General features: G+C 41.0%; 60 protein-coding genes, 4 tRNA genes and 1 riboswitch (1 of these 65 running past the window's edge). Of the genes, 28 read left to right on the plus strand and 36 right to left on the minus strand.

The window, feature by feature from the left end; translation table 11 throughout:
• The first annotated feature begins 284 nt into the window (after positions 1-284).
• The 6 genes from def (at position 285) to AC4CU0_RS04185 (ending at position 4,238) form a co-directional block, all read left to right on the plus strand.
• A complete protein-coding gene (gene def, locus AC4CU0_RS04160) occupies positions 285-767 on the plus strand; it encodes a peptide deformylase (RefSeq protein ID WP_180025816.1) in 483 nt (160 codons plus the stop codon).
• 192 nt (positions 768-959) lie between these two features.
• Positions 960-2,171 carry a GGDEF domain-containing protein gene (locus AC4CU0_RS04165; protein ID WP_490742525.1) on the plus strand — a complete coding sequence of 404 codons (1,212 nt, stop codon included), beginning with the start codon at positions 960-962 and terminating at the stop codon, positions 2,169-2,171.
• Between the two features lie 18 nt (positions 2,172-2,189).
• Positions 2,190-2,342, plus strand: a complete 153-nt coding sequence (locus AC4CU0_RS04170; protein WP_490742526.1) for a hypothetical protein — start codon at positions 2,190-2,192, stop codon at positions 2,340-2,342.
• The gene (locus AC4CU0_RS04175) at positions 2,332-2,568 is read left to right on the plus strand and encodes a hypothetical protein (protein ID WP_490742527.1); all 237 of its coding nucleotides are present in this window, start codon (positions 2,332-2,334) and stop codon (positions 2,566-2,568) included. Before AC4CU0_RS04170 ends, AC4CU0_RS04175 begins: the two co-directional genes overlap by 11 nt.
• Before the next feature lie 90 nt (positions 2,569-2,658).
• A complete protein-coding gene (locus AC4CU0_RS04180; RefSeq protein ID WP_490742528.1) occupies positions 2,659-3,699 on the plus strand; it encodes a molecular chaperone DnaJ in 1,041 nt (346 codons plus the stop codon).
• Positions 3,700-3,869: 170 nt separating this feature from the next.
• The gene (locus AC4CU0_RS04185; RefSeq protein ID WP_180007560.1) at positions 3,870-4,238 is read left to right on the plus strand and encodes an endonuclease domain-containing protein; all 369 of its coding nucleotides are present in this window, start codon (positions 3,870-3,872) and stop codon (positions 4,236-4,238) included.
• 42 nt (positions 4,239-4,280) lie between these two features.
• Here the strand turns inward: AC4CU0_RS04185 and AC4CU0_RS04190 are convergent, their stop codons facing one another.
• Both AC4CU0_RS04190 and AC4CU0_RS04195 read right to left on the minus strand, forming a co-directional pair.
• Positions 4,281-5,393: a hypothetical protein gene (locus tag AC4CU0_RS04190; protein WP_120363799.1), complete on the minus strand. Its 1,113-nt coding sequence runs from the start codon at positions 5,391-5,393 to the stop codon at positions 4,281-4,283.
• A gap of 58 nt (positions 5,394-5,451) precedes the next feature.
• Entirely contained in the window at positions 5,452-8,346 is a 2,895-nt protein-coding gene (locus tag AC4CU0_RS04195; RefSeq protein ID WP_490742529.1) for a valine--tRNA ligase, read from the minus strand.
• Between the two features lie 184 nt (positions 8,347-8,530).
• On the opposite strand from AC4CU0_RS04195, the gene AC4CU0_RS04200 reads away from it, so the two are divergent.
• The 3 genes from AC4CU0_RS04200 (at position 8,531) to AC4CU0_RS04210 (ending at position 11,144) form a co-directional block, all read left to right on the plus strand.
• The gene (locus AC4CU0_RS04200) at positions 8,531-9,202 is read left to right on the plus strand and encodes a hypothetical protein (RefSeq protein WP_078192215.1); all 672 of its coding nucleotides are present in this window, start codon (positions 8,531-8,533) and stop codon (positions 9,200-9,202) included.
• Positions 9,203-9,246: 44 nt separating this feature from the next.
• Positions 9,247-10,053, plus strand: coding sequence for an SDR family oxidoreductase (locus AC4CU0_RS04205; protein WP_078191399.1), 807 nt, complete (start codon positions 9,247-9,249; stop codon positions 10,051-10,053).
• A gap of 74 nt (positions 10,054-10,127) precedes the next feature.
• Positions 10,128-11,144 carry a hypothetical protein gene (locus AC4CU0_RS04210; RefSeq protein WP_490742530.1) on the plus strand — a complete coding sequence of 339 codons (1,017 nt, stop codon included), beginning with the start codon at positions 10,128-10,130 and terminating at the stop codon, positions 11,142-11,144.
• Positions 11,145-11,177: 33 nt separating this feature from the next.
• Here the strand turns inward: AC4CU0_RS04210 and AC4CU0_RS04215 are convergent, their stop codons facing one another.
• From AC4CU0_RS04215 to sdsA, 8 genes are all read right to left on the minus strand, one after another.
• The gene (locus AC4CU0_RS04215; RefSeq protein WP_490742531.1) at positions 11,178-11,621 is read right to left on the minus strand and encodes a YbjQ family protein; all 444 of its coding nucleotides are present in this window, start codon (positions 11,619-11,621) and stop codon (positions 11,178-11,180) included.
• 3 nt (positions 11,622-11,624) lie between these two features.
• A complete protein-coding gene (locus AC4CU0_RS04220; RefSeq protein ID WP_490742532.1) occupies positions 11,625-11,981 on the minus strand; it encodes a YbjQ family protein in 357 nt (118 codons plus the stop codon).
• 150 nt (positions 11,982-12,131) lie between these two features.
• Positions 12,132-13,586 carry a multidrug efflux RND transporter AdeIJK outer membrane channel subunit AdeK gene (gene adeK / locus AC4CU0_RS04225; RefSeq protein ID WP_180021981.1) on the minus strand — a complete coding sequence of 485 codons (1,455 nt, stop codon included), beginning with the start codon at positions 13,584-13,586 and terminating at the stop codon, positions 12,132-12,134.
• A complete protein-coding gene (locus AC4CU0_RS04230; RefSeq protein WP_490742533.1) occupies positions 13,586-16,765 on the minus strand; it encodes an efflux RND transporter permease subunit in 3,180 nt (1,059 codons plus the stop codon). The genes adeK and AC4CU0_RS04230 overlap by 1 nt, the downstream gene beginning before the upstream one ends.
• 12 nt (positions 16,766-16,777) lie before the next feature.
• Entirely contained in the window at positions 16,778-18,043 is a 1,266-nt protein-coding gene (locus tag AC4CU0_RS04235) for an efflux RND transporter periplasmic adaptor subunit (RefSeq protein WP_490742534.1), read from the minus strand.
• A gap of 42 nt (positions 18,044-18,085) precedes the next feature.
• Positions 18,086-18,682, minus strand: a complete 597-nt coding sequence (locus AC4CU0_RS04240) for a phosphatase PAP2 family protein (RefSeq protein ID WP_490742535.1) — start codon at positions 18,680-18,682, stop codon at positions 18,086-18,088.
• 152 nt (positions 18,683-18,834) lie between these two features.
• Entirely contained in the window at positions 18,835-20,886 is a 2,052-nt protein-coding gene (locus AC4CU0_RS04245) for a site-specific recombinase (protein WP_078192207.1), read from the minus strand.
• Between the two features lie 31 nt (positions 20,887-20,917).
• Positions 20,918-21,895, minus strand: coding sequence for an All-trans-nonaprenyl-diphosphate synthase (gene sdsA, locus AC4CU0_RS04250; RefSeq protein ID WP_490742536.1), 978 nt, complete (start codon positions 21,893-21,895; stop codon positions 20,918-20,920).
• 460 nt (positions 21,896-22,355) lie between these two features.
• Here sdsA and rplU point away from each other — a divergent pair, with 460 nt between their 5' ends.
• The 10 genes from rplU to AC4CU0_RS04300 all read left to right on the plus strand — a co-directional run bounded on the left by rplU (position 22,356) and on the right by AC4CU0_RS04300 (position 31,011).
• A complete protein-coding gene (gene rplU, locus AC4CU0_RS04255; protein WP_078191390.1) occupies positions 22,356-22,667 on the plus strand; it encodes a 50S ribosomal protein L21 in 312 nt (103 codons plus the stop codon).
• Between the two features lie 19 nt (positions 22,668-22,686).
• Positions 22,687-22,941 (plus strand): 50S ribosomal protein L27, encoded by a 255-nt coding sequence (rpmA, locus tag AC4CU0_RS04260; protein ID WP_067764378.1) that lies wholly within the window; start codon positions 22,687-22,689, stop codon positions 22,939-22,941.
• Positions 22,942-23,121: 180 nt separating this feature from the next.
• Positions 23,122-24,741, plus strand: coding sequence for a collagen-like triple helix repeat-containing protein (locus AC4CU0_RS04265; protein WP_490742537.1), 1,620 nt, complete (start codon positions 23,122-23,124; stop codon positions 24,739-24,741).
• Entirely contained in the window at positions 24,723-24,800 is a 78-nt protein-coding gene (locus AC4CU0_RS04270) for a hypothetical protein (protein WP_472585258.1), read from the plus strand. Before AC4CU0_RS04265 ends, AC4CU0_RS04270 begins: the two co-directional genes overlap by 19 nt.
• Positions 24,801-25,032: 232 nt before the next feature.
• Positions 25,033-25,728 carry an outer membrane lipoprotein periplasmic chaperone LolA gene (lolA, locus tag AC4CU0_RS04275; RefSeq protein ID WP_180011509.1) on the plus strand — a complete coding sequence of 232 codons (696 nt, stop codon included), beginning with the start codon at positions 25,033-25,035 and terminating at the stop codon, positions 25,726-25,728.
• 161 nt (positions 25,729-25,889) lie between these two features.
• Positions 25,890-26,681, plus strand: coding sequence for an RsiV family protein (locus tag AC4CU0_RS04280; protein WP_180039534.1), 792 nt, complete (start codon positions 25,890-25,892; stop codon positions 26,679-26,681).
• Positions 26,682-26,798: 117 nt separating this feature from the next.
• On the plus strand, positions 26,799-28,070 hold the full coding sequence (serS, locus tag AC4CU0_RS04285; RefSeq protein ID WP_180007573.1) for a serine--tRNA ligase: 1,272 nt from the start codon (positions 26,799-26,801) through the stop codon (positions 28,068-28,070).
• Positions 28,071-28,143: 73 nt separating this feature from the next.
• Positions 28,144-29,544: a siroheme synthase CysG gene (gene cysG / locus AC4CU0_RS04290; protein ID WP_490742538.1), complete on the plus strand. Its 1,401-nt coding sequence runs from the start codon at positions 28,144-28,146 to the stop codon at positions 29,542-29,544.
• A 318-nt stretch (positions 29,545-29,862) separates the two neighbouring features.
• Positions 29,863-30,342 (plus strand): tRNA (cytidine(34)-2'-O)-methyltransferase, encoded by a 480-nt coding sequence (locus tag AC4CU0_RS04295; protein ID WP_078192202.1) that lies wholly within the window; start codon positions 29,863-29,865, stop codon positions 30,340-30,342.
• Between the two features lie 168 nt (positions 30,343-30,510).
• Positions 30,511-31,011, plus strand: coding sequence for a hypothetical protein (locus tag AC4CU0_RS04300; RefSeq protein WP_472584630.1), 501 nt, complete (start codon positions 30,511-30,513; stop codon positions 31,009-31,011).
• Between the two features lie 92 nt (positions 31,012-31,103).
• On the opposite strand, the gene AC4CU0_RS04305 is transcribed toward AC4CU0_RS04300, so the two are convergent.
• Positions 31,104-32,675 carry a PT dipeptide repeat lipoprotein gene (locus AC4CU0_RS04305; RefSeq protein ID WP_490742539.1) on the minus strand — a complete coding sequence of 524 codons (1,572 nt, stop codon included), beginning with the start codon at positions 32,673-32,675 and terminating at the stop codon, positions 31,104-31,106.
• Positions 32,676-32,745: 70 nt separating this feature from the next.
• Complete coding sequence (locus tag AC4CU0_RS04310; protein WP_078192198.1) at positions 32,746-33,141, minus strand: hypothetical protein; 396 nt, start codon at positions 33,139-33,141, stop codon at positions 32,746-32,748.
• Positions 33,142-33,293: 152 nt separating this feature from the next.
• Here AC4CU0_RS04310 and AC4CU0_RS04315 point away from each other — a divergent pair, with 152 nt between their 5' ends.
• The 3 genes from AC4CU0_RS04315 (at position 33,294) to AC4CU0_RS04325 (ending at position 35,985) form a co-directional block, all read left to right on the plus strand.
• Positions 33,294-34,490: a cupin-like domain-containing protein gene (locus AC4CU0_RS04315; protein WP_490742540.1), complete on the plus strand. Its 1,197-nt coding sequence runs from the start codon at positions 33,294-33,296 to the stop codon at positions 34,488-34,490.
• Between the two features lie 66 nt (positions 34,491-34,556).
• The gene (locus AC4CU0_RS04320) at positions 34,557-35,369 is read left to right on the plus strand and encodes a DUF6502 family protein (RefSeq protein ID WP_490742541.1); all 813 of its coding nucleotides are present in this window, start codon (positions 34,557-34,559) and stop codon (positions 35,367-35,369) included.
• Positions 35,347-35,985: a hypothetical protein gene (locus AC4CU0_RS04325; protein WP_490742542.1), complete on the plus strand. Its 639-nt coding sequence runs from the start codon at positions 35,347-35,349 to the stop codon at positions 35,983-35,985. Before AC4CU0_RS04320 ends, AC4CU0_RS04325 begins: the two co-directional genes overlap by 23 nt.
• 63 nt (positions 35,986-36,048) lie before the next feature.
• On the opposite strand, the gene AC4CU0_RS04330 is transcribed toward AC4CU0_RS04325, so the two are convergent.
• The 6 genes from AC4CU0_RS04330 to rpoD form a co-directional block, all read right to left on the minus strand.
• On the minus strand, positions 36,049-37,446 hold the full coding sequence (locus tag AC4CU0_RS04330) for an APC family permease (RefSeq protein ID WP_490742543.1): 1,398 nt from the start codon (positions 37,444-37,446) through the stop codon (positions 36,049-36,051).
• 265 nt (positions 37,447-37,711) lie between these two features.
• Entirely contained in the window at positions 37,712-38,896 is a 1,185-nt protein-coding gene (locus AC4CU0_RS04335; protein WP_111885299.1) for an iron-containing alcohol dehydrogenase, read from the minus strand.
• A 3-nt stretch (positions 38,897-38,899) separates the two neighbouring features.
• On the minus strand, positions 38,900-39,433 hold the full coding sequence (locus AC4CU0_RS04340) for a hypothetical protein (RefSeq protein ID WP_490742544.1): 534 nt from the start codon (positions 39,431-39,433) through the stop codon (positions 38,900-38,902).
• A 75-nt stretch (positions 39,434-39,508) separates the two neighbouring features.
• Positions 39,509-40,168, minus strand: coding sequence for a lipoyl(octanoyl) transferase LipB (lipB, locus tag AC4CU0_RS04345; RefSeq protein WP_180183115.1), 660 nt, complete (start codon positions 40,166-40,168; stop codon positions 39,509-39,511).
• Between the two features lie 157 nt (positions 40,169-40,325).
• The gene (locus tag AC4CU0_RS04350) at positions 40,326-40,613 is read right to left on the minus strand and encodes a YbeD family protein (RefSeq protein ID WP_078191448.1); all 288 of its coding nucleotides are present in this window, start codon (positions 40,611-40,613) and stop codon (positions 40,326-40,328) included.
• A gap of 127 nt (positions 40,614-40,740) precedes the next feature.
• A complete protein-coding gene (rpoD, locus tag AC4CU0_RS04355; RefSeq protein ID WP_078192191.1) occupies positions 40,741-42,630 on the minus strand; it encodes an RNA polymerase sigma factor RpoD in 1,890 nt (629 codons plus the stop codon).
• Between the two features lie 399 nt (positions 42,631-43,029).
• On the opposite strand from rpoD, the gene AC4CU0_RS04360 reads away from it, so the two are divergent.
• Positions 43,030-43,239, plus strand: a complete 210-nt coding sequence (locus tag AC4CU0_RS04360) for a PA3496 family putative envelope integrity protein (RefSeq protein WP_490742545.1) — start codon at positions 43,030-43,032, stop codon at positions 43,237-43,239.
• Between the two features lie 67 nt (positions 43,240-43,306).
• Positions 43,307-43,831 (plus strand): YecA/YgfB family protein, encoded by a 525-nt coding sequence (locus AC4CU0_RS04365; protein WP_078191372.1) that lies wholly within the window; start codon positions 43,307-43,309, stop codon positions 43,829-43,831.
• A 79-nt stretch (positions 43,832-43,910) separates the two neighbouring features.
• Here AC4CU0_RS04365 and AC4CU0_RS04370 read toward each other — a convergent pair whose 3' ends face one another.
• The 5 genes from AC4CU0_RS04370 to trhO all read right to left on the minus strand — a co-directional run bounded on the left by AC4CU0_RS04370 (position 43,911) and on the right by trhO (position 47,285).
• A complete protein-coding gene (locus tag AC4CU0_RS04370; RefSeq protein WP_490742546.1) occupies positions 43,911-44,327 on the minus strand; it encodes an ABZJ_00895 family protein in 417 nt (138 codons plus the stop codon).
• Between the two features lie 123 nt (positions 44,328-44,450).
• Entirely contained in the window at positions 44,451-44,861 is a 411-nt protein-coding gene (locus AC4CU0_RS04375; protein ID WP_111885304.1) for an ABZJ_00895 family protein, read from the minus strand.
• Between the two features lie 21 nt (positions 44,862-44,882).
• Positions 44,883-45,494 (minus strand): DedA family protein, encoded by a 612-nt coding sequence (locus AC4CU0_RS04380; RefSeq protein ID WP_111885305.1) that lies wholly within the window; start codon positions 45,492-45,494, stop codon positions 44,883-44,885.
• 366 nt (positions 45,495-45,860) lie between these two features.
• Positions 45,861-46,157: a hypothetical protein gene (locus AC4CU0_RS04385; RefSeq protein WP_490742547.1), complete on the minus strand. Its 297-nt coding sequence runs from the start codon at positions 46,155-46,157 to the stop codon at positions 45,861-45,863.
• 195 nt (positions 46,158-46,352) lie between these two features.
• Positions 46,353-47,285: an oxygen-dependent tRNA uridine(34) hydroxylase TrhO gene (gene trhO, locus AC4CU0_RS04390; protein ID WP_490742548.1), complete on the minus strand. Its 933-nt coding sequence runs from the start codon at positions 47,283-47,285 to the stop codon at positions 46,353-46,355.
• 188 nt (positions 47,286-47,473) lie between these two features.
• Here trhO and AC4CU0_RS04395 point away from each other — a divergent pair, with 188 nt between their 5' ends.
• Positions 47,474-47,968 (plus strand): DUF1289 domain-containing protein, encoded by a 495-nt coding sequence (locus AC4CU0_RS04395; RefSeq protein ID WP_490742549.1) that lies wholly within the window; start codon positions 47,474-47,476, stop codon positions 47,966-47,968.
• On the opposite strand, the gene AC4CU0_RS04400 is transcribed toward AC4CU0_RS04395, so the two are convergent.
• Together AC4CU0_RS04400 and AC4CU0_RS04405 are read right to left on the minus strand one after the other, a co-directional pair.
• Positions 47,965-48,450 carry a transposase gene (locus tag AC4CU0_RS04400; RefSeq protein WP_490743459.1) on the minus strand — a complete coding sequence of 162 codons (486 nt, stop codon included), beginning with the start codon at positions 48,448-48,450 and terminating at the stop codon, positions 47,965-47,967. The two genes, AC4CU0_RS04395 and AC4CU0_RS04400, sit on opposite strands and share 4 nt — an antisense overlap.
• 47 nt (positions 48,451-48,497) lie before the next feature.
• Positions 48,498-48,803 (minus strand): IS630 transposase-related protein, encoded by a 306-nt coding sequence (locus AC4CU0_RS04405; RefSeq protein WP_087547287.1) that lies wholly within the window; start codon positions 48,801-48,803, stop codon positions 48,498-48,500.
• Positions 48,804-48,903: 100 nt separating this feature from the next.
• Between AC4CU0_RS04405 and AC4CU0_RS04410 the strand changes: the two genes are divergently transcribed.
• Positions 48,904-49,515 (plus strand): LysE family translocator, encoded by a 612-nt coding sequence (locus AC4CU0_RS04410; protein WP_490742551.1) that lies wholly within the window; start codon positions 48,904-48,906, stop codon positions 49,513-49,515.
• Between the two features lie 86 nt (positions 49,516-49,601).
• On the opposite strand, the gene ribB is transcribed toward AC4CU0_RS04410, so the two are convergent.
• Entirely contained in the window at positions 49,602-50,261 is a 660-nt protein-coding gene (gene ribB / locus AC4CU0_RS04415) for a 3,4-dihydroxy-2-butanone-4-phosphate synthase (protein ID WP_490742552.1), read from the minus strand.
• A 103-nt stretch (positions 50,262-50,364) separates the two neighbouring features.
• Positions 50,365-50,518, minus strand: a riboswitch (FMN riboswitch).
• A 170-nt stretch (positions 50,519-50,688) separates the two neighbouring features.
• Here ribB and AC4CU0_RS04420 point away from each other — a divergent pair.
• Positions 50,689-52,530, plus strand: coding sequence for a DUF2157 domain-containing protein (locus AC4CU0_RS04420; RefSeq protein WP_490742553.1), 1,842 nt, complete (start codon positions 50,689-50,691; stop codon positions 52,528-52,530).
• A complete protein-coding gene (locus tag AC4CU0_RS04425; protein ID WP_490742554.1) occupies positions 52,530-53,141 on the plus strand; it encodes a GDYXXLXY domain-containing protein in 612 nt (203 codons plus the stop codon). Before AC4CU0_RS04420 ends, AC4CU0_RS04425 begins: the two co-directional genes overlap by 1 nt.
• Before the next feature lie 132 nt (positions 53,142-53,273).
• Here the strand turns inward: AC4CU0_RS04425 and panD are convergent, their stop codons facing one another.
• The 10 genes from panD to lolB form a co-directional block, all read right to left on the minus strand.
• On the minus strand, positions 53,274-53,654 hold the full coding sequence (gene panD, locus AC4CU0_RS04430) for an aspartate 1-decarboxylase (protein WP_078191363.1): 381 nt from the start codon (positions 53,652-53,654) through the stop codon (positions 53,274-53,276).
• Positions 53,655-53,804: 150 nt separating this feature from the next.
• Positions 53,805-54,380 carry an aminoacyl-tRNA hydrolase gene (gene pth, locus AC4CU0_RS04435; RefSeq protein ID WP_490742555.1) on the minus strand — a complete coding sequence of 192 codons (576 nt, stop codon included), beginning with the start codon at positions 54,378-54,380 and terminating at the stop codon, positions 53,805-53,807.
• A 20-nt stretch (positions 54,381-54,400) separates the two neighbouring features.
• Positions 54,401-54,697, minus strand: a complete 297-nt coding sequence (gene rplY, locus AC4CU0_RS04440) for a 50S ribosomal protein L25 (RefSeq protein WP_168378105.1) — start codon at positions 54,695-54,697, stop codon at positions 54,401-54,403.
• A 98-nt stretch (positions 54,698-54,795) separates the two neighbouring features.
• Complete coding sequence (locus AC4CU0_RS04445; RefSeq protein ID WP_078191360.1) at positions 54,796-55,749, minus strand: ribose-phosphate pyrophosphokinase; 954 nt, start codon at positions 55,747-55,749, stop codon at positions 54,796-54,798.
• A gap of 37 nt (positions 55,750-55,786) precedes the next feature.
• Positions 55,787-55,861, minus strand: a tRNA-Gln gene (locus AC4CU0_RS04450).
• 91 nt (positions 55,862-55,952) lie between these two features.
• A tRNA-Gln gene (locus AC4CU0_RS04455) sits at positions 55,953-56,027 on the minus strand.
• Between the two features lie 28 nt (positions 56,028-56,055).
• A tRNA-Gln gene (locus AC4CU0_RS04460) sits at positions 56,056-56,130 on the minus strand.
• A gap of 38 nt (positions 56,131-56,168) precedes the next feature.
• Positions 56,169-56,243: transfer RNA gene (locus AC4CU0_RS04465), tRNA-Gln, on the minus strand.
• A gap of 3 nt (positions 56,244-56,246) precedes the next feature.
• Positions 56,247-57,086, minus strand: coding sequence for a 4-(cytidine 5'-diphospho)-2-C-methyl-D-erythritol kinase (gene ispE, locus AC4CU0_RS04470; RefSeq protein ID WP_490743460.1), 840 nt, complete (start codon positions 57,084-57,086; stop codon positions 56,247-56,249).
• A 28-nt stretch (positions 57,087-57,114) separates the two neighbouring features.
• A protein-coding gene (gene lolB / locus AC4CU0_RS04475; RefSeq protein ID WP_490742556.1) for a lipoprotein insertase outer membrane protein LolB crosses the window boundary here: on the minus strand, positions 57,115-57,671 show its 3' portion. The gene runs 22 nt beyond the window's last position; 557 of the gene's 579 nt are visible here — the last part of the coding sequence; its start codon lies beyond the right edge, outside the window; the stop codon is at positions 57,115-57,117.

The raw sequence follows: 57,671 nt of genomic DNA on the forward strand, positions 1-57,671 counted from the left end.
TCATCCGCAAGTGTTTGAGACAGGACTCCTTCTAATCAAAAATGTTTTTGCGATACTTTGAATAATTTGATACTAGTGAACGAGTTTTGCGGATGACAATGGTTTTGGGTACTTTTGCCGAAACAAAAGTACCTCCAGCCGAAGGCTAATCCCTTTATTTAAATCCTAGATGTAAGACTTCGTCGAATAAACTTAAATATCATTTTAAAAATGCGTAATTACTTTTACGTGCGTAACATCAGTTAAATAATTTAAGCTTGCTAGACTTAAAAAAGGATAAATACATGAGTCATATTGCTGCTGTTGCGCAGCGTGGAGAAGCGATTTTGACGCTCACTGCCGCAGAGGTGCAAGCATCTGAAATAGGTTCTGCATGGTTAACTGCACTAAGTGAAACACTTCATGCCACTATGCTTGAGCGTCAAGGCGTAGGCATTGCCGCACCGCAAATTTATGTTTCTAAGCGGGTAATTATCGTGGCTTCACGTGCAAATTTACGCTATCCCGATGCGCCTGAAATGGAGGCGATCGTGATGGTCAATCCAGTGATTACATCTCGATCTACGACCACGGTTTTGGGTGAAGAAGGCTGCTTAAGTGTGCCGAATGCACGAGGACAAGTCCCGAGAGCCGAGCAAATTCACGTGCGATATTTGACCCTTCAAGGTGAAGTCAAAGAGAAAACCCTGAATGGCTTTCCTGCACGGATCGTACAACATGAGGTCGATCATCTGAACGGGATCTTATTCACCGAGCGTTTAGAATAATAAACTGTACTATTTCAAAAAAGATAAAAGTGACCAAATGAGCTAAAAAAATAGCGGAAAAGTAATTTGAATAGTGGTGTAAGTGAAGTTTAAAGGCTTCAAAGGTTGCACTTTTAACTGTGAAAATAGGCTTTCTTTTTGAAGTTAAAACCTTGTATAACTAGCGAAATAATAAAATAAAAAAGAAGATTAATGGGGAAAAATTGGGGCAATGCTGTCTGTACGAAATGGGGCGTACAATGGCGTAAATTGAAGCATCTTTTGTTTGAGTCAGACTATCTCATCATCAATTGGTCTGACTACGATAAAGGGCGTTTACTTCTCATCTTTGGCATGCTGAGTCAAGTTAGCGTGTTGAAGTGGTGCATCATGAATTTTTATTATTCGACCAATCGGATTTGGTTTAATCCGAGTGAACTCAAGTTCAGGATCATCGTCGCTTGTATAGTCCTACTCAGTTATGGCGTATTGGCAGTACTCAGTCTTTATTTCAAAAAATATTTAAATTTCAGACTGTTTTTTAGCTATTTTGCGCCCGTCCTGTTTGGGATCGGCATGATCTATGGTGGCTATATGATCGGGATCTATAGTCCTGCCACCATGGCGGGGACGGTCAATCTGCTGATGGTCGGTTTAGTTTTTTATCGTCCTGCGATTATGCTCAGTATCACATTTCCGATCACACTATTTATTGGCTACATTTGCTATCAAACTTCGATTGACCATCTAGAATATGCACCGATTTTCAGCCCAGCTTTAAAACAGAGTGAGTTTTACGACAATGCCTTTTGGCTTATGAGTATGGCGGAGTTGTATTTACCTATATTGATCGTCAGTGCGGTGTTTTTTCAGATTTTGCTTTTACAGTGGCGACACCGTGAACAAAAGATGGAAGTCCTCAGCCGTGTCGATGGCCTGACCAATGTGTTTAACCGTCGTTATGTCAGTCATGAACTTGATAGGCTCAGCAAACAGACACAGCCTGAATTTGCAGTGGTTTTACTTGATCTCGACCATTTTAAACTGATCAATGACCAATATGGACATGATGCAGGAGATGCCGTTTTACAACGTGTTGCTCAAATTTTAAATGACAATACTCGTGTACAAGATGTGGTTGGACGTTATGGCGGTGAAGAATTTATTTTAATTTTAAAAAATCAGAGTTTAGAGCAGGCGATAGAGGTCGCTGAACGCTGTCGATTGGCCATTTCTGAAGCTGAAACTATGATAGCCAACCATCAAATGTTGAAGATTAGTGCAAGTTTCGGTGTAGCAACTGCGATTGAGGGGACACCGTCTGCTGTGGTCACGCGTATGGCCGATCAAGCGCTGTACATGGCAAAGCAACAAGGTCGTAACCAAGTACGCAGCTTTCGTGAGTTAAACTTGGCAGAAGATTAAATAATTTAAACGATAGTTATGCAGCAATTACAATTTCAGCTCAGATTAGACCAGCTCGTCTTTCAGACTGAGCAACAGAATATTCATTTTGATCATGGCTTAGTGGCGTGGGTACAAAAATGTGTTCAACAGCGCTTCATCTGTAATGAGGCAGCGACTATTGCAGAATGAACCTGTCGCGAATAACCATATTGTTTTAGATCTGACTAATATTTCTTGGATACACGATGTTGGTGTCCGAATGCTCTTTGAAGGTGTAGACCGTTTAATTGCGGATGGTCATCGCGTGGCAGTGATCGACTCAGAACATCTCTTGGAACAAAGTCGAAGTCATGCAGGACATGAGGTGGTTGTTCGGGAAGAGCTGAGTCAATATTTACAACGGTTTGAGCGTTAATTAATAAAACGTGATTTTTGAGTTAGGCAAAGGGCTCATAAGTTTAGTGCTTAGATCGGCTATAATTTTCTTTTTGCGTTAAATTTGCTTATGTCATTTGAGTTAAAAGTCAGTTTACTCCCGAGTGTTGAAGCTTTATCCCCACAGCATAAAAAGCTGAATAAACTGATTGAGCAAATCGAACAGCAAAAGCTGGATTTAGATCTTTGGCAAAATGCCAAAAGTGAAATTCAGAGTTATATCCAGCTGAAACTTGTGCCGATCTATCGTGATTTGCATGCGGTGTACTTTCGTCAGCTTGAGCAACTTTGGCTGCACATACAACAAGAAGACTTTGCCAAAGCAGATTTAGCACAGCTTGATGCCAAACTCACCAAATTGGCAAAGCAGCTAAAAAAATCCAACTACTTAAATACTGCCGAACTTGAAAAGGTTGCAGAGGTTGATGTTTTTTATCAGCAGCATCATGCACATAATCAAAAGCCGAATAAAAAAGCTAAGTTGACCCAAACTGAACAGAGCAAAGTAGAAGGTCATTTTGATGTTGAACAAGAAACTACAGAACAAAATGAGTCTTTTGAAGAGTGGGACAGCGAACAGTATCAACGCGAGAAAGAAGAACATCAGCGTAAACGCTTAGTGCAAAAACGTGAACAAGCTGAAAAGTTAGTGAACCAATCCCTGAAAACCGTGTATTTAAAAATCACCGCCATGATTCACCCAGACCGTGAACCTGATGAAACTAAAAAAGCGGAAAAAACCGAGTTGCTGCAAGTGGTGAACCAAGCCCATGAAGCACAGGATTTGTTTTATTTATTAAAGCTGCAATTACAGCTTGAAACCAATAAAGGCAAAAGCCCTAAAGCTTTAACTGATGAACATTTAAAGTTTTATAAAACGGCTTTAGAGGCTCAAAGCCAACGCCTAGCCAGTCAGATAGATGACATTACGGATAGTTTTCACTGGAGCGAAAAGCCGAAGCCGAAAAATATGCAGGTGAAAGATGTGTATAAGGTGATTGATGGCGATGTTGCAGTGCTGAAAGAGCAAGTGAAGTGGGAAAAAGAACGGCTGAAATATATGGAGAAGGTGAAAGGGTTGGAAGTGTTGTTGGGGAATGGGGTTTTATAAAATCACCTCTCCCTAACCCTCTCCTGAAAGGAGAGGGGAAATCCATTACATATCAAATTTAAGTTATAAATTTGGATGTATTAGTGGGGCTGAAATTTCATAATAAAAATTAGATTCACAATGAATGTTCCCTCTCCCTATGGGAGAGGGCTAGGGAGAGGGAAATAAAAATGAAAATAGACCCTGTATTATTAGAGTTTGCCAAAAACATGCGCCACACAGCCACCGATGCTGAAAACCTCATGTGGCAAATTCTACGTGCCAAACGTTTTATGAACCTGAAATTCCGCCGTCAGCATGTGATCAAACTTTATATTGTGGATTTTTACTGTCATGAAATTGGTTTAGTGATTGAGTTGGATGGTAGTCAGCATGGAACGAATGATGCGATTGAATACGATGCTGAGCGAACTAAGTTTTTAGAGGCTTTGGGTTTAACTGTTGTACGATATTGGAATTATGATGTGTTGGGGAGGACGGATGTGGTGTTGGAGGATTTGTGGAATTTATGTCTTGAGCTGAAAGTAAATCAAGAATGAAAAATTCCCTCTCCCTCGGGGAGAGGGCTAGGGTGAGGGTAATTATTCAAGATTAAATGATGCATCTAAACCTATTAATGTATGGTCATTAATAAAAATTTGTAGCTCTCCAGATTGTTCACATTTGACAATGTTATATATATCTTCAACTGAGCTAATATAATCATCACATGGATTATAGTTTCGCCCAATATGAATGACTAATTGGTGCTCTGATAGATAAACATCTTCTTCAAGAAAGCAGTTATAAGCATCCTCAAAAATTCTATGAATTGCTAGTTTGATGCTTTCCTCATCCGATAAAGGAATCTGCGATGAAACTTGCATAATACCTTGTGTATAACTTTTACCTGAAATTTTACATAAAAAATTTTCTAGTTTTCTAAAAGCAAATGGTCTATTAAAATCTTCATTAATCATAATAGAAAAAATTAAATTTTTTATAAAAATTTTAAAAATGTTATCAAAAGGCTTTAGTAAAGAATGTCTTAAAAACTTATAATCCTCTAGCTTTTCTTGATCAATTAGATAGATATTCGCTTTATTTTTAAAATTTTTTAGCTCTTCATCAATGGATTGATCAATGATACCTTCATATTTACTCTTAAATAATGACAAACGGTTTTCAATATAACTATCAACTCTTTTTTTCTTGAATTTAGGTTCAAATTTCACTTCATTAAAGATCTTATATAAAAACAAAAAAATTATAATCCATAGTTCATTAGCAACGGTCTCTAAATCAGGGAAAAGTGGTGTTTTCGGTAAAATTAAATATTTATAAGCTAAATATGTGGCTAATATTGCGATGGTCGCATATCCAATTTGTGCATACCAATTTATTAACTTAGTACGGTTATGTACTAAATTCCAAACAGCTCGAAATGCAAAACTGTATACTACTAATAAGTAGATGTTAGTTACTAAACAGTCATATTTGAAGTAAAAAATTACTGAAGAAACAAGGATGGTAAAGACTACGGGGGTAAGTATCCTGAGAATAAAATTAAACCCTACGAGTTCATCACTATGAATATCAAATTTAATTTCTGCATACCCAAATCCTTTTGAATATTTACCTATAAAATTTACTGTAAAAAATAAGATTATTCCTAATGTAATTAAGAAAATATGATGCCCTATTATTGTTTGCATAAAAATCCCCTCAAAAATGAAGGGATTTTATCTTATTTGTTAAATATTTAAAAAGAAATCAAAGCGCCGCAATCTGCTCCATATTCGCTTTAATCTTCACTAACTGATCAGCAAATTCAGCAAGTTTTACTTTTTCGCCTTCAACCACAGCAGCAGGTGCTTTCGCCACAAAACCTTCATTGCCAAGTTTAGTCGCAATTTGGTCATGCTGCTTTTGAACCTTGTCTAAGTCTTTTTGTAGACGACCCAATTCCGCTTTCGGGTCAATTAAACCTTTCATTGGAACAAATACTGATACATGACCTACAACAGATGAAGAAGACAATGGTGGTTGTTCAGCATCTGCAAGGAAAGTAATGCTTTCAACTTTTGCCAATGCTTTGAACAATGGTTCAATACGAGCGATTTGAGCTTTTTCCGCATCCGTCGTGTTTTGAAGTAGAACAGGCAACAAGCGAGCATTACCTAAGCCCATCTCACCACGAATGTTACGTACCGCACCAATCAAACCTTGCAGCCATTGCATATCTGCTTCAGCTTGTTCATTCACTAACGCTTGGTCAGCAACAGGGTACTGCGCCAACATAATCGTTTCGCCCGAAATGTTCAGCTTCGGCGCAAGGGTTTGCCAGATTTCTTCTGTTAAGTAAGGCATTAACGGATGAGCCAAACGTAAAGACGCTTCCATCACAGCAAGAAGAACACGGCGGATTTCAGCTTTACGTTCTACCGAGATATTTTCATCATTCAGAACAGGCTTAGTCAGCTCGACATACCAGTCACAGTATTCATTCCAAATGAACTCGTAAATCGCTTGTGCAGCCAAGTCTAAACGATACGTTGCAAATGCTGTTTGCACTGCTTGTTCTGCTTTTTGTAGACGGCTTACAATCCACTGTTCAGGCAATTCCCAAAGGTCTTGACGAACTTCTTGACCAATCACTTGTTCTTCGCAGTTCATCATCACGAAACGGGTTGCGTTCCAGATTTTGTTCGCGAAGTTACGGTAGCCTTCAACACGCTTCATGTCGAACTTGATGTCACGACCTGTGTTGGCAAGCGCACAGAATGTGAAACGAACCGCATCTGTACCGTAAGATTGAATGCCTTCAGGGAATTCTTTACGGGTAGATTTTTCAATCTTCGCTGCTTGTTTCGGGTTCATCAAACCTGTTGTACGTTTTTGTACTAGCGTTTCAAGATCAACACCATCAATCAAGTCTAATGGGTCAAGCACGTTGCCCTTAGACTTCGACATTTTCTGACCTTCGCCATCACGCACCAAACCATGTACATACACAGTTTTAAATGGAACTTGCGGTGTACCATCTTCATTTTTCATGAAGTGCATGGTCATCATGATCATACGGGCAACCCAAAAGAAGATGATGTCAAAACCAGTCACAAGTACATCAGTCGGGTGGAAAGTATTTAAGAAATAGTTTTCTTTATCTTTGGCTTCATCGCCAGTCCAACCTAAGGTTGAGAATGTCCAAAGACCTGATGAGAACCATGTATCGAGTACGTCTTCGTCTTGGTCTAATTGAACATCGGCAGGGATATTGTTTTTCGCACGAACTTCAGCTTCGTCACGACCTACATAAACATTACCATCTACATCGTACCAAGCAGGAATACGGTGACCCCACCACAATTGACGCGAGATACACCAGTCTTGGATGTTGTTCATCCAAGCCATGTACATGTTGCTGTATTGCTCAGGTACAAATTTAATCTCGCCATCTTTAACCGCTTTAATTGCAGGCTCAGCAAGAGGGGCAATTTTCACATACCATTGGTCAGTAAGTAGAGGCTCAACGATCACGCCTGAACGGTCACCGCGAGGTGGTTTAAGCGTATACGGTTGGATTTGCTCTAACCAGCCTTCAGCTTCAGCTTGTTCAACTAATTTTTTACGTGCTTCAAAACGATCTAAGCCCACATATTCCGCAGGTGCAGGGATGGTTTTAGAAATTTGCTCGCCAGCTTTCGCGATATATTCAAACTCAGCCAACACTTCAGCATTTTTGTTGAAGATGTTGATGATTGGAAGTTCACAGCGTTTGCCCACTTCATAGTCATTGAAGTCGTGCGCAGGAGTGATTTTTACACAGCCTGTACCAAATTCTTTGTCTACATATTCATCTTTAACGATTGGAACAGCACGGCCTGTAATAGGTAGGATAATGTTTTTACCTACAAGCGCCGCATAGCGTTCATCATCAAGCGCAACCGCAACCGCTGTATCACCGAGTAATGTTTCAGGACGAGTGGTCGCCACAACGATGTGGTCTTTACCATCGTGGGTGCGGATTGATTTGTCTTCAAAGAAATATTTGAAGTGCCAAAGTGAACCTGCTTCTTCTTTATCAGACTCAACTTCTAAGTCAGAAAGGGCAGTTTGTAGTTTAGGGTCCCAGTTTACAAGGCGTTTACCACGGTAAATCAAACCTTCTTCATGTAGCTTAACAAATACTTCTTTCACGGCATTTGAAAGACCTTCATCCATGGTGAAGCGTTCACGTGACCAGTCTACAGATGAGCCTAGACGACGAATTTGACGGGTAATGTTCCCGCCAGATTGTTCTTTCCATTCCCACACTTTTTCGATGAACTTTTCACGGCCAAGGTCGTGACGGCTAATGCCTTCAGCACCCAATTGACGTTCAACAACCATTTGCGTTGCGATACCTGCATGGTCGGTACCCGGCTGCCAAAGGGTATTTTTGCCAGACATGCGGTTATAACGAGTCAACGCATCCATAATGGCATTGTTGAAACCATGACCCATATGCAAGCTACCAGTGACGTTTGGTGGCGGAATCATAATACAGAATGAATCACCTTTTTGAGATGGCTTGAAGTAGCCTCTCTCTTCCCAAGTCTTGTACCATTTTTTTTCGATCTCGGTCGGATCGTAGGTCGTAGCAATATTTTGCGCTGAATCAGTCATAGTCTAAACAGATCAAAAGTGGATAAAAAATTAGATCTATTGTAGCAAAAAAAATGGTGAATTAGGGATGTTGGGCGAATGTTAACTTTTAGGATTTGGCAGTAAATAAAAGAGTCCGTATGATAGGACCTAAGATAAGAAGTATCCATTGATCCCAAAACTAAGATAAAAGGAGCAATATCAAATGACTTATTCTATTTCTTTAAAGATTCAACCTACGACATATCAACGTTTTGAGACGATTCATCAAAAACTCAATGCAGGTGAAACAGAAAGTCAGTCCAAAGCCTTAGGGGATAATTTAGCGGATATTGCATGTGAAATTTTAGATCAAGTTTTTGGCCAAATGGCGCGCATGAATAAGTCTGGAGACAATGAATCCGAAAAAATTATTCAGCAAATACGTGAAACGACCCGTAAATATATGCCGTGGTCGGTGTCTTTTTTTGGCAATGACCGCCTTGTACCGATGGTGAATTATTTATATGGACGTTTTTACAGCGAAGATGGTCAGCATTATATGCATTATCCGATCGATGCCTCTTTAGCCACCGACTTGCTTGCCTATGTCAATCAAATGAAAGAAGGGCAGAATCAATATGTGCCGCTCGCATTGAAGGCATTTACACAAGTGGTCGATGCCGGGGTGACGCATTTGGTGCGAGAACCGAAAAAAATGCTGAAATTTAACATGGTGGTGGATAAAACTTTAACCGGTGTCATCAATCTCACCACGCAACTCGGTTATAAACGTTTTGATAAACTCGGCAAAATTTATGATGCACAGTCAATGAGTCAGTATTTTGACCATTTTATGGTGTTTTTGAACAATGAGCCTGTACTACGTAAAGCATAAAATACATATAAATGAATAAATTAGTTATTTAAAAGGATGTCAAAATGGCAAAACGTGATGATTTGAACGGAAAAGTGGTATGGATTACTGGGGCATCGTCAGGTTTGGGTGAAGCTTTAGCAAAAGAATGTGCTTTGCAAGGGGCGCAGGTCATTTTGACCGCACGTCGTTTTGAAGAGTTGGAAAAAGTCCGGGTTTCATTATTACATCCAGATCAGCATCTTTCAGTGTGTGCAGATATTACCAATGAAGAACAAGTTCGCCATGCTTATGAACAAGTCCTTGCGCATAAAGGTCGAATTGACTGGCTAATCAATAATGCGGGATTGAGTCAGCGTGCATTGATTACGGATACGACTATGCAAACTGAACGTGCCATCATGGAAGTAGATTATTTTTCGCAAGTCTATTTAACCAAAACCGTTTTACCGACATTTTTAGCACAAAAGTCTGGTCGAATTGCTTTTGTTTCAAGTGTTGCAGGCTTATTAGGGACACAATACCGCGCGACCTATTCTGCTGCAAAAGCTGCCATTCATATGTGGGCGAACAGTCTACGTGCGGAAGTTGCGGATCAAGGGGTGGGCGTATCGGTGATATTCCCCGGATTTGTCAAAACCAATGTTTCATTTAATGCACTCAATGGTGCCGGCAAGCCACAAGGGCATCAGGATGAAGCCATTGAAAATGGTCTAGAAGCCAATGAGTTTGCCGAAACGGTGGTGCAATCTTTGCAACGTGGGGAAGAATACATCGTGGTGGGTGGTTCTAAAGAAAAGCTCGGTGTTTGGGTATCTCGATTATCACCGACAACGTTATATAAAATGATTCGTAAAACCAAAGTGAAGTAAATTTTATCAAGTTTAAATAGTTTAAAAGTCACTCTTAACAGTGACTTTTTTAATGAGTAACGAGATTATAAGAAATGAAAAAGAATAATTTTAACAAATGGGGAATAGCCATCATTTTGTGCGCAATCATTGGTGCAATCGGTACAGTGGCATATTTTTATTTTAAACAGAAAACTCAAAAAATTGAGCAGAAGTCAACGCTCGAAAAGCCTGAAAAAGAAATAGGAACTGTATCAGAACCAGTTATTGAATCTGTTGAGATTGAACCTAAAGTTGAAGCGGCGAGTGCAGAAGTTGTTATGCGAGGACCAAATGAGGGGTGGTTACCGATCGAAGCACTGTTTGATGAACAAGGATTATTGAAGTCTGAGTATTACAGTCAAAATCCTCAAGATTCAGATGTTGATAAATTACCTTATAGCTCGAATAAAATTGGTGATTTTAAATGGCGAGCTGAATTTCATCCTGTTGATGATTTTAAAGGCGATCAGGCTAGATTCAAAGATCAATGTTTTGGATATTGTGTTTTAGTGAAAGGTAAGTTGCTGACCAGTGTTGAATCGACTGTATTTACGGGAGCATTTATTGCGAAAGATCATTTGATCGAAGTGATTGCACATAAGGGGAGTGGCGCATATATGCCTGTCAACTATAGCTTTATCAAAATCGACAAAGCTGGTAATGCAGAGTTAATCTCAGATGATCATAATTCTTACAAAGATCAATTGGCTCGTATCAATCATTCGGGACTCGAGATTGACTTAAAACCATTTAGAAAACTTCAATATTTTCTTCTAATGAATGAAAATGGTTTAAATGTGTCGATGCAAAAACCCAATAAGGTGGATGTCGAACCGTCTCAGTGTAAAGAGTATTACGAAGGAACATTAGAGGCATGTCCAACTTTATATGGATGTAAAGCTGACATTGTGGTGCAAGATCTGGCACGTGCTTATGCTGGAGATGTTGCATTTAGTTATCATGATCCAAATATTGATGAAAAGAAATTTAATGAAGTTTGTTTTAAAGTTTGTCGCAATGAAAATGTGAGTTATGAAGAGTTTGAAAACACATTGTGTAAAGTAAATTAAATAGTAAAAATGAATTGGGGAGAAGTAGAGAGATCAGATGTCTCTCTTTTGAATTGCTGTTCCATACGCAAAGACTTCGACCATGCCGCCTTGCATACCCAGCTCAGTGGTGCTTAAACGCAGGCCCATAATTTGCGTTGCGCCCATCTTTTCAGCTTCTTGCTTTAAACGCACCACGGCTTCACGACGTGCCCGATCGACGATGCTTTCATAACTGGTTAAACGTCCGCCAAAGAAGTTCTGAATATTGGCAATCACATATTTAAAATAATCATGTGAAATCACTACATTACTTGAAATCAGTTGTCCGAAATGTTCAGTAGTTTTAAAGCGGTTGTTGTCTATGCGAATATGCGCCAATCGCTTTTCTTGAGCTTCGAGTTCTTTGAGATGTTTTTGTTCGATATGGCGACCGAAGCCCCAGCCAATACAAAAGAGCACCACAAAGATCAGGACTTTAATAATAAAGGCATCCATGACTTAGTCCTGAGTTGGAAATGGGTCTGGTAGTTTTGCTGAGTTGGCTTCTACGCGAACAGCGGTGCCATACACAAATAATTCAGAGGCGCCTTGAGCAATATTTGAGGTTGAAAAACGGATACCGACGACCGCATTCGCGCCTAAGGCACGTGCTTTGTCAATCATACGGCTCATAGCTTCTTGACGGGATTCTTCGAGTAGTTCTGTATAACCTTTAAGTTCACCACCCACGATATTTTTTAGGCCAGCCATAAAGTCACGACCAACATGTTTACTGCGGACAGTACTGCCATAAACGACATCAAGTTGTTGTATAATGGTATGACTCGGAACAGATTCAAGATTACTTAAAAGCATTTTTAGTTATCAATATAAAAAGGTGAATTGAAGATAGGAAACTCTTCAGCAAAAAGCAATATGTTCATTTTTATTTTGTAGCTCCGATCTAAAAATGAAAAAGCCCACCGAAGTGAGCTTTTCAAATATTACGGGCTAGGCTAACTCAAATTATTGTTTTGATGCAGCTTTACGCTCAGCAGTAGAAGGTTGGTATTGCACAGCATCAGAAGTGTTGGCTTTGATACCACCACCAAGTGTTTTATACAATTCAACTTGGTTGTTGAGATTTGCTTGTTCAAGCAACAACAAACCTTGCTCAGCTGCATAAGATGCACGCTGCGCATCCAGTACAGTTAAGTAGCTATCAATACCAGCACGGAAGCGAGCATTTGATAGTTTGTAAGTTGTATTGGTTGCATCAACTAAACGGCGCTGTGCTGCAATACGGTCACCAATGTTTTGGCGAACTGCAAGCGCATCATTCACTTCACGGAAAGCTGACTGAACTGATTTTTCATAATCAGACAATGCAATTTTCTGGTCAGTTTCAGAAACTTTAATATTGGCCTGACGTGTACCCCAGTCGAAGATTGGAATATCTAGGCTAGGGCCAGCAGACCATACAAAGTTGCCTGATTTAAATAGATCACCTAAGTCCGTTGAAGCATAACCCGCAGAACCTGTCAGGCTAATCGTAGGAAACAGACGTGCTTTAGCTGCACCAATGTTCGCACCAGCGGCAGACAGTTTGTATTCAGCTGCACGTACATCTGGACGGTTGTTCAACAAATCACTTGGAATACCTGAACCAATAGTATTGGTCGAAGTAATTCGATTGACACGTTGGTTCGGCAGCAAGTTCGCAGGTACTTGTTGACCCACTAATAGATTCAATAAATTTTGCGCTTGAGCAATTTGAGTTTTGTAGTTCGCAACATCATTACGTGCAGTTTCTACAGAAATTTGAGCCTGACGAACAGGAACTTCACTGTCAATACCGACATCAAAACGCTTTTTGTTCAGGTTGTAAGATTCAAGCTGAGCCTTTAAGGTTTGATCTGCAAGCTTCAAGTTTGAGTTAGCGTATGCATAGTTTAACCATGCTTGAGCCACTTGACCGATCAACGCAATTTGTGTTGCATCACGGGCACTTGCAGTTGCAAGGTAACTGTCTAAAGCATTGTCTTTTAAGCTACGTACACGACCCCAAAAATCAAGTTCATAGGCAGTGACACCTAAACCGACATTATAAGAGGTGATAGGCTTTTGCGTATTCAACGTGTCTTGACGAAGTACGCTACCACTGGCACCAATGGTTGGTAATTGACCATTGGCAGTGATTTGATACTGTTGTTGTGCACGTTCAATATTTAAAGCAGCCGTACGTAGGTCACGGTTATTGGCTAAAGCTAAGTCAAGAACTTGTACCAGACGTTGGTCAGCAAAGAAATCTTTATATCCTTGCTCAGCCACAGAAGTGCCAGAAGCACTTGCTGTGTAGCTTTCGGGGATATTGGTCTGAACAACCGGCTCTGGACCACGCATGCTTTGGCAGGCAGCCAAAGCAAGCGCAAGTGAAGAAACCGCAATGCTACGACCTGCAATAGACCATACATTTTGCATCACGATAAATGCTCCTGATTATTTTGTTGTTTTGGTTTGTACTTAAAGATACTTCGGATCCATACGTAGAACACAGGAATAAAGAAGATACCAAGTAGGGTAGAACTGATTACGCCACCCAATACACCATAACCTACAGACTGCTGACTACCTGCACCTGCACCCGAAGAAAGGGCAAGCGGAAGTACACCAAAACCAAAGGCTAAAGTGGTCATGATAATTGGACGTAGACGCATTTTAGCGGCATGCAAAGTTGCGTCAAACAGATCTTCACCTTTTTCTTGAAGTTCTTTGGCAAATTCTACGATCAAGATCGCATTCTTCGCGGACAAACCAATGACGGCAATAATAGCCACCTGGAAGTAAATGTTATTCGCCAAGTTTGGATTTTTGAAGAACACCATTCCAAGGAAAGTCAGTAATAACGCACCCAATACACCTAATGGTACAACCAGTAATACTGAGAACGGAATAGACCAGCTTTCATATAAGGCAGCAAGACATAGGAAGACGATTAACAATGAAAGTGCGTATAGGAATGGTGCTTGTGCGCCAGACTCACGTTCTTCTAGAGATAAACCTGTCCATTCATAGTCAAAGCCTTGAACGCCCATCGAAGGAAGTTTTTGTACAATTTCTTCCATCGCTTTCATCGCGTCGCCCGAACTTACACCCACACCCGGTGAACCTTGAATGTTCACAGATGCGATACCGTTATAACGTTCAAGACGTGGTGAACCATAAGTCCATTCGCCAGTAGCGAAGGTCGAGAATGGAACCATTGTGCCTTGGTTGTTACGAACATACCACTGGCTCAGGTCTTCAGGCATCATACGTGCCGCAGCTTCACCTTGTACATAGACTTTCTTCACACGACCACGGTCAACGAAGTCGTTGATGTAAGAACCACCCCATGCCATACCCATTGTGGTATTGATTTCAGCAATGCTGACACCCATAGCACCGGCTTGAGCTTGGTCAATCGTGATTTTGTACTGTGGCGTATCTTCTTGGCCGTTAGGACGAACACCCATGAGGCGTTTATCTTGAGCAGCCATACCGAGCACCATATTACGGGCATCGATAAGTTGTTGATGGGTTTGACCTGCAGAAGCTTTTAACTGCAAGTTGAAGCCGGCAGTTACACCCAATTCAGGCATTGCTGGTAATTGGATTGGCATGATGTATGAAGCATCCTTCACGATCATGTTCAATGCCATACCACGTTGAATAATCGCACCCACTTGAGATTCAGGTGATGTACGATCTTCCCAATCTTTTAACTTGACGAAAGCAAGACCTGCGTTTTGACCCACACCTGTGAACGAGAAGCCGGCAACACTGAATACAGAATCGACATATTTTTCTTCGTTTTTCAGGAAGTAATCGGTCATTGCAGTGACAGTTTTATCCGTACGCTCAAGTGAGGCATTCGGTGGTAACTGTACCAGTGTCATTACAACACCTTGGTCTTCTTCAGGTAAGAATGATGATGGTAACTTTTGGAATAAAAGCACTAATAAGCCGATTACAACTGCATAAATCACACCAGAGAAAATCTTGTGGTGTGTCATGAAGTTCACGCCGCCTTGGTATTTATGCGCAACTTTATCAAAAGAGCTGTTAAACCAACGGAAGAAACGGGCAAAGATATTGTTGCTTTCAGGTTTGTTTGGATCATGTTGTTTCAACATGGTCGCACATAGGGCAGGGGTAAAGGTCAATGCCACAATCAATGACAGAATCATTGCTGTTACCAGCGTGATTGAGAACTGACGATAAATTACACCTGTCGTACCACCGAAGAATGCCATCGGCACGAATACAGCGGTTAACACAGAGGTAATACCGATGAGGGCACCCGAGATCTGTTTCATTGAGATTTCAGTTGCAGTCACTGGGTCAAGATGATCTTCAACCATGACACGTTCAACGTTCTCTACGACAACAATCGCATCATCCACGAGGAGACCAATCGCCAGTACCATCGCGAACATGGTGAGTGTGTTGATCGAGAAACCAAACATGTTAATGACAGCAAAAGTACCCAATACCACTACAGGTACAGCCAATGTCGGAATAATCGTTGCGCGCCAGTTCTGTAAGAACAAGAACATCACAAAGAATACGAGAATCACGGCTTCTACAAGGGTATGTACAACACTTTCAATCGATAACTTAATGAATGGAGTCGTATCAAATGCGAGCGTGTCTTCTAAACCTTCAGGGTAGTTTGGACGTAGTTCTTTTAAACGTGCTTCAACAGCTTCGGCTGTATCTAATGCGTTTGCACCAGTTGCTAGTTTGATCGCTACACCACCAGCAGGTTTGTTGTTGAACTTAGAGTCGAACTGATAGTTGTCAGCACCTAATTCAACACGTGCAACATCACCTAAACGTACCTGAGCACCATCACTACTGTTACGCAGGAAAATGTTTTTAAACTGCTCTGGTGTTTGCAACAAACTTTGTGCTGTAACTGTCGCGTTCAGTACTTGACCTTCAGTTGCAGGCGCACCACCTAACTGACCAACAGCAACCTGAGCATTCTGTGTACGGATAGCCGCAGCCACATCACTCGGTGTAACTTTCAGGTTTGCCATTTTGGCTGGATCTAGCCAAATACGCATCGCATAAGAACCACCGAATACTTGGACTTCGCCTACACCTGCTACACGGCTGAGAGGTTCAGAAATATTCGAGTTTACATAGTCCTTAATGTCGTCTGCAGTCAACTTACCCGACGGTGAGTGGAATGCTACAACTTGTAGGAAGCTTGCGCCAGATTTGGTGACTTTTACACCTTGACGTTGTACGTCTTCAGGTAAAAGCGCTGTCGCAGACTGGAGTTTGTTTTGGACTTGAACTTGGGCGATATCGGGATCGATCCCTTGTTCAAAGTTCAATGTAATAGATGCCTGACCGTTACCCGCACTGTTTGACGAAATATAACGTAAGCCATCCAAACCATTCATTTGTTGTTCAATGATTTGGGTTACGGTGTTTTCAACCGTTTCTGCAGATGCACCAGGGTAAGTCGCAGAGATTGAAACCGTTGGCGGCGCAATGGTCGGATACTGTGCAATTGGCATATTTGATAGCGTGAGTACACCTGCTAGCATAATAACCAATGCAATCACCCATGCAAAAATGGGGCGATGAATAAAGAATTGAGCCATTCAGTCTACTCCTTATGCGTTTGAAGTAGCTTTTTGTTCAGTTTTAGGCGCTGCTTGTTCTGCGGCTTTAGCGTCTGGCTTTGCTGCAGCAGGTTGTTGAGCACCTTGAGGTGCAGCAGCCTGAGGTTGATACGGTTTGGCTACAACTTGTTGTTCTGGCTTAACTTTCGCAATACCGTCAACAATCACTTTATCGCCAGTGTTTAAGCCTTGAGTAACGATCCAATTCGAACCTTGCGTACCAACAGTGGTTACAGGACGAGATTCAACAGCACCTTTTGCATTCACAATCATTGCAATCGCTTGACCTGTAGGGGTACGCGTAATAGCAGCTTGTGGAATCAGGTAAGCATTTGGAATCACACCTTGAACGATGCGAGCATTGGCAAACATACCCGGAAGTAATAAATGATTCGGGTTAGAAAAAACAGCACGAAGTGTAACCGTACCTGTATCTGGGTTTACACTCGCATCAGAAAATGCAAGACGACCTTCAATTGGGTATTCGCTACCATCTTCAAGACGTAATTTCACTTTGGTGTTATTACTGCTGTCCAAGTTGCCTTGGCTTAATTGTTGACGTAAGCGAAGAAGTTCAGCACTTGATTGGTTAATGTCAACGTACATTGGATCAAGACGTTGAATTGTTACCAATGGATCAGCCTGAGATGCAGTAACTAATGCACCCGCTGTCACTGTAGAACGGTTGGTTTGACCTGAAATTGGTGCACGTACAGTTGAGTAACCTAAGTTAATTTCTGCATTTTTAAGTTCTGCCTGAGATGCAGCAACGTCTGCTTCAGCCAGTTTAACTTGAGCAACAATATCGTCGTATTCTTGTTTTGAAATCGCATTTGAGCCAACAAGCTGACGGTAGCGACCTTCTTTAACACGTAACACGCCTAAATTTGCTTGTTGACGTCTTAAAGCAGCACGAGCACTGTCAGCTGAAGCACGGTTTGTACGCGAGTCTATCTCGTACAAGGCTTGTCCTTCGCGAACATAACTGCCTTCTGCAAATAGACGTTTCAGTACTACACCACTGGTTTGTGGACGTACTTCTGAAATTTCATAGGCAGATGTACGGCCGGAAAGTTCAACAGATTGTTCAACGCTTTGCGGTTGGGCAACAATAACACCGACTTCAGTTGGTGGCATTTGCTGTGCAGCAGCAGCTTGCTGTGCATTTTTAGGATCTTTGCTACAACCAACAAGTGCAATACTTGTTGCCAATGCGCAAGCAGTCAGGGCAGGAGCCCAAAGCTTTGCAGACATCATTGTTCCACCTCAATTAGATATTTATCTAAATTATTCATTTGTTTACGCTTTACTGATTTTGATGTAACTCAAATAAAGTAGCGCGATCCAAATAAAACTTATGCTCCAACCGGATAAGACATCTGTCGGAAAATGAACCCCAACATATACTCGCGAAACACCCATACACAGCATCCATAACAATGCCAAAATGGTGATCAAGCGATGTTGAGCATGTTGTCGGAAAATCAAGATCATCAGACACGCAAGCGATGCAGCATAACAACTATGCGCGCTTGGAAATGAACTCCCGTAAGATGCTACAAGATGGTACATTTCTGGGGGACGTGGTCTGGTAAACGTAAATTTAAGCAACCATGCAAGGCCGATACTTCCAAAGATCCCTATACTGATAAAAACAATCTCTGTGTATTTTTTATACCACGCAAATTGTAAACACCATAGCGTGGTGAAAAATAATACAAAAGGCATGCCCCCTAGCGCCGAAAGTCCGATGGCAATTTGATTAAAAACAGCAATACGGTGCTGACTCATCCATTCTACGATACTTAAATCTAATAGATTTAAATAGCTAGAATAAAGTGACAACACACTGATAATTAATGCAAAAAAACCAACAAACAGTAGCGTTCGTGGCATATTTTATTCCTTGTCATTTTAACCGGTTCGAGCTCGGTTAATTAATGGACTAAAGTGTACTCATCAGTACACTTTATTTCAAGTATGTGTAAATCATACTGATTTTATTTTTTGTGTTCATTTACATCTTACTAAAATAAAACACAAATCTGCTAATGATTGTTCTTGCTGGCTTGTGTGCCATCTTCAACTTCAAGTGGGGTTTTCGGTGGCCAGAAAAAGTCACTTGGTCGCGTTAGAAAATGAGTCATCACCAATTTAGCCAGTGGTTTCCATTGTTCAAATCTTACGCGACGTGCCCGTAGTGCCACAATAATGGTTAACGTGAAACTGACGAATAAGTTAGTCAGACCAATCAGAATAACTCCTAAGAATGACACAATGATTAAGCCAATGTCTGGTGAACCATTAATATTGATGAGGCCTTGAATGAAGTTGGCCGAGGCGAAGGCAATATGGCGAATATCTAAAGGTAAACCAAAAATAAATCCAATCGTTCCCATACTGCCCAGCATGATCCCAAATAAGAAGTTACCTGCCAAAGCACCTAAGTTTCGCTCAATGTAAGCGGCAAGCTTATCCAGTCTCTCTTGACCCATGATGCGTTTTAACTTTGGATGTGCTTGAATCCGTGGTCCAACTTTGCGATAGATCGCCATGTTGTCAAAGTACCCAGCAAGCAAACCTGATAAAAACAAACATACCCCAGCTATCGCAGCATGTGGCACAGCCAGTGAGGTAAATGGATTGAGGTCGTGTAAGGTTTTAGCTGCTTTTGCATGATTCATTAATGGCTCATGTAAAGCCATGTCCCAACTTAATGCGATCAATGCTGCAACAGGAATCGCAATACTGATGTTGCCTAAGATTGCAATAAACTGGGTTCGAATGATGTTAATAATTAGCGCGGCAAGCTCGGCAATCTGCGCCATTTTCGAGCCTTTACGATGCTGAACCGTCGAGGCAAGGGCGGCAGCTGTCATCGCAGGCTGTTTAGTGGCAACAGTAAAATGTAAGACATGAATCAGCATAAAGCCGAAAGAGTAATTCAGACTATATGAAATGGCTTGCATGAGCGGTGCCATGCTGACACGGGCCATCAGCACTTTTAAAGTTGCCATACATGCAATGATCACACCGGCACCTGCCGCAGATCGATACATGCTCATAAAGCCTTGTTTGTCCGTACTTACATAGTGTTCGCCAGTTTTACTTGCGTTTTCGGTGACTTGTAGGGCAACCAATTCACTATTGGTGGCGAGCAAATCGCGCACACTGCGCTCGCTATAAATCGCTGACGTCACATCACTGAGTAAACTACCCATAGACACATAGCGGACATCATCTTCTTCAACAATCAGGTTGAGTAAGATTTCTAAGCGATCTAAACATTGTTCTAAAAGCGACAATAAGTAAGTCAGGCTGACACTTACACCAATTCGTTTGGTCGCACGCCGAATTTTCAGCACCACATCACGACATTGTTCCAGCATTACCAACGCTTGAGAAGCATCTGGCGGTAGCACAGCACTCATTTCTTCAGCACTTTGATGGAGCTTTTTATACTGCTGAATAAAATCATTTATTTCACGGTTTTGCACCAAAAAAGGTGATTCATATTCGGTCAGTTCAGGCTGTGCATTAATAAATTCAGGATATAAGCCAATACCACTTACCCGATAGGACAAAACGGTAATGGCTTTAATTAACTCACGGCGAATTTTCTTTTTTTCTTCCTGATTGCTATGACCTTGATTAAATAGTCGAAAGAGCTGCATCCATTGCTGATCATCAATACTGTCCAGCCAATATTTGTCGCTATGACGATAAAAAACTCGACGGACTAAATCTTGTAATTGAGTTTCGTCATTGATCAGAGGAAGAAAATGTGCGCCAAGCCGTTGGAACAGTTGTCCCCAAAAACCATCGAGAGACAAAATACCCGTGTCCGCATATAAACTGGTTTGTTTATATCGGCTAATGAGCTTTAGGACAAAACTTTGCAGGGTAGAGGCTGCATCTGGCGTGATGAGTAAAGCTTGGATGAAAGCCTGAAATTTTTTCTTAATTTCGTCGGTATTTTTTGTATCTTCTGGTCGAATTCGGTTGACCAATTCGATCAGCAAGTTTTCATCCAGCACAGCCCGAGGGGTATCGAGCTGTTGCTGCATGGTCAAAAAGATATCATTGAGTTTTATATGCATAGGCAAGGGGAATTACGATGAATATTGTTAATTATTGAATTCGGTGTAATGCCAAGTTTGCGAGGTTGATTAAAGCTTGACGATATTCAGTATCTGGTAGCGCTGCTAAAGCGGCTAGTGCTGCCTCAGTTTCTTCAGTCGCTCGTTGGCTACAATAATCAAGTGCCCCAGAGCTTTGTACAATCTGAATAACACGCTCTAAATCTGCCGTACCACCTGTGGCAATACTGCGGCGAATAATGTCATGTTCTTCGCCAGTGGTATTCTTTAAGGCAGAGATTAAAGGTAAAGTTGGTTTACCTTCCATCAAATCATCACCAATATTTTTACCTAATGTTTCAGCATCTGAGGTGTAATCTAAAATATCGTCAATAATTTGAAAGGCATTTCCAAAGTGTCCGGCAAATTTTCTAAGCGGTTCACGGTACTCTTGTGTACCTGTCAAAATCGCTGCACCTTCGGTAGCGAGCTCAAATAAACGTGATGTTTTGCCGTGAATAATATCTAAGTAGGTCTGTTCCGTGGTTTCTGGTTGATGCTGTGATTGAAGTTGTAAAACTTCACCTTCAGCAATTTCACAGGTACCCGTTGAAAAGTCTTTGAGTAATACTTTGCTGTCTAGATCCACCAATAAATCAAAAGCGCGAGAAATCAAAAAATCACCCACAAGTACGGCAGTTTGATTATTCCATGTCGCATTTGCTGTTGGGCGGCCACGGCGTAAACCCGATTCATCGACTACGTCGTCATGTACCAAGGTCGCGGTATGCAGCATTTCAATAATTGCTGCAAGTTTACGGTGTTTTTCTAAATCTTCTGCGCCACATGCCTTTGCTGCAAGTAAGCACATAATGGGACGCATGCGTTTACCGCCTGCTTCAACCACATGTTTACTGACTGCCATGACCAAGGCAACTTTAGACGTGATCCCTTCATTAATAAATTTGTCCATCGCAGCAAAGTCAATAGCAACAGGCGCGAGAATATCTTGCTTAAAGTCGATGGTCATATGAAGAGAAACCTCAATAATTTTTGAATTACAGACGTAGTGTAGCAATTTGTTATATGAATAACAGATAAGAACTTACTCAATTGACTTAATCTTAAGTGATTTTTTTCATCAAGCGGAAGTATTGTACTTATTTTTTAACAGACTTTTATCTTTAGCATGTTGTTTGAACAGCATGTTGTTGATGTCAGTCCAGAGTATATTAGCGAATCGTTGCTAAAAATCTATGTCAAACCTTGCAAAAAAACATGGTAAGTGAAATAGATCACTCATTTTAATACTTTTAATGACACTGTTTATATAATAAACGCATACTCATCTAATATTTTACGGAAATGACTTGTTGTTTTTCGGGTTATCCCTTAAAATCTTTGCCTTTGCGAAACCCCAGTGACGATCGTTTTAAGATCGGTATATCCCTTTACCGGCACGACAACACGGGCATGTTTGGAGTACTTAAATGTACGCAGTAATCCAAAGCGGTGGTAAACAACACCGTGTAGTTGAGGGTGAAACCCTTAAAGTAGAATTATTGAAAGCTGAAACTGGCTCAACTGTTACTTTTGATGACGTGTTGATGCTTGTTAACGGTGACAGCATTCAAATTGGTGCACCAGTAGTAGCTGGCGCTAAAGTAACTGCTGAAGTAGTTAGCCATGGTCGTCACGACAAAATCCGCATCATCAAAATGCGTCGTCGTAAACACTATCGTAAACAACAAGGTCACCGTCAATGGTTCACTGAGTTGAAAATTACAGCTATTTCAGGCTAATTACGAGGAGTAAATAGACATGGCAACTAAAAAAGCCGGTGGTTCGACTAAAAACGGTCGTGACTCGAACCCAAAAATGTTGGGTGTTAAAATCTACGGCGGTCAATCTGTGACTGCTGGTAACATCATCGTTCGTCAACGTGGTACTGAATTCCACGCTGGTGTAAATGTAGGTATGGGCCGTGACCATACTTTATTTGCAACTGCTGACGGCGTTGTGAAATTCGAAGTGAAAGGCCAATTCGGTCGTCGCTACGTATCTGTTGAAGCGTAAGCTTTAATAAAAAAAAACCCGCATTTTTTGCGGGTTTTTTTTCGTCTGAATAAAATATAAGGTATTTTTTAGATTGTCACAAACAATGTATAAATCAATAAATTACCATAAATAGTGATTTAAATCACAAAATATAAAGAGCGTAATAGAGGAGCATAAATACAAAAAAAGGATAAGGACATGAATAAAATCTTGAATACAGTTTTTATCAATGCTGACTATCAGAAAAGGAATTGTCCTGATAAAAGCCAACAAATTGCATTTGAAAAGACATTAGGACTTGGTGAAACAACTTCAATCGCTATTAAAGCTGTACCAAAATTACTTGCTGTGAGTATTTTACTTTCTCTAGGTTCAATTACATGGGCTGGTGGGAGTGGCTCGTCATATCCTGAGCATAAATGTAATCGTTGCAATAGTGGTATTCCTGGGCCAGTAGGGCCAATGGGACCTCAAGGTCCTGCTGGTGAGACAGGAGCAACAGGTGCACAGGGTGAGACTGGAGCTAAAGGTGACAAAGGCGATACTGGAGCAGTAGGTGCTACAGGTGCGACCGGGGCTAAGGGTGACAAAGGCGATACTGGTGCAACTGGAGCTAAAGGTGATACTGGCGCAGTAGGTGCTACAGGTGCTACAGGTGCAACCGGAGCTAAGGGTGACAAAGGTGATACTGGAGCAACAGGCGCTACAGGTGCAACCGGAGCTAAAGGTGACAAAGGTGATACTGGAGCAGTAGGTGCTACAGGTGCGACCGGGGCTAAGGGTGACAAAGGCGATACTGGTGCAACGGGAGCTACAGGTGCAACCGGAGCTAAAGGTGATACAGGCGCTACAGGTGCAACTGGTAAAGATGGACTCAATGGCCGAGACGGAATCGATGGTAAGGATGGTTTGAACGGTCTGAATGGAAGCAATGGTCTAGATGGTGCAAGTGCTTATCAAGTTGCGGTGAGCAATGGTTATGAAGGCAATGAAGACCAATGGTTAGAAAGTCTACGTGGTGCAGTTGGCGCACAAGGGCTAACAGGTGAAAATGGTTTCAGTGCATATGAACTTGCGATAAAAAATGGATTTGTCGGTACTGAAGTGGACTGGTTATTGAGCTTAAAAGGAACAGATCCGTACATTAAAATCCAATCAAATGTTGCCAATACAGCACCTAAACCAACTGCGAATGGACAAGATGCGATTGCAGTCGGTGCCGGTAATAAAGCTGATGGTAATCAGTCTATTGCCCTCGGTGTAAACAATACCGTCAATGGTGATGGCTCTGGTGCAGTAGGTTCAAATAATACAGTCACAGGTAATAATACCTATGTGATTGGTAACAATATCAATACATCGGCAAATAATGCTGTTGTACTAGGCAATGGTTCAAGCTCTAATCGCAATAATACGGTTTCTGTTGGCTCGGCTGGTGCAGAGCGGCAAATTATTCATGTGGCAGCTGGTACGGCAGACACCGATGCGGTGAATGTGAAACAAATGCGTCAAGCAGATCTAGAAGTGCTAAATAGTTCAAAAGCATATACAGATCAGCATGGGGCAAATGTACTCAATCAAGCCAATAGTTATACCAACCAACGTGTGAATGAATTGAACCATAATTTCGATAAATTTAAAGATAATGTTTATGGTGCTGTTGCTTCAAGCATTGCAATCGCTTCCTTACCACAACCCACAGATGCAGGTTACAACATGTTCAGTGCAGGTATGGGGACTTGGACGGTGAGCAAGGCTATGCACTTGGCTTCAGTGGTGTCACTGAAAACAAAAAATATGTGTATAAAATTGGGGTAACCAGCAACTCTGAAAGTGACTTTGGTGCAGGAGCTGCTATTGGGTGGCAATGGAAATAACTGAAAATTGGAATGTTGAAATTGCTAAATCATGGTTTAATTATTTGAAAGGCATTTGAGTCAAATCAAGTGCCTTTTTACTTTATATTTCTCCATCATGATGAATAAAAAACAGCAATTTGCATTAATAACCATACAAAACTTCTTATTTTCTCTAAATTTAGTCAATGAAAGTGGTTTAAGATGGAGTCATCTAACAAATTGCGTTGATGCAAATATAAAAGGTGAATCTATGAAAATGCTTCGTAAAACCATCTGTGCTATGGCATTAGGTGCAGCGACACTGGCACCGGTTATGAGTACGACAGTATTCGCGGCACCAGTTGCAGCGTCGGAGCAGCAGGCAACTGCCAATTTGGTGAAACAATTATCGGGTATTAAAAGTTTTACAGCTAACTTTCAGCAAACTACAAAAGTGACCAACCCGAAAGCCACTCAAAAGAAAGGTTTAAGTGCGCAGCATATGAACCAGACTTTTACTGGGGTCATGAAAGTTCAGCGTCCAGGTAAATTCTATTGGGAAACAACCAGCCCATCTAAGCAAACCATTGCGACTACAGGTAAAACAGTTTGGATCTATGACCCAGACCTACAACAAGCAGTACGCCAAAGCTTAGATGACCAAGTTGCGAATACGCCTGCATTATTATTGTCGGGTAATACGGCTCAAATCATGAAGTCTTATCGTATTACACAGCCAAATAAGACAAAAACTTATTACACCTTATATCCAAAAAGTGATGATGGCGTATTTCAAAGCTTAACCATTAGTTTTGGTGCGAAAAATGCACCAACCTTAATGATTCTCCAAGACTCATTAGGTCAAACAACAAATGTACGTTTCAATAATGTGAAGGTGAATGCGTCTATTCCAGCGTCAACCTTTAACTTTGTACCTCCAAAAGGTACGGACATTATTGATCAATAATTCTCATGAACGAAAAAAAGCAGACATCGGTCTGCTTTTTTTATGGAGAAATGTAAAGCAAGCAAGCTGAATTTAAGTGAAATTTAGTAGTATGCTGATATTCGCAGGTTGCTTAAATGAAGTGACTTGTGGTTTTGACTGTTGCTATAGGGAATTTTGGGATGAAAAAAAATCATATGAATAATATAGCTTGGGCTGTTTCAGCTGTGGTTTTAATTGGGTCATTAACGGCCTGTCATCCTCGAAATGAACCTGTTGAAGGTGCAACGACGGAACAGAAGCCAGCGGTCGTCGCTGATGCGATTCCACTTATTCAATCGAAATCTGTTGCGATGCAATTGCCGAAAGCACAAGCTTGCGATGCGGAAGGTTGTACCCAATATACGATTCAAACGGTTGAAACCAATGTTGATTGGATTAATCAATATTTTACTGACCGAATTAAAAAGGCAGATCCGATTGCATTTTCAACTGAGCCGAATCAAAAAATTGATTTATCGGACAAGACGGATGCAGGCCTAAGTCAAAGTACCACTTCTGTTCGATATATTAGTCAGTGGGGACATATCGCAACTTTTGCAATCGAAAGCTATACCTACGCAGCGCATGCGGCTCATGGCATGTCGCATGTTGAATATGTCAATTTTGATTTAAAAGCCAAAAAACGTTTGGCTTTACAAGATGTCTTGGTCAAAGGTGCAGACGCGAAAGTGATTAGCGCACTTTTTGATGCCAACTATATGTGGTTGGATAGTCACGATATTGAACGTTCAAAACTACAGTTAAGCGATAATTTTTATTATGGCGCGAACGGGATCGTATTTGCTTATCCATTGTATGAATTGGCGAGCTACGCAGAGGGCATGCCTGAGCTAAAACTTCCATATTTTATGGCTAAAGGGCTATTTAAACCTGAATATTTACCAAGTTTGCCAAATTACGAAACCAAATAAGACAATTTGAAGCAAGATTATTGGTCTAATAAGGGGCACCTGTAAGCTCGGTCACTGTATTTTTAAGTGTTAAGAGCTTACACTATAGCCAGTTTTTTTCTTTACTTAAGATTGGCTATGATCGACCCGAAATTACTCAGAAATAATATTGAGGCTGTAAACTTAGCCTTAGCAAAACGTGGTGTTCAACTTAACGTAGCAGAGTGGGCAGACCTTGAAGCTCGCCGTAAGGAAATTCAGTCTAAAACTGAGTCGTTACAAGCTGAACGTAATGCTGGTGCAAAACAAGTTGGTCAAATTAAAAAAGCTGGCGGTGATGCATCTGAAATCATGGCACGTATGTCTGCTATTGGTGATGAAATTAAAGCCGCAGAAGTTGCACTTTCTGAGCTTCAGGCTGAACTTGAAGCCAAATCTTTATCGATTCCAAATTTACCTCATGAGTCTGTGCCAGAAGGCAAAGACGAAAATGACAATGTTGAAGTTCTAAAGTGGGGTACACCACGTCAGTTTGATTTTGAGATCAAAGACCATACTGACTTGGGTGAAATGATGGGCGGTTTAGAATTTGAAACCGCAACCAAATTGACAGGTACTCGTTTTAGCGTACTCAAAGGCCCATTGGCGCGTTTACAGCGTGCAATTACCCAATTTATGTTAAATACACATACCTTGGAAAATGGCTATACAGAAGCGTATGTACCTTATTTGGTTAATGCAGACTCTTTACGTGGTACAGGCCAATTGCCTAAATTTGAAGAGGATTTATTCAAACTTCAAGGCGAAAAAGAATACTACCTGATCCCGACTGCAGAAGTGCCTGTAACCAACTTCGTGCGTGATGAAATCATTGACCCAGAACGTCTACCTTTAAAATATGCAGCACATACGCCATGTTTCCGTAGCGAAGCGGGTTCGTATGGCCGTGATACACGTGGTTTGATCCGTCAACACCAATTTGACAAAGTAGAAATGGTTCAGATTGTAAAACCTGAAACTTCGATGGATGCTTTGGAAGAATTAACGGGTCATGCCGAAGGTATTCTTCAAGCATTAGGCTTACCATACCGTAAAGTCGTTCTGTGTGGCGGAGACATGGGCTTTGGTGCAATCAAAACTTATGATTTAGAAGTTTGGGTGCCAAGTCAAAATACCTACCGTGAAATTTCATCTTGCTCATGCATGGGTGACTTCCAAGCACGCCGTATGAAAGCGCGTTACCGTGCTGACCAAAAGAAAACTGAGTTTGTACACACGCTGAATGGTTCAGGTTTGGCAGTTGGTCGTACTTTACTTGCCGTGATGGAAAACTATCAACGTGCAGACGGTTCAATTGAAATTCCAGCAGTACTTCGTCCATATATGGGCGGTGCTGAATTTATCGATTAATAGTTGATAAAGTGCATACATTTGTGCACAAAAATTGCTTAAGACAATCAGATTTAAACTATTGAGGTCGTGTGTGGATATCTTTCCAATCTCTTTGAAGTTGCAGCAGCAACCTTGTCTGATTGTTGGTGGTGGTCGAATTGCATATAGAAAGGCTGTGCTGCTTGCAAAAGCGGGCGCTCAGCTGACAGTTTGCTCACCCGAAATTGAAGATGATTTATTGACCTTGGTTAATAAAACCCAAGGTCAATATCTCAACTCGATTTATCACGAATCGGTTTATCAAGAAAATGCCATTGCGCTGCGTCAGTTTCGTTTAGTGATTGCAGCAACCAATGACAAAGCGGTCAATCAGGCGGTTTTTGAAGCCTGCGAAGCTGAAAATGTCTTGGTCAATAGTGTTGATGATCCGCCGCATTGCCGTTTTATGGTTCCTGCGATAATTGACCGTTCTCCGCTGGTCATCTCTGTTGCATCTAATGGCACATCGCCAGTACTCTCGCGCCAAATACGCACCCAGTTAGAAAGCTCGATTCCGCATGGCATGGGCAAACTGGCTGAGTTCTCAGGCCAATGGCGCGCAGCCGTTAAAGCCAAAATCGTCAATCCAGATGAACGCCGTATTTTTTGGGAAGACTTGTATGCAAGCCCGCTCAAAGAGCAGGTATTCAATGACAATTTGACTGAAGCCAATCGTTTGATTGAACAGGCCATATTGGAATGGAAACAGCCGAAAGGCGAGGTGTATTTGGTGGGTGCAGGGCCGGGTGATCCTGAACTGCTGACCTTAAAAGCCCTGCGTTTAATGCAGCAAGCGGATGTGGTGATCTATGACCGTTTGGTTTCTCAGCCGATTATGGACCTCTGCCGCCGTGACGCTGAAAAAATTTACGTAGGTAAAGCACGATCTAATCATGCTGTTCCGCAAGAAGGCATCAATGCCTTGCTGGTGAAATATGCAAGTGAAGGCAAACGTGTCTGCCGTTTAAAAGGCGGAGATCCATTCATCTTTGGCCGCGGCGGTGAAGAAATTCAGGAACTTTTTGCGGCAGGCGTTGCCTTCCAAGTCGTTCCAGGGATTACTGCTGCATCTGGTTGTTCGGCTTATGCAGGGATTCCTTTAACGCATCGTGATTATGCGCAAAGTGTACGCTTCCTGACAGGCCATCTGAAAGAAGGTTCGCCTGAGCTACCTTGGAATGAGTTGGTTTATCAAAATCAAACGCTTGTGCTGTATATGGGCTTGGTCGGTCTAGAAAAAATTTGTGAGAAACTCATCGCGCATGGGCAGCGTTCAGACATGCCTGTCGCATTGGTTTCTAAAGGGACGACACCTGAACAAAAAGTCGTGGTTGGGACATTGGCAGATATTGCATCTAAAGTCAGTGAATACCAAATTCAGGCGCCTACATTGACCATTATTGGTGATGTGGTGAGTCTGCGTGAACAACTTCAATGGCATGAGCGAGGGTAAGCAACGCAACGCGTTGCCCGAGCGCAAGGCGAAGGCTATGCCTGAGCAAAGAGGATAAGCAGGCTGCTGAATTGTCCACATGCAAGACGAAGGCTATGCCTGAGCAAAGAGGATAAGCAAGTTCTGGTATTGTCCAATTGCAATGCGCAAGCTAAGCAAAGAGGATAAACAAGTTCTGGTATTATCCAATTGCAATGCGAAAGCTAAGCAAAGAGGATAAACAAGCGCTTGTTGTACCATCTAAACTTATGCTACAGCTATAGAAACTATAGCCTGAGCTTTAAGCCATTATTTAACTAAAGAGTAGAGAAAAAAACTGTGATCCATGTTGTTTTATACGAGCCAGAAATTCCTGCAAATACAGGGAATATCATTCGTTTATGTGCCAATACTGGAGCGCAGTTGCATTTGGTCAAACCATTAGGTTTTGAGCTAGATGATAAAAAACTTCGCCGCGCTGGTTTGGATTATCATGAATGGGCACACATGAAAGTGTGGGAAAACTTTGAAGAATGCCTTGCTGGCTTAAAAGCACAAGGTATTGAGATGGATGCCATTTATCCATTAACCACCAAAGGTTTTGAAACACCGCATACCTCTGATTTAAACCGTCCTGTAGCATTGTTAATGGGGCCAGAAACACGTGGTTTGCCGGAAGATGTCCGTATGATGTTTCCGAAAGAACATTGGATTCGCCTGCCGATGGCACCAAATTCACGCAGTTTAAACTTGTCTAATGCTACTGCTGTGATTTTATATGAAGCTTGGCGTCAGCAAGACTTTAAAGAATTGGTCTAAGTGTGATCTGTTCAAAAAGCCGCTCTATCGAGCGGTTTTTTATTGGGAGTGAACACAGTGAACCATTTACAGCAATGAAGTTTTGTAAAATACGGGCTTAAAAACTTCAGCATCAATATAAAAATGTGTATAAGAACACTGTGAAGAAATAAAACGGGTACTTAAAACTTGAAATCTATAAATTTAAAAGCTTTTGGTGTCGTGATTGCGACCGGATTCATTTCATCAATGAGTTGGGCTAATCCAACCGTATCGACCACAACGGAACAGACACCAGTCACCGTCACTGCAACTACAGAAAATGTTCCAGTTGTACCAAAGGTTGAGGTGATTAAGCCTTTTACTAAGGCTGAAGTACAGCAGGGCATGCTGGAAATGCAGCAAAGACAAAATCAGCGTATTGAGGAATGGGGAAAAACACTAAAAGCCGACGATTTTGAGCGTTCTTGGTATGGTGGTCGCCAATTGAAAAAAGCCAAGCGTCAGGAAGTATGTGGACTATATCAAGGCTTAGTCAATGAAACATACAGCTTGGCTCAAAAAAATAAAGCGCGTCTTAGCGTTGCTGATCAACAGCTAGTAGCAGATCGAAATCAATTTATTCAAAGTTTGGGATATGAAAAAAATATCGTTGATACCAAGATGGGTTTTAATTGCCGCTTAAAATAAGTGGTTTTTATCACTGCTTTGATTTATGTGAATGATCCATGTCCTTGATGCAAAAAATAAAGGACATGGAAAAGCTCGAGATACCTCGTGAATTAATCAATTAAATTAAAGTCACTCAGTTCTGTTTGTAGATGTTTTGGATTATTTGCAAATAGTAGTTGACCACTGGTGTATAACCAACCCAATTGACCTTGCTGCTGAAGACGTTTCAGTAAGACGTCGTTAAACGTCGATGTTGCAAAGACAGTTTCACTAAAGACTTTAAATTCGCCGATATTGGTATTTTCACTGTCTTTCATAAACAGCATGCCATTTTTGGTGGTTGAACTCATATCTAAAGATCGACTAACTAAGCGATACCCTTCTTTTGCTTGCTCATCAATCATTGTCTGCAATTTCAGAGTACGTTCTAAACTATTGCTACCGGTTGGATAGGTTTTATGGCGATAACTGTAAGTGCCATGATGTGTACTGCTATTGATACAGGTTGCAACTTTAGGACTATTTTGTTTGCCGTTCAGAACTTCAGGTCGTAAACCTGTGAAATAGCTTTTGAACTGAATAATACGGCAGCCTTGAGAACCTAATGTATTGAGCATGGTTTCCAGTTGCACTGGGTCAACGAGTGGGGAAACATAGCCGCTGTCATAGGTGTATGTCGCGGTATCATTTTCCTTTTTAATGAAATAATCTTTGAAATTCATGGCATTGGTTGGTCTGACACTATGTAGGTATTGATAACCTGATTTGCCTTTTTCATTTAACTGATTACGCCATGTAAAATAAATGTCAGAGGTAGAGGGTGCTGTACGGTCTGCCACAATATGATTGAAACGCGTATTTTCATTAGCAAGTTTCATGTAGCTATTAACATTACCATTGTCCAGGGTCTTAGTATCATAGCCAATTAATTTATAACCATTTTGTCCCATCGCATTGAGCTGAGCCAAGAAGTTCACAGTGTTAGTCGTATTAATAAAGCTCTCAGACTTAAAGTCTGCAGTTGTGATTTTGGCTTTCGGTTTTAAATTGGTGAAGAATTCATTGGTATTTTTTGTATAGCAGCGGCTGTCCTTGAGTGGATCTTTAATTAGACCACGCTCCATGATGATATAGCTTGGATTTGAAATCGTCGCATTAATCACACAAAAAGAATTACTATTTAAAAAAGTCAGGACACGGTTGCTGGTTGTTCCATCTCTGACTGGTTGAAACTTAATGGCATGATATTCAAAGTTATTTAGAGCTGCAGCAGGTTGGATATCACTGATTACCATGTCATGCAGTAATTGATAACGTTTGGAAATAAATTCACCGCTGCAGGTTTTGCTTGAACTATTGTGTTCAGCATATTTTAGTTCTTCGTTCAGTGAACTGACTGAATTTTCACTGGTTTTATGAATGGAAATTTGTGGTAAATCACAATTACTATTACCGAGAGCAGAGTTTCCTTGAATCCACTCTCCTGTGAATTTATCCGCTACAGTTGTTGGCGTTGGCGTTGGTGTTGGTGTTGGTGTTGGTGTCGGTGTTGGTGTCGGTGTTGGTGTCGGTGTCGGTGTCGGTGTCGGCGTTGGTGATGGGCCATCATTATTGGAGCCGCCACAGCCGACCAAAGTACTAAATACAGCAGCGATAATGCTGATTTTGTGATTCTTATTCATGACGAGTGCTCAATAGAGTGAAGTTGTTATGTACGGCTGATGCAGTTGTATAAATTTTTAAAATCAAGATTTATTGCACAAGGTGTGACTCAATCCAGCCATTGCCATGTTCTGTAGTGACTTCGATCAAACCTGTTTTAGTCATGTTTCCCGCAAAAATAATGTCTGCATTTTTTGACAGTTTATTAATGACTTGGCTCGATTTATCGGCAGTTTGATAAAGCGGTAGATTATTAATTTTAGGTCTGAGTTGCTGTCCCATGCTGAAACCATTTGCAGCATAATTTGAGTTAGTCGTGGCCCGACTGCCTGTCCATTCTTTTGCAGTATTTGATACTTCTTTGGATGTTTCATTAAATTGATTCAGCGTATTTCTTAAATCGCGCATGGTATCGGCAAAACCTGCATATACCGGTATTGAAGCTAAAGACAGACTGCTAACGATGACTAAATGACGAATTTTCATGAACTTTCTCCTTTACTTTGTTATGTCATTCCGCGTGATATTTGACGGATTCATAACATTCGCGGTGTTTAAATAATTATAAAATGCGAAAATTTAGCATTTTTAAAATAGATCATTTATACTTCACTTGTAAAGAGGGTGGAGTGGTGAAGATGAATGTAGAAAGCCAGAGCGAATATCTACAGCAAAGTAAAAATTGGTATCAATCCTTACCGATGGAATGGCAAAATTGGCTGAATGAAAATATTGAAAATGGGTGTGATGTACAGAAAATAAGTGAAATTTTACAATCACATGGATTAAGCCCAAGGGCTGAGCAATGCTTATTTTCTGATGCAGACCAACTTTCAGTGCAGCTGCAAAATGAACTTTTGGACTATTGTCTTGAGGGCTTAGAGACAGATAAAATTTTAGAAAAAATTAAGCAAAAAAATATTTCAAATCATTTGATCATTCAGTTTTTAAAGCATGTAAACAATAACGTAATTTTAAAAAAACTGAAGCAACTACAGCAACAGCAGAATAAACAGCGCTGGTTATTACAGGTGATGGGTCAATTAAATCAATTGAACGACCACAGTCCATCCACAATCGATTGCATAGAAACACCTGATTTTGAGACGTTTGTAGAGCAGTATTATAGCCAGATGCGGCCGGTCATTTTAAAAGGTGGGATACAACACTGGCCTGCATTGCATAAATGGAGTCCTGATTATTTTGCACAGCATTTTGAAAATGAGCTGGTTGAAGTCCAGATGCATCGTGAGCAGCATCATGATTTTGAAAAAAAATCGGTACAGCTGAAACGCATTATTTTGATGCAAGATTTTGTCGCACAAATCAAAGCCACTAAGCGTAGCAATGACATTTATTTAACCGCGAATAACGCCGCTCAAAATAAGCAGTTCATGCAAAAGATAAGTGAAGATCTTGGCGACTTTGCCAAAGCTTATTGTCAAAAAGAGATCAAAGATCGACATTTTTTATGGTTTGGCCCTGCAGGCACATTTACGCCACTACATTATGACTTAACCAATAACATGTTGGCACAAATCTATGGACGTAAAAAAGTGACTTTGATTCCTGCATGGCAGATGCCGTATATGTATAACGATCATTGGGTATTCAGTCAGGTTTCAGACGTTGCAAAGGCTGATCTTGCAGCCTATCCACTGTTAGAAAACGTGACGCCGTTTGAGTGCATTTTGCAGCCAGGGGAAACCTTATTTATCCCAATTGGTTGGTGGCATAGTGTTGAAAGTTTAGATATCTCGATCAGTGTTTCTTTTACGCATTTTAATGTAAATAATCATTTTTTTACTGAATACCCTCAAGATCTCATCAGATAAAAATTGTGAAGTAGATTAAACAATGCGAAAATTTCACTTATGCAGTCTAATTTTCATGGCAATTCAATGAGCAAACTTCTCACTAATGAGGCAGATCAAAATTTACAGCAAGTATTGGTGCTGATGAATGAGCTGAGCCAATGGCTGATTCGCTCAGGTGTGGGGTATACCGAGTTTACTGCTGCATTGAAACCGGTTTTTTTCCAACAAGCTGTACATGAGTTAGAGCGTATCGATCAAAAACCGACGATTTCTGCGATCAGTTTACTTTCTGGCCTACACCGTAAGGACGTGACTGCTTATAAAGAAGTGATTTCTGAAGGTAAGGATCTGACTGAAGCGACTGTTTCGGAGCCAATTAGTGTGCCATCACGTGTGATGGGTTTGTGGCTTGCGGAAGGCTGGGGGAATTCATTGCCCTTTAGTAGTGAGTCGGAAAATAGTTTTGAAATGTTAGTGAAACGAATCTCCACCGAGCGCCATCCACGTTCGGTACTCAATGAGCTTGTTCGTTTGGAAATTGCCACTGAAAAAGATGGACAGGTGTATTTACAACAACGTCGTTTTATTCCAGATCCTTCGCAGTTAGAAGCACGTAAAATTTTAACGCGAAATGTTCAAGCGCATTTAGAGGCGGGTTTGCATAATTTATTGAATCCTGATGAAATACCTTACTTAGAACAAGCCATTTGTGCTGACGAATTAACAGAAGAATCGATTAATAAATTACATGAAATGAGCTTAGAGCTTTGGCAGAAATACTCATTACAACTTTTAAAACTTGCCGCGGAGCGTTGCGCAATGGATGACGGGAATCCTGAAGCAAATCGTGCATTTCGCTTTGGAGTTTATCAACATGATGCGAAAATTAAATTTTAAAATATTGACACTTTGCAGCCTGATGTCCGTATTGTCCGGCTGTGAGATTGATTTTTTTTCGAGCGGTGGGGTAACGATCGAAGGCACAGGTGATCCAATCATTGATATTGGTCATGCGGGTGAGCAGAATGGTAGCTTTATACTTGGAACACGTTATCTGGAGTTTTCTGCGCCTGAGCAAGACTCTTGTCATGGTGTAGAGCGTAAATTGACGTTCTTAAATCCGCATGACCGAGAAAAAATAGACACCCAGACGTTTGTAGAAATACCAGCTGCACAGTCTGAGCTAAGTTCACAAAATGTACGTCTAACCTTAAAGAACACCAATAGTGTGCCAGTCACAATTCAATTGCAATGTGATATGCCATTAACAATGCAGTTGGATGAGCAAGTTCGACCTTATTTTCCAAAACAGACTTGTGAAACGCCGAGTGAAATCAAGCTATATCCGCAGCAGCAGCATGTCTTTGAAGCGGCAGTCAATCTTGAAACAGTGGAAGTAGGCACATGGTCCCATGGTTTGGGAACTGCTGTTGAGTTTAAAGGCAATGCAGGTGAGAAGTGTGAAGAAATGACAATCCATTTTAAGCAATCATCTAAGCGTATTCAGCCTTAGAGATCATTTGTTAGAAATAAAAAAGGCGCTTTAAGCGCCTTTTTTGTTTAGAGATAAACTTGATTAGAATTTATCATCAAATTCGTTATGTTGCGGTGCAGGGTGTTTAAAACCTTTAGTTTTATAACCAAGGTATAAAATACCGAACATTGCCCACCACAAACCATATTTCAATGCAGTTTCTTCAATTTCTAACCACATCGCAAAGATACTGATAAAGCCAAGCATTGGAATAACGACAAAGCTAAAAATATCTTTGGCTGTTTTTGTGCGGCCATCACGAAGTGCATAACGTGAAATCACAGATAAGTTCACGAAAGTAAAGGCTGTCAATGCACCAAAACTAATCATCGAAATGACAATATCAAGATTCATAAAGCCCGCAGTTAATGCAACCGCACCTACGATCATGATGTTGTACGATGGTGTGAAGTTTTTCGGACTAATATGACCAAAAATCTTTTTGTTAATGACGCCATCACGACCCATTACATACATCAGACGTGATACGCCAGCATGTGCAGAAATACCTGATGCCATTACTGTCACAATCGCAAAAGTTAACACATAGGATTGGAACAGTGAGCCGCCGACGAGCAAGAGTATCTCTGGCTGTGTTTCAGTAATATTCTTGAAATAGTTACCCGGCTCAGCAGGGAAGAACAGCTGCATGAAGTAGGTACTAATAATGAAGATAATCCCTGCGATTAAAGCAGTTAAGAAAATCGCTTTCGGCAGTGTTTTCTCAGTATCTTTGGTTTCTTCTGCCAATGAACTTAATGAGTCAAAACCAGTGAACGAGAAGCACAGTAATGTTGCACCTGTAATCAGCGCACCCACAGACGTCAGCTCATTCCAAAATGGCTCAAGGCTCCATAATTGGTAGCGTTCTGCCGCAGAAATCGGGCCATCAGCATTGAAGCCCATTTGAAGCTTGCTGTAGACCATCCACGTGAAAATACCAATTACTAATAACTGCACAAGTACAATCAGGCTGTTGAAGTTAGCAACAAAACGCGCGCCGCGTAAGTTAATTCCAGTCATGAATGCCGTTAGCACAATGACCCATACCCAGTGGTTTACTGTTGGAAATAGTGCTTCAAGGTAAATCACTGCAAGAATAATATTCACCATTGGAGATAATAGGTAGTCTAACCAAGAAGACCAACCCACCATGAAACCAACGTTCGGGTGAATAGATTTTTGGGCATAGGTATACGCAGAACCCGAAGAAGGGTAGCGACGGATCATATGACCATAACTAATCGAGGTAAACAGAATTGCAATAAGGGCAATAATGTAAGAAGTCGGCACGTGTCTATGACTTTCTTCAGATACTAAACCAAAAGTATCAAATAGAGTCATTGGTTGGATGTAAGCCAAACCAATAATAATAATGTGCCAGAGTCCAAGCGTTTTTTGCAGTTTAGCTGCCGATTGAGTCCCAGAGATATTTGTCAACGGCGTTATCCTCTTATCGTTGATCAAGGATCAGTCATGTTCTAAGGATCGTTTGAGACGAACGATCCCCCCTACGTTTTAAAACAAAAGTGCGCCAATCTACTCCAAATTGGTACATTTTGTCAGTAACTTTGAAATTATTTTTAGCAGAAATTATGCCAGTTTGATTAAAAAATAACTGATATTGCGTTCTGCAAGTGAAAAGCCCGATGTTTAAAAAAACATCAGGCTTAATTTTTCGCTATATTCGCTTATTTTTCAGCAATTACCAAGCTTTTTTTAGAATAGTTTTGAGGTCTTCTAAGCTGGCTTCTTTAGGATTATAAATAATAGATCCATCATTCAGTGCTTTCTCTGCCACTTCATCTAATTGAGCTTCAGTCACTTTACCTGTTTCACTCAAAGTACGTGGTAATTTGGTCAAACTAAACAAGCGGTCACGCATGGCTAAAAGCGTTGAAATGGCTTTTTCAGCGCGGAGGTTGGCCGGTGTTTGTGCATAAATATCAGGACCAGCCAGTGGTAATAGCAATTCAGCAATCTTATCGCCATTCACTTCTTTGTTGTATTCCAACACATACGGCAAGAATAAATTCATGCATAAGCCGTGGGGCAGATGAGCGACTGCACCCAGCGCATGGCCTAATGAATGCACCAATCCAACCATTGAGTTCGAAAATGCAATTCCTGCCATCGTTGAGGCTTGTGCAAGTTCTAAGCGCCCATGTGCATCGCTGGTATTATCTAAGACACCAAATAAGCTATTGCTAATTTTCTTGATTGCGGCAGTAGCATAGGCATCTGAAATAGGGTTCGCCGCCATGCACGTATAGGCTTCAATGGCATGCGTCATCGCATCCATCGCTGTCATCGCCGTAAGATGAGGTGGCAAAGTTTGCGTCATACGTGGGTCAAGAATTGCCGCATGTGGCATCAAATAATTCGATGCAAAGGCCATTTTAACATTCTTTTCAGGGTCAGAAACCACAGCGACCATAGTCACTTCTGAACCTGTCCCTGAGGTTGTTGGAATCACAAAAAATGGTTTTAAAGGTTTTGGTAAGTTGTGCGCACCTGAGTATTTCAGTAAGTCATCACCACCTTCAGATACCAAGATGTTGGTTGCTTTAGAGGTATCAATCACTGAACCGCCACCGACGGCAATAATGGCATCACATTGGTTGTCGCGGTAAAGTTGAGCCGCTTTACGTACGGTTTCTAAACTTGAGTCTGGAGGAACATCATCAAAAATATAGCCAATCACCGTCTCGGTACTTTCAAAAGCCGCTTCAATCGGTGCAAGTAATTGATTACTGCGAACGCCTTTGTCAGTAATGATCATGGGGCGTTTAGCACCCAAAGTAGACAGTTCGAATGGGATGTGTTCTAAAGCAGCATGGCCAGCAATCACTTTTACAGGACAGAAAAATTCGTAATATGGTTTAGCCATGTGTTATGCGCTCCGTTTTAAATAAGACTGGGCTACTTTTAAATAAATATTTGCAGCACCGCTCAGTTTTTCTTTTAGGCGTAAATGTGTTGGATATTCTTTGACAGCCAATTCAGCCACCAATTTAGGTAAAATTAACGCTTCCATTTTGTTGAGACAACGCACCAGTCGGATGGCATAAGACAAATCACCATCGGCAATCATGCGGTCATTGGCAAAGGCTTGTGCGGTACTTTCTTGAAATGAGAAGACCAAAAAGGCATGATTCAAATGCTTAAACGTAATGGTTAAGTCAGGCTTTTGAGTGCCGGGTGTGAGGAGTTTTAGTTGATGGTCTTCCGTAACTTGCGCGACAAATGCAGCACCATTAGGAAAAACATTCATAGATAAAATAAAATTAACTGGAAATTTAGCAACTTCTTGTTTAATTTCTTCATCGACCTGGCTCGCCATGACCAGACCTCTGCCAATCACATCCATCATGAGTTTGACATAGGCCTGCTGGAGCGCGGGTTTAACGGATTTAGTTGCAATCACGTGTACATCCCTTATCTATAATTATTAATTTAGAGCTTTTACTCTAAATTATTTTATTTGAGAAAGCAAAGTCTTTTATAGTTGTTTGACTGTTACGTCTTTAAAGTAACCACTGTTTTTCAAAGTATCAATGATATCGACGCATAAGTTTTCAAATTTAGGGTAATCTTGCACCAAATCTTGTATACGAACCATTTCTAATCCAGCATAGCCACATGGATTAATGGTATGAAAACCAAATAGATCACAATCGATATTCAGTGCCAAACCGTGATAACTGCGGCCTTTACGAATTTTAAAACCGAGAGAACCAATTTTGCGTTCTGCAACATAAACACCGGGTGCATCAGGCTTGGCATAAGCGTCGATGCCGTACTTTTTCAGCAGTTCGATCATCAAGTTTTCTGCATAGGAAACCAGCGTACGCACGTTCCAACCTAAGCGATTTAAGTCAAACATGAAATAAGCGACCAACTGACCCGGTCCATGCCAAGTGACTTGTCCACCACGGTCTGTTTGTACCACAGGGATGTTACTTTGCACCAAAATATGTTCAGGCTTGCCAGCTTGCCCCTGAGTTAATACATCGGGATGCTGTAATATCCACAGCTCATCAGGTGAGTTTTCATCTCGCTGTTCAGTGAGAGTTTTCATCTCTAAAAAGCGGTCTGCATAAGGGGTAAGGTGGTTATATTGACGAATGATTAATTCGGGTTTTTGAACAGTTTCAGTCACGTATTTCGTGTCCTTTTCTATCAAAGTCATGTATGGATTATAATGAATTAGACGTACAAAAGGGGGGTTAAATACTGAATTACTTGAGGGTATTACTATTATACTTAGACATAAAAAACACGCCCTAAAGCGTGCTTTTTTATTTAAATCAACAGAATTACAGCGCGGTACGAATGTGTTTACAAGCTGCTAAATCCGCATAGACCGCATGTACTTGTTCTAACTCTTCGAAACGTAATTGAGCAGTAATTGAATGATATTTACCTGTACGAGATGGAGTCACAGTCATTTTACTGCCATCAAAATCAGGAAAATGTTTAACAAAAATTTCATTCACTGCTAGGCGAAGTTCTTCACCTGCATTACCAATCAATTTAATTGGGTAGTCCATAGGGAAGACCCAAAGATGCTCTTGCAATTCACGTGAAGGAGCGCGATTAGTCATATCAGTCATGGGACACCTCATTATTTAAAAATACCTGCAATGAGCAGGTATTTGGAATCATTTGCTACATGCTCATAATATGGGGTGGAAAACCCCATATTCAAGCCTGCATTGTCCTAGTTATAGGTTAATCATTCTCAAGGAATGAACGCAGATGTTCTGAGCGTGAAGGATGACGTAATTTACGCAATGCTTTCGCTTCAATCTGACGAATACGTTCACGTGTTACGTCAAACTGTTTACCCACTTCTTCCAAGGTATGGTCGGTTGGCATATCGATACCGAAACGCATTTTCAAGACTTTCGCTTCACGTTCAGTCAAGTTTTCAAGAACTTCACGTGTTGCTTCTTTTAAGCCTTCTGACGTTGCAGCGTCAATCGGAGAGGTGATATTACCGTCTTCAATGAAGTCACCAAGATGCGAATCTTCATCATCACCAATTGGTGTTTCCATTGAAATTGGTTCTTTCGCGATTTTAAGCACTTTACGAACTTTCACTTCGTCCATTTCTAGACGTTCACCTAATTCTTCTGGTGTAGGTTCACGACCCATTTCTTGAAGAAGTTGGCGAGATACACGGTTGATCTTGTTAATGGTTTCGATCATGTGTACTGGAATACGAATAGTACGTGCTTGGTCGGCAATCGAACGCGTAATCGCCTGACGAATCCACCAAGTTGCATAAGTAGAGAATTTATAACCACGACGATACTCGAATTTATCCACCGCTTTCATCAAGCCAATGTTACCTTCTTGGATCAAGTCGAGGAATTGCAAACCACGGTTGGTGTATTTTTTCGCAATCGAAATTACCAAACGTAAGTTAGCTTCAACCATTTCCTTTTTCGCACGGCGAGCTTTCGCTTCACCAATCGACATACGTTTAGAAATGTCTTTGATGCCTTTAACATCTAAACCAAGTTCTTTCTCGATGTCAGCGATTTTTTGTTGGAATGCCAGAACGTCAGGGCGGACTTTTTCAAGATAGCCTTTCATTTCTGCAGGTGCTTTAGCAATTTGTTCATCTAACCAAGCAAAGTTAGATTCTTGACCTGGGAAAGACGTACGGAATTGAGTACGGTCCATACGACCACGACGTACTGCATAGCGCATAACTTCACGTTCAGAAGTACGGATTTGGTCATGGGTATTACGAATCAAATCAGAGATGATGTCGAATAAACGTGGTGTGAATTTGAACATCATGAACACAGTTGCAAGTGCTTCAAGTGCAGCAGCAGCTTCTTTACTGTTACGCCCATGTTTTTCAATTGCAGCTTTAGTGACTAACCATGCTTGTTCAAGCTCAGTGAAACGTGCTTTAGCAATTTCAGGATCTGGACCAGATTCGCCTTCAGAATCATCATCACCTTCAGACTCTTCTTCTTCATCGTCATCATCAAGTTTGACATCTTTAGTTGGCTTGTTGGTTGACGCTTCATCTTCATCGATCTCAGAATCATCTTCATCGATCACTTCTGGGATGGCTTCGTCAGATTCTGGATCTAAATAACCAGAAAGAATATCAGCTAAACGGCGTTCACCCGCTTCATAATCTTTATATTCTTGTAATACAACTTCGACTGCATTTGGCCAATAAGCAATAGAATGTAAAACGTCACGAATACCTTCTTCGATACGTTTTGCAATGCTAATTTCGCCTTCACGTGTCAAAAGCTCAACTGTACCCATTTCGCGCATATACATACGCACAGGGTCAGTGGTACGACCGGGTTCATTTTCAACAGATGCAAGTACAGCAGCGGCTTCTTCTTCAGCAACTTCGTCAGTCGCTTCGCTGCCACCTTCAAACATTGTATCGTCAGTTTCTGGTGCACGATCATGTACCGGAATACCCACGTCATTCAACATCTGAATGATGTCTTCAATCTGTTCACTTTCAGTGATTGAGTCCGGGAGATGATCGTTAACCTCGGCGAAAGTTAGGTAACCTTGCTCTTTGCCTCGGCTAATCAGAGCCGCTACTTGAGAAGTAGGGGAAGTCATATCGCTCATCTTTGCTTACTCTTCGTTGAATCTGTGGCAGTAAAAAACCGTGCATTTTAGCACGATCGTCTCATTAAATCTTGTGAATAGCTGGCTTATCCCATTAGGACGGTACAGCATCAAGCTGTCCAATGAGATATTAAAAATTTAAATTCAGTAATTTAGGTGGGGCTGAAATTGTTGTTTTCAAGTTCATCCCATGCATCGATTATTTTATGGGTCAACTGTGACTGTCATAAAAATGAAGGACGCAGGGTGGATTATATCATGCCACAGGTTTTGGTAAGAAAAAAAGCCCTATTTTTAAAGTTTAGATGTTAAAAAAACAAATAAAACTTGACAATATTTTATATCCCATATAAATAGCGGCTAGACCCCTTCAATTTTTTTCATTATGAGGTAGTTTTGGTGTCTTCTACAGATTTTGAACTAGATGATAACTACGGTGATGATGATGTGAATTTCGATGAGGCCAGTGCAAAAACTAGCGCGAAAGAATCGTTAGAAAAGCGCCGACTTATTGATGACCTTCTGGCTCAGCGCCGTCTTGAACGTGAGCTTAAAGATTTTGATTACGACATCGACGATGACGATGATTTTGATGACGAACAAGACTAAATAGCGATTTAGCATAGCGCTTGAAAATGCTATGCTTACGCATTAAGTTTCTAACTCTGGATTTGAAATGAGTGCTTTAGATTTAGACCTTTTGAGTGACTATCTAGACGGCGATGACAACGAGCATGGTCTAGATTTTGCAGCGACTCATGGTTTTTTGTGTGCAATTGCAGTAGGCCCAGCTTTTGATAAATGGCTAGACGAACTTTTTGATAACAATCAGAAAAAAGTACCTGCTGAAATTATTGCACAAGTAAAAGCATGGCTCGAATCGATTCGTCAGAATCTTGCCAATGAAGATGGTATTGAATTTCCATTTGAAATTGAAGAAGCCGATGTTGAATCAAGTCTTGGTGACTGGAGTGTTGGCTTCGTTGATGCCATGTTCCTAAACGAAGATGCATGGTTCACCGACGAGTTTGAAGAACAATTGGTAGATTTAACTTTGCCAATCATGGTGTTCAGCGGCATTGATGAAGAAGATCCACAAATGGAATCTTTCCGTCGCAATGGTCAGTTGATGGATGAACTTGCAGAAGAAATCCCAACCAATTTGAACGAATTATATTTGATGTATCACACACCAAATTAATTTCGACGAAATTTAAAAAAGCACCTTGGGGTGCTTTTTTTAGCGCTATACCTTTTCAATTCAAAGTTAGTCTAAATGCTTAACTACGTTTGGCTTTTAAGAAGCTCTTTGCCATCCATCCAAAAGATAAAGCCAACATGAGGTAATGGATGAATAAGGTAAAGCTGATAGCAAGCAGCCAGACCCAAGCGGGTAATTGCGTTAGCGCCATTTGAATAAAGGCTTGGGTTTCAGGGAAGATCAAGAGACAAATGACTGTAGCAACGACACTAATCAGTACGGAAGCTAAAATACAGCTCCAAATCAAAGTTCTCTTTTCAGACTTATCTGGCACTCGCTGATGGTCTTTGACAAAGCTAGATGCCGCAGCAAAACCGCCCACAATGAGACAGGTAATAGATGAACCACCGGGTAAATCAAAGAAAGATTCAATGGCTGCGACAGCGACCATGGCGAGGGCATAAGCAATGCTAAATGTGATGATGTATTTTTTCATTATTCAATGTTCATGTTTTCGTTATATAAAGGGCAAGTATGGCTTGCCCGAAGTATGTTCATTGAATTTTAAGTTTCAGTGAAGGGGTGATAATTCAGATTTTAACGCAATACATTGAAAAAATTATAATTTTTTAGCACAGTAGTCTGCATACCAACCGTAGGCAATATGAAATATCGTGCCATGAATGGCGACCAAACAAAGCATAACCACAGCAGTTAGCCCAATGCCTGCATGATCTACAGACTTCATAATGCTTTCGGCATTGGGATTCATTAGCACCAAGAACAGCACAAAAAAGCTCCCAATAATGATTGCAACGGCACTGGAGCCCCAAACCAGTTGGATCTTTTCATGGTTGCTCGGCACACGTTGTTCTTTTTTTACAAAATGCCCAACGCTGATTAATGCACATGCCACCAATGTAGGAATTAATGTAATACCACCTAGATTTAATCCAAAAATTAATACGGTAATCAAAAGCACCAAGGCGATGCTATAAACAGCAGCAAAGTGTAGGAGATAGTGTTTCATTTAAGCCCCAAAAACAAAAAATTAACGAGGTCGACGTTGATGTCGACGGTACAAAATCCAAGCAATAATGATGACTGTGATCAGAATAATCACATGGCCAACTTTACTAAATATTTGCTGCATTAACTGCTGATTTTCACCTAAATAAAAACCCATACAAGCTAAAAAAGTGGTCCAAATAATCGTACCTAAACCACTATAAAACATAAACTTCCAAAATGGCATGCGGCTCATTCCAGCAGGAATACTAATGAGAGAACGCACAGCTGGAATCATCCGGCCGAAAAATACAATGCGGTGACCGTATTGCTCAAACCATGCTAGAGATTTTTTTACATCTGCCGATTTGATAAATAAATATTTTCCATAGCGATCGACGAAGTGAAAGATGGATTCATGCTTAAATTTATAGCCAATCCAATATAGCAATGCAGCCGCCAGTAAAGAACCGACACAACCTGAAATAATGACACCAATGAGGAGTAGTTGACCTTGGGAGGCAGAATAGCCAGCCGAGGGCATAATGATTTCAGAGGGGATTGGGGGGAAGACATTGTCAAGGAACATGAGTAGGGCAATACCGAGATAACCCAATTGTTCCATGATTGAAATGATCCATTCAGTTAAAGTCATGGTAGCTAAGGCAGAGAAAAGGTGTATTTATCCTATGTTGAAAAGCGCAGTGGGTAAAGTTCCGTTTTAAATATTCCTGAAACCACCTAAGCAAAAACAACAAATGTTGAGTTCATCTTGTATTAAGTAGCACGTAGGCTTAATGAGAAGGAAAATGTATGAATGAGTGATGGTATTGAGCAATGCTGAGTAATAGTAAAACTGAATAATTGATAGGCATAGAGTACGGTTTTTATATTACTGAGTTTACGCTGTGCAGTTTGGATTTTATTTTTGATTTTGGCGCTTTAGCAGCCTTAAAAATCGTTTTATATACTGAACAGCGTAGGACAAAGTTGCAATAAGTAGCGTTGCAAGGTGCGCAAATTAATCATCATGTTCCATATTTAACAGGGTGTGAATATAGACTTGGCGTAAGCTCAGCGATAAAGCAAATGGAATCGCACAAAGTCCAAGAATATTGAGCATAGTGGGTTGTAAGTGCAATGTATAAGCAATAAATAAGGCAAAAATTGCACCAATGCATGTAGCAACACTGACTATCAAAATATGCGATTGTTGGTTAAGGAGGTGTTTTAATTCTCCTACACTTTCTTTTACACGGGGAGCGGGTAAAGCAAGGCGCCTTGAGGTTGCAATTGGAGAGTTGATTAATTTTGGCATAATGCTTTCCTTTTCAATTATCTATAATGATTTTCTCGGATCAATTGATCAGAATAAGCATAAATGCGCGAACTGATTCTCGTAAATAACCAGATATAGTTATTTTGTCAAAAAAATTAAGTCACTGTTGAGAATGCGTAAAAAAAAGCCCTAAAAATAGGGCTTTTATTTATATATCGTTACAACAAATTTTCCTTAGAGGCGCTTACGTTTTGCTGCCATAATTTGTGATTGACGCATACGGAAGCCAGCTTTTTGTTGTTCCGTGGTTTTGTCGATACAGTATTTGCAAGATACGCCATGTTCGTAGCTCGGAAGTTCAACTTCAGCAGGAGCCAGTGGCCAACCGCATGCGTGACATTTGATATTTTCGCCTTCTTCCATACCGTGAGTGACAGCAGTACGACCGTCAAATACGAAACATTCACCTTCCCACATGCTGTCGGAAGCAGGGGTTTCTTCTAAATATTTTAAGATACCGCCTTTAAGGTGATAAACCTCATTAAAGCCTTCTTGAAGTAAAAGTGAGGTTGATTTTTCACAGCGAATACCGCCTGTACAGAACATGGCAATTTTCTTATCTTTATGCTGCTCAAGCTCTTTTTTCACGTATTCAGGGAATTCACGGAAAGTCTCAGTTTTCGGGTCAATCGCACCCTTAAATGTACCTGCTTTGTATTCATAGTCGTTACGTGTATCAATTAGGATTACGTCATCACGTGCAATTAGTTCATTCCATTCTTTAGGATCAAGATAGTGACCGACTAAATCACGTGGTTTCACTTCCACACCTAACGTCACGATTTCTTTTTTCAGTTTGATCTTCATTTTACGGAATGGTTTATCCGCGCTATGCGATTCTTTGTATTCCATCGCATTGAAGCCTTCATTGAGAAGGAATTGATGGATGATATCTACAGATTTACGGTCACCGGCAACCGTACCGTTAATACCTTCACCTGCCACAATTAGAGTACCGCAAAGGTTGATGGTTTTTACCAAGTCTAAAAGACGTTGTTGAAGATCGGCAGGATCTTGAACTTCTTTGAATTGATAAAGTGCGGCAACAACCCAACCAGAGGTCGCTTGCTGTTCTACAGGTGCAAGCTGTTCTACAGTAGCGTTCATGGAGTACTCCAAGTGAATAAACAGGATAAAAATTAAGGCGCACATTCTACCGTGATTTGGATGAATAAGCGAGTAATGTGGTGGCTTTTAACCACACATTTGATCATAGCTTCATTTCAGTAGTTTTAGCGTGTATAGTCATGCCGAGTTGTTTTTATCCCATAAATATTGCTTGAATGGAGCCGGTTTTGAGTACTGATCGTCGAATTGCCTCGTTGACCCCATGTGCAGGGCGTTGTTCTACGGTATTTGGTGATTCAGTCTGTCGTGGTTGCCGCCGCTTTAACCATGAAGTCATAAAATGGAATACCTATACAGCAGAGCAACACACGGCCATTTGGTGTCGTTTAGATGCACAATTAGATCAAATTTTAATACCGATGTTGCCGCAAGCAGATATCATCCATGTCGAAGGCTTTGTCTTGTCTAAGCGAGTTCGCTTACGTCCAGATGCAAGCAAAGGCCGTAAACTGTATCACGCACTCAAGCTCTGCGAAAAAAACCGTCATTTCACAGATGAAAGTGGACTCGGGATACATTACAAACAGGTACGACCGTTGTGGGATGAATTTGAGCGTCGCGTTTTGGCACTCGCCACAGCCAGCTATGATTTGGCATTCTTAAGAGCAGATGCCATTCGCTTGCATTTATTGCAAAACATGGATGAAGAGGACTATAGCTAAATACCAAATAAATCATTACAGTAATCTTTAAATAATTTATCAATATCTTTAACTCTAAACTTAGTTCGAATCGACTTGACTCGTGACCACATATTTTCTATTGGATTTAAATCTGGACTATATTTAGGAAGCCACACAATGTAATGGCCTGCACAACGTATCAACTCCTGAAGTCTTTTCCCTTTGTGAAAGGTCGCATTGTCCATAATCAAAACACTGCTTTCTTTCAACTTAGGTAATAAATCCTGTTCAATCCAACATTCAAATACTTCTGTATTCACAGAACAATTAAACACACCAACTGTCAACAATCTATTTTCGATAATTGCACCGATCGCATTACTGCAATTCTTCAACTGCCAGTTAAATTCACCTTCAGCACGTGTTCCTTGAAGGCTATAACTATGAGTTCTGGTACTTTCACTTTGAAAACCACTTTCATCTATGTAAATCAGAGGCAATTTCCCTTCTAAACACTCTATGAGATTTTGAAATTGCTGACGTTGATTTTGATCTGCTTTAGGATGCTTTAACGTCTTTTTTTACGCGATATTCCTGCGGCATGTAATGCATTAAATACCGCATGAGTGCTTACTCCTAAACGTTCAGCTCGCTCATACTGATAATCATCAGGATATTGTTCAACATCCTTCAATATTTGCTCTCTGCTAATTTTAGCTGGACGGCCAGGAATAGGTTTGTTTGTAGTGGACTTTTTCCAGTTCTGAATCGTTTGTATACAGATGTTAAAATGCTGTGCTGCTTTTCGCACAGACATTTCATCTCGAATCATAATTTCTATGACTTTGTCTTTAAAATCTTTTGAATATCCCATATCTCTATTGTTCTATAGTTTTTAGGATTTGGCTATAAGTCCTCTTTTTTTATTTATGAAATTTATCGTGATGTAAAAAAATAAGTAAAGGAATCTCAGCGTGAATTATTCGGAGTACTTTTTATATTGTGTGGCAGTCATCGTGATGATTGCAACACCTGGACCTGTCATGCTGTTGGTCGCAAGTTCAGGTTTACAAGGCGGATATAAAAAGGCATTTCAAACCATTGTCGGGACAAATTTTGCGTCACTGATTTTGATTGTGCTGTCAGTGTGTATTTTAAAAGGCATTTTAAATGTTAATGTGCATTGGCTCGATGGCATTAAAATACTGGGTTGTTTATATATTGCTTATATTGGTTTTGATATTTTAAAAGAAGTAACTATACAGCCCACTGCACAATCTCTGCAGTTAAAAGCAGCACAAGGGGGCTTTAAGAAAGGATTGATCGTGGGGATTTCAAATCCTAAGGATATTATTTTTTTCGCATCATTTTTTCCGCAGTTTGTAGGAATTACTCCTCATCTTAATCTGAGTTTAATTGTGTTGACCCTGAGTTGGATCGTTTTAGATTTCGCAACCTTGTCTTTGGTGTATTTGTCTTTTCATCGATTGTCGAAATCTCGCTGGTATAAAAAATTGTTGACCCTGTGTGGGGTGATTTTAATGGTAGTTGCCATCTACGGGATCTATAGCATATTCACGGTTTAATTCTTAATTTGAAATATGCAGTAAAAAATAAAAAGGCTGATTCAGTCAGCCTTTTTATGAACGTGTAGAGCTTTAATTAATTCGCACTAGAGATTGTGCTGTAAACGATATTGCACAATTTCTTCAATGGTGAGTACAGTCAAGTGATGGGTTTGTGCATACGCTAAAACTTGTACGCCATTCGCCATTGTGCCGTCTGGGTTGGTTAATTCACACAAAACACCTGCAGGTTTTAAACCGGCCAGACGTGCCAAATCAATAGTCCCTTCAGTATGTCCGCGACGGGTCAATACGCCGCCTTCACGCGCACGTAAAGGAAAAACATGACCCGGACGGTTTAAGTCAGCAGCAACAGCACCATCTTTAATTGCGGCTTTGACTGTAGTTGTTCGGTCTTTTGCAGAAACTCCAGTAGTAACACCTTCCGCAGCTTCAATGGTGACAGTAAAGGCAGTTTTAAAATGGCTAGAGTTATCAGACACCATGGGTGGAAGTTCTAAATGATTAGCCTGAGCATCGGTTAAACACAGGCAGACAACCCCTGAACCGTCACGAATCATACGTGCCATGGTTTCTACAGTCAGTGTTTCTGCAGCAACAATCAGGTCGGCTTCATTTTCACGGTCAAAATCGTCCATGACTAAAACAGGCTTGCCATGACGAATGTCTTCTAAGGCTTGCAGCATGCGCTGTTCTGCAGGTGGAAGGGCAGAAAAGAAAATTTCGGGTTGAATTAAACTAGACATTGAAACGCTCGCGTAAATTTTAGATACGGTTGAACATTTCAGGACATGTGAAATAGTGGCGTTACGATATATATTGAAAATGATCAATGATATAGAGATGTGACGTCGTCTTCTTTCATCCGGACTATACCGTCGGCTCAGGTATTGCACCTGATCTGCGAATCGCGTTTAAACGATTGGCTCGTGGGCTTTTTGCAGGGCTTTCAACCCAGCAAATTTACCACCGGTGGGGAATTTCACCCCGCCCTGAAGCGATGTGTCTTGAGTATAGACCTGTTTGTGTGGTGATGGGGAATTATTGCGTAGAATCATTTGCAAAATTTTAGATAAGTAAAGTTATAAGATTGGATTTGTAAGCATTTTTATAAAGTGTGCCAAAGCATGCTATCGTGCCGATAAATCAACCATGATTGCATAATGATAAAAAATGACGCTTCCTCAGCATTCTCAGCAGCAGAATATAAAGCTGCATCGTTCACAGTTAGATCAAGAGTTTTCAACAGATCTGTTCCAAGATGTACAGGTCATTCGGTATCTGCAAGTGATCGGTGTTGCACTGATAGCAGCCAGTTTCATGTATTTGATCGCGGCAAACTGGCTGATGTTACCCAAATTTATTCAATTGGCAATTCCAATGTTGCTGTTGGTACTGAGTGCTGTGACGAGTGTATATTTTGTAAGGCATGCTTGGATTCAGCAAAGCTTAGATGCTTTAAGTGCTTTGTTGCTCGGATTAAGTTTAGCTGTGATTGGGCAGGTCTATCAAACAGGAGCAGACAGTTATCTGTTATTTTTGGTCTGGGCTTTGCTGCTTTTACCTTGGTTATCTCGACCGAATATTGGAGTCTTTGCGTTACTGTGTTTGATCAGTCAATTGGCATTATTTTTATATTTTAAACAAAGCTATTTAATCGTTGATCATTCATGGTGGTATTTACTCTGCATGAATGTATTGACCGCAATATGTGTGACCTTGTGTTTGAAATATTATGCTGCACTGCGCTTTGTATTTGTTGCATTTATTACACTAATGTCGATGTATTGCATGTTTTTATACTGCGGAAATGGGGCAGAGCAGTATCAATGGCAATATTTAATTTTTGCATTGTTGCTTCCAATTTATCTGGTTATCTATTTTTATCGACAACATCGTGCATTAGAAACCAGTTTACAAGCTGCAGGTCTCGCCGCGAGTTTCAGTATTTTGATTTTCCAATGGGCAGAACATATTTTATCTGACTCGAGTGCAGGATTGTTGGTTTTTGCCTTGCTGATATTTGCTTGGTTTGCGGTGATCAGTTGGGCACTGATGAAATTTCTGCCACAGACTAAATTTGCGGTTATTCCTTTAGCGATTGGGGCATGGTTCGCAGGCATTATTTTATCGAGCTTATTGCTGACCTATTGGAAGGCGTTTTCAATCGTCATGGGCTTAGTTTTTGTGGCTGTGGCTTGGTGGTTGATTCGACGAGCTAAAAGTATCTTTAGTCGCCAATTTGCTTACTGCTTATGGGTATGTGGCCAATCTGCGGTCTTCATACATACAGAGAGCTTGACCGATAGCATTGGGTTTATTTTAGTATTACAAATTGGCGTTATCTTGCTCTGTTTGTTTAGTCGAATGCATTGGTTTATTGTTTTTATTCAACTCATTGCAGGATATGGCCTTGCAGTGGCCACACTATTTGATGCCGATCTTTTTATGAGCGATGAACATGTCATCTTAGCTGTGATTGGATTGAATTATATTCTACTGATTTTCTTGCTCGGGAGTGCAACAGCTTGGTTGCACTCGATGTATCGAAAAAGTGTTGTGTTGTGGATGTTATGCATCGTATTGGCGGGTGTGGTGTTGCAGACCTTGTCAAATAACGTTCTACATTTTGAACAGACCCAACATGGTGTTCTTGACCTGTTTATCGTTTATCTACTGCCTGTGGTTTGGCTTGGCCTTTACATCGCAAATCAGCAAAAACAGGTGGGGAGCGAAAAATGGCTGTTACTGCTATTGGGCCTTGTGCTGATTGCGATGGGCTATTTTGAAATTTTCTTGTTATTGGTTTTATTGGCATGGGCGCAGGTCTATCAGCAATCTTTGGTTAAAGCCTTGAGCATCTTGTTGATCATTTTTAGCTTATGGATGCTGTATTACAATTTGGGTCTGAGTTTTTTATTGAAAAGTTTAACGATTTTGATTTCTGGTCTATTGTTGCTTGGTATCACCAAGATGTTATCTGCGATACAGCTTAAACAAGGGGGAGATGTGTGATGACCATACTTAATAAAAAAATACTTCCTATTGGTTTGGCTGTACTCAGTATTCTTATATTCGTACTGATGATTGCACGTCATGAATGGCATTTGGCAAACAGTCAGAGTATTTATGTAAAGCTGCAACCTGTCGATCCGCGCTCTTTAATTCAAGGGGATTATATGGCCTTGAATTATCAGCTCTATTTTGGTGGTCAGCCATCAAAAGAGCAATCTGCCAATGGGCAGGCTGCCAAAGCAAATACAGAAGAAAATGTACACCGTGACTATTTTGTCGATCAAAAAAGTATTGTGAGTTATGTGCAGCTTGATGCACAGCGTAGAGTGATTCGAACCAGTTTCAACCCAGAGTTGTTAGCGCAGTATCCAAGCTCATCCACAAAACTGGTGCTCAAAAATCCTGACAATAGATTTGAGGGTTTATATCCCGCTGCGAGCAGCTTTTTATTTGCTGAAGGTTTGGAACCGTGCTATCGCGATGCGCAATATGCAGAGCTAAAGGTACAAGAAAATGGTCAGCCTTTGTTGGTGGGGTTGGTCGGAGAGCATTTACAGCCCTTTGATTGTAAACAAAACCAAGCATGGTGGAAGGGCCCGAGAGCAGGGTAGACAAATTGAGCTGTTGAGTTGTATGTAGTGATATGCGTCTAATACTGAATTTTCGTAGTCAATAATGCATAGTTCAGCCATAAAAAAGCCCGCAAATTTTGCGGGCTTTTTAGAATTTTTTAAATGCTTGAATTAAGCAACCTGAACTGGAATACAGTTCGCTGTGTGGTTCACTGTGTTGTTTGGGTTCGCATAGACTAAGCGTGGCTTATGTGCATTTGCTTCGGCTTCTGTGAAATCGCCAAAAGTTGCGATAATCAACAAGTCGCCAATATCTGCTTGGTGAGCAGCACCGCCATTTACAGAGATAATGCCAGAACCTTCTTCACCACGAATGGCATAAGTGGTAAAACGCTTACCATTAGTCACGTTCCACATATGAATTTCTTCATATTCACGGATACCGGCTAAATCTAGAAGAATACCGTCAATTGCACAAGAACCTTCATAATGTAATTCTGCTTGTGTAACGACGCAACGGTGGATTTTAGCTTTTAATAAACGAGATAGCATGGCTAGCGTCTCCTTGGTAGACCTAAGATCGTATCTTATGGTGGAACAATCTCTTGAATGCTGGGTGAGCAGTCAAATGCAAGCGCATTTTGCTCTGAAATCATTCAGATGGCAATAAGTATTGTTCAATAATTTGTGGAATTGTCAGTTCTATTTGTAAGCATTGATCTGGTTCATGGCTTGCTGAATCTCACCACTTACCAACAATTTAGTACGTGATAAGGCATGTGCAATTGCATCATCCATTAAACCTTGTTCACTACTTGGTGCTTTACCTAAAACATGGCTTGAGACACGTTCTTTAGAACCAGGATGACCAATACCAATACGTAAACGATGGAAATTTGGACCAATATGCGGGACGATATCGCGTAAACCATTATGACCACCATGACCACCGCCCGTTTTCAGGCGAATGACACCCGGGTTCATATCGAGTTCATCGTGTGCGATAAGCATTGCTTCAGGAGCAATTTGATAGAATTTGGCGAAGGGAACAACACTTTGACCTGAGAGGTTCATAAAGGTTGTGGGTAACAGCAGACGAACGTCTTGACCTTCGATATTACCACGACCACTGATGCCTTTATATTTAGGATCAGCTTTAAGTTGGATGCCATATTGTTCTGCAAGGCGTTCTACAAACCAGAAGCCTGCATTATGGCGGGTTTGGGCATACTCAGAACCTGGGTTACCCAAACCAACAATCAGTGAAAGTTTGCTCACTCATTTACACCATTTAACACTTATGCGCGTTTGAAGTCAGCGTGCATAGGAGTGTTTTTAGCTGGGTGACGTTGTAAAGCTTGGATTTTAACGCTTTCAGCTTTACCGTCGATGTTGATTTCAACAACTTCTTCAAAGAACGCGTTGCTTTCTAAAGCTTTAACAAGTTCGCGAAGTTCTAAAGTAACTGCTACAGGTTCAGCTGCACCACCGTAGATGATTGCTGGTACTTTATTTTGAAGACGAAGGCGGCGGCTCGAACCTTTCCCTTGTACTGCTTCTTCACGTGCTACTGCATTTAATACGAAGTTTGCCATGATAGACATTCCTATTTAAGTTTAATTGACTAGACCTTCGACCAGTCTAGTGATAGAAAGCCCCACCAAAAGGCAGGGCTTTTAAATTTAGCGCTATATTATAGATAAGAATCGAACATTGCGCTAATAGATTCTTCGTTGTTAATACGACGAATTGTTTCAGCAACCATACTTGCAACTGAAACTTGGCGAATCTTACCAAGAGCTTGAGCTTCTTCTGAAAGCGGAATGGTGTCTGTTACAACCAATTCGTCAATCACAGAGTTTTTCAAGTTTTCTAAAGCTTTACCAGAAAGTACTGGGTGAGTTGCGTAAGCAACAACTTTGCGAGCACCAAAAGTTTTTAGTGCGTCAGCAGCTTTACACAATGTACCTGCTGTATCCACCATATCATCAACGATGACACAGTCACGGCCTTTAACGTCACCGATCAAGTGCATTACTTGAGATTCATTCGCTTTTTGACGGCGTTTGTCGATGATCGCAAGATCGATATCACCCATTTGCTTAGCTACAGCACGCGCACGTACTACACCACCAACGTCAGGAGAAACAACCATTAAGTTGTCGTGTGACTGTTGACGAAGATCTGCTAAAAGCGCAGGAGTACCGTAGATGTTGTCTACAGGAATATCGAAGAAACCTTGGATTTGGTCAGCATGAAGGTCGATCATGACAACGCGGTCAATACCAACAGTTGTGAGCATATCTGCAACAACTTTTGCTGTAATTGGCACGCGGCTTGAACGTGGACGACGGTCTTGACGAGCATAACCAAAATAAGGAATGACAGCAGTGATACGACCAGCACTTGCTCGACGCAAAGCATCAGCCATAACTAAGATTTCCATAAGGTTATCGTTAGTTGGAGCACAAGTTGGTTGTACGATGAATACGTCTTTACCACGAACATTTTCAGTAATTTCGACAGCGATTTCACCGTCAGAAAATTGACCTACAGATGCAGCACCTAGAGGGATGTGAAGGTGGCTAACGACTTTTTGGGCGAATTGTGGATGTGCAGATCCACTAAAAACGACAAGATTGGGCATGAAGCACCCTTGGCGGTTGGCAAATTGGAGAATTAGATGGCAGGGGCGGCTGGATTCGAACCAACGGATGCCGAGATCAAAACCCGGTGCCTTACCACTTGGCGACGCCCCTAATGCGGCAGAACTTTAATATTTTTACGGTATTTTGTCAAGTTGAAACAACAAAGATACTGCAAATTATGCTCTGTCTTTTTTGAAGTAAATGGCAGGGGCGGCTGGATTCGAACCAACGGATGCCGAGATCAAAACCCGGTGCCTTACCACTTGGCGACGCCCCTAAATTGATGAAATAGCGAATAAAGTAAATGGCAGGGGCGGCTGGATTCGAACCAACGGATGCCGAGATCAAAACCCGGTGCCTTACCACTTGGCGACGCCCCTAATACTTTACAGCAATTACATCTACAGGTGAAAAATGATGGCAGGGGCGGCTGGATTCGAACCAACGGATGCCGAGATCAAAACCCGGTGCCTTACCACTTGGCGACGCCCCTATATCAAACCTCAAAATGACGTAATGGTGATTCTTGCAAACTGCGAACCAAGTAAGATTTACATGGTGCATTTTTCAATATGTCATCAATATTCATATTTTCAGTCACTTCAGTAAATACACAAGCACCTGTACCTGTAAGCTTTGCTGTACCGAACTGATCTAAGTACCGCATTGCTTCATCGACTTCGAGATATAAGCTTCGTGCCACAGGCTCAAAGTTATTTCCAAAATCAGATGGCGTTTCCTGATAGCCGCAAAATTTAGTGGGCTTTGAGTCTCTTGTCAACGTTTTTTGTGAAAAAAGCAGTTGAGTGCTGATAAAACAGTCAGGTTTTAACACAATGTACTGTTTTTGAGCTAAATCTATGAATGTTAAGTGTTCACCGATGCCTTCTGCCCATGCATTTAGACCATGTACAAACACTGGAACATCTGCCCCAAGTTGTAAGCCGAACTCTGCAAGTTGTTCGGTATTTAGACCGCATTTCCATAGTTGATTAAGCACGATTAGGGTGGTGGCTGCATTGGATGAACCACCGCCGAGCCCTGCACCCATCGGAATATTTTTTTCAATGTGGATTTTTTGTGCAGTCAGTGCTTTAGCAAACGGTTTGAGTATTTGAGCAGCACGATAAATTAAATTTTGCTCTAGATTGACGCTGTTTAAGCCCTCAATTTGAATAAAATATTCATCAGCAGAATTTGCAAGTGGGTGAAATTCCATCCAATCAGATAAATCGATGAGCTGAAAAATCGTCTGTAATTCGTGATATCCATTTGGACGTCGGCCAGTAATGTGCAAAAACAAATTGAGTTTTGCAGGAGAAGGTACACGAATCATGGAAGTCATAGTTCAGCTTTTAGGCAAATTAACGATTTTGAATCACCATTGTAATACGGTTTTCCTGACCGGATTCAAGTGCTTGTTTTAAAATTAACTTGTTCGGTACCGTCGCAGTCTCGTTATAACTGAGTTCAACGGTCCAACCATCTTCAATAATCTGTTGTGGGCGCTGCGCAGTATCGCGTTGAATTTTTGCTTGTGTGGTTGCAGGGCGCGCCTGTACCCAGTCGATGAGGTGGGTAATGGGAGCTTGCCAACCGGTAGCACGTTCGAGTAATTCTTCTGGTGTTTCTGCTTCAATCAAACCGGTTTTTGCACTATTGAGTTGAACTTGACCGGGTTTACCGTTGATTTGAGTTTTTCCAACACCTAATATGCCACTCAGTTCGATATCATATTCATTGCGGTCTTGAACCCAAGTAAAAAAAGCACTTCCTGACTGTTGTGGCGTGCGCACACCAATCTTACCTTGTAAGTTGAATTGATTTGCAGCGACCTCTTCAGGGCTAGGTTGAGCGGGTGTTTTAACATATTGCTGACAACCGGTAAAAAATAAAGCGCAGCAGGTCAGGGCAGATACCC

This window comes from Acinetobacter sp. LipI_15, assembly GCF_058242865.1.

Bases quoted from the DNA above. Each gene is read 5' to 3' on its own strand.
- def (WP_180025816.1), top strand. From the start codon at position 285: ATGAGTCATATTGCTGCTGTTGCGCAGCGTGGAGAAGCGATTTTGACG.
- AC4CU0_RS04165 (WP_490742525.1), top strand. From the start codon at position 960: ATGGGGAAAAATTGGGGCAATGCTGTCTGTACGAAATGGGGCGTACAA.
- AC4CU0_RS04170 (WP_490742526.1), top strand. From the start codon at position 2,190: ATGCAGCAATTACAATTTCAGCTCAGATTAGACCAGCTCGTCTTTCAG.
- AC4CU0_RS04180 (WP_490742528.1), top strand. From the start codon at position 2,659: ATGTCATTTGAGTTAAAAGTCAGTTTACTCCCGAGTGTTGAAGCTTTA.
- AC4CU0_RS04185 (WP_180007560.1), top strand. From the start codon at position 3,870: ATGAAAATAGACCCTGTATTATTAGAGTTTGCCAAAAACATGCGCCAC.
- AC4CU0_RS04190 (WP_120363799.1), bottom strand. From the start codon at position 5,393: ATGCAAACAATAATAGGGCATCATATTTTCTTAATTACATTAGGAATA.
- AC4CU0_RS04195 (WP_490742529.1), bottom strand. From the start codon at position 8,346: ATGACTGATTCAGCGCAAAATATTGCTACGACCTACGATCCGACCGAG.
- AC4CU0_RS04200 (WP_078192215.1), top strand. From the start codon at position 8,531: ATGACTTATTCTATTTCTTTAAAGATTCAACCTACGACATATCAACGT.
- AC4CU0_RS04205 (WP_078191399.1), top strand. From the start codon at position 9,247: ATGGCAAAACGTGATGATTTGAACGGAAAAGTGGTATGGATTACTGGG.
- AC4CU0_RS04210 (WP_490742530.1), top strand. From the start codon at position 10,128: ATGAAAAAGAATAATTTTAACAAATGGGGAATAGCCATCATTTTGTGC.
- AC4CU0_RS04215 (WP_490742531.1), bottom strand. From the start codon at position 11,621: ATGGATGCCTTTATTATTAAAGTCCTGATCTTTGTGGTGCTCTTTTGT.
- AC4CU0_RS04220 (WP_490742532.1), bottom strand. From the start codon at position 11,981: ATGCTTTTAAGTAATCTTGAATCTGTTCCGAGTCATACCATTATACAA.
- adeK (WP_180021981.1), bottom strand. From the start codon at position 13,586: ATGCAAAATGTATGGTCTATTGCAGGTCGTAGCATTGCGGTTTCTTCA.
- AC4CU0_RS04230 (WP_490742533.1), bottom strand. From the start codon at position 16,765: ATGGCTCAATTCTTTATTCATCGCCCCATTTTTGCATGGGTGATTGCA.
- AC4CU0_RS04235 (WP_490742534.1), bottom strand. From the start codon at position 18,043: ATGATGTCTGCAAAGCTTTGGGCTCCTGCCCTGACTGCTTGCGCATTG.
- AC4CU0_RS04240 (WP_490742535.1), bottom strand. From the start codon at position 18,682: ATGCCACGAACGCTACTGTTTGTTGGTTTTTTTGCATTAATTATCAGT.
- AC4CU0_RS04245 (WP_078192207.1), bottom strand. From the start codon at position 20,886: ATGCATATAAAACTCAATGATATCTTTTTGACCATGCAGCAACAGCTC.
- sdsA (WP_490742536.1), bottom strand. From the start codon at position 21,895: ATGACCATCGACTTTAAGCAAGATATTCTCGCGCCTGTTGCTATTGAC.
- rplU (WP_078191390.1), top strand. From the start codon at position 22,356: ATGTACGCAGTAATCCAAAGCGGTGGTAAACAACACCGTGTAGTTGAG.
- rpmA (WP_067764378.1), top strand. From the start codon at position 22,687: ATGGCAACTAAAAAAGCCGGTGGTTCGACTAAAAACGGTCGTGACTCG.
- AC4CU0_RS04265 (WP_490742537.1), top strand. From the start codon at position 23,122: ATGAATAAAATCTTGAATACAGTTTTTATCAATGCTGACTATCAGAAA.
- lolA (WP_180011509.1), top strand. From the start codon at position 25,033: ATGAAAATGCTTCGTAAAACCATCTGTGCTATGGCATTAGGTGCAGCG.
- AC4CU0_RS04280 (WP_180039534.1), top strand. From the start codon at position 25,890: ATGAAAAAAAATCATATGAATAATATAGCTTGGGCTGTTTCAGCTGTG.
- serS (WP_180007573.1), top strand. From the start codon at position 26,799: ATGATCGACCCGAAATTACTCAGAAATAATATTGAGGCTGTAAACTTA.
- AC4CU0_RS04305 (WP_490742539.1), bottom strand. From the start codon at position 32,675: ATGAATAAGAATCACAAAATCAGCATTATCGCTGCTGTATTTAGTACT.
- AC4CU0_RS04310 (WP_078192198.1), bottom strand. From the start codon at position 33,141: ATGAAAATTCGTCATTTAGTCATCGTTAGCAGTCTGTCTTTAGCTTCA.
- AC4CU0_RS04315 (WP_490742540.1), top strand. From the start codon at position 33,294: ATGAATGTAGAAAGCCAGAGCGAATATCTACAGCAAAGTAAAAATTGG.
- AC4CU0_RS04320 (WP_490742541.1), top strand. From the start codon at position 34,557: ATGAGCAAACTTCTCACTAATGAGGCAGATCAAAATTTACAGCAAGTA.
- AC4CU0_RS04325 (WP_490742542.1), top strand. From the start codon at position 35,347: ATGATGCGAAAATTAAATTTTAAAATATTGACACTTTGCAGCCTGATG.
- AC4CU0_RS04335 (WP_111885299.1), bottom strand. From the start codon at position 38,896: ATGGCTAAACCATATTACGAATTTTTCTGTCCTGTAAAAGTGATTGCT.
- AC4CU0_RS04350 (WP_078191448.1), bottom strand. From the start codon at position 40,613: ATGACTAATCGCGCTCCTTCACGTGAATTGCAAGAGCATCTTTGGGTC.
- rpoD (WP_078192191.1), bottom strand. From the start codon at position 42,630: ATGAGCGATATGACTTCCCCTACTTCTCAAGTAGCGGCTCTGATTAGC.
- AC4CU0_RS04365 (WP_078191372.1), top strand. From the start codon at position 43,307: ATGAGTGCTTTAGATTTAGACCTTTTGAGTGACTATCTAGACGGCGAT.
- AC4CU0_RS04370 (WP_490742546.1), bottom strand. From the start codon at position 44,327: ATGAAAAAATACATCATCACATTTAGCATTGCTTATGCCCTCGCCATG.
- AC4CU0_RS04375 (WP_111885304.1), bottom strand. From the start codon at position 44,861: ATGAAACACTATCTCCTACACTTTGCTGCTGTTTATAGCATCGCCTTG.
- AC4CU0_RS04380 (WP_111885305.1), bottom strand. From the start codon at position 45,494: ATGACTTTAACTGAATGGATCATTTCAATCATGGAACAATTGGGTTAT.
- AC4CU0_RS04385 (WP_490742547.1), bottom strand. From the start codon at position 46,157: ATGCCAAAATTAATCAACTCTCCAATTGCAACCTCAAGGCGCCTTGCT.
- trhO (WP_490742548.1), bottom strand. From the start codon at position 47,285: ATGAACGCTACTGTAGAACAGCTTGCACCTGTAGAACAGCAAGCGACC.
- AC4CU0_RS04405 (WP_087547287.1), bottom strand. From the start codon at position 48,803: ATGGGATATTCAAAAGATTTTAAAGACAAAGTCATAGAAATTATGATT.
- ribB (WP_490742552.1), bottom strand. From the start codon at position 50,261: ATGTCTAGTTTAATTCAACCCGAAATTTTCTTTTCTGCCCTTCCACCT.
- AC4CU0_RS04420 (WP_490742553.1), top strand. From the start codon at position 50,689: ATGACGCTTCCTCAGCATTCTCAGCAGCAGAATATAAAGCTGCATCGT.
- AC4CU0_RS04425 (WP_490742554.1), top strand. From the start codon at position 52,530: ATGACCATACTTAATAAAAAAATACTTCCTATTGGTTTGGCTGTACTC.
- panD (WP_078191363.1), bottom strand. From the start codon at position 53,654: ATGCTATCTCGTTTATTAAAAGCTAAAATCCACCGTTGCGTCGTTACA.
- rplY (WP_168378105.1), bottom strand. From the start codon at position 54,697: ATGGCAAACTTCGTATTAAATGCAGTAGCACGTGAAGAAGCAGTACAA.
- AC4CU0_RS04445 (WP_078191360.1), bottom strand. From the start codon at position 55,749: ATGCCCAATCTTGTCGTTTTTAGTGGATCTGCACATCCACAATTCGCC.
- ispE (WP_490743460.1), bottom strand. From the start codon at position 57,086: ATGATTCGTGTACCTTCTCCTGCAAAACTCAATTTGTTTTTGCACATT.